A 57671-nucleotide genomic window follows, 5' to 3' on the forward strand; every position below is an offset into this window, starting at 1 on the left:
AAAAAACCGCTGCCGAGGCAGCGGTTTTTTTATACCAGTCTATTTTTCATTTGCAGATAGGCATTTAAATTGTTGAGCTGCTCCTGTGAAGCCGCATGTCCTAGCAAACTTCCCTTCTCTAGCCATGCTCGGGCAAGCGTTACATCACGATTTACACCAATACCCTTGGTGTATACACGTCCCAGATGACCATAAGCGTCAGCATTGACCTGTGCAGCAGCTTTATAATAGAACTGGATCGCTTGATCCATATTAGCTTCAACGCCAATACCGTGTTCCATCGCTTCCCCAAGCGCATTCAAGGCCATGGCATTTTGCTGGGCAGCAGCCTGCTTTAAATAATTCAGACCTAAAGCAGTCTCCTGCTCTACGCCTTCAGCTTTAAGATACATCACCCCAAGCTGTGCTTGTGCCTGTGCATGACCGAACTGGGCCGCTTGATGCAAATAGCGTTTGGCCTGATCTTCGTCAATAGTAAATACCGGATATTGACCTGACAGTGCCTGATACAAATACCAGGCGGCATCAGCCGAACCTTTGCATACGGCCTGATTCAGATATTGAATGGACTTGTCACGGTTGGGCAACGGATACTCGGGCAGGCTATAGAAACGCCCAACGATATAAGTCAGATCAGCTTCAGATTGTGCACCGATATTCCAGTGCTGCTGCGCGTTCTGCTGAATGATTTGCGTGGCTTTAGCGGTATCTTTAACTGTACCAATACCATGCAGATAGCACAGCGCGAGACCCATCTGGCTATAGAAATAATCTGGATCAATCTTGGCAGCAGCCTGATACAGGCTAAACGCTTTTTCAGGCTCATTTGCGACCAGATAAGACTCATAATATAACGCTGCAATCATGCACAAAGCTTGAGGAAACTGAGTATTCGCCGCTTCACTCCAATAGCGAAAAGCCATGGTTTCATTCTTATCGACAAACCAACCATAAAAATAGGCTAAACCAAGTAAAGTTTTGGCTTGAGCATCTTTATGCTCATAAGACAGCTGTTGTAAATGCTGCAAGATCCGCTGCCGCTGATCAGCATCAATCGTACCTAGTAATACACCAGCATAATATTCATACGCACCATTCTGATCATCCAAATTAACGCTTTGTTTAATGAAGCGTAAGGCTTTTGACTGATCCTGTGGTAATAGCTCACCGCGTACATACAGTTGTGCAATCTGTTGGGTTGCTTCGAGATGATCTTGCTGCGCGGCCAGAAACAGATAATGGATTCCCAAGCTTAAATCTTGGGTGGTACCCTCTGCCAAATAGTGTTGTGCCAACTGGTACTGTGAACCAGAGTGTCCCTGATCTGCATTCTGAATCAGCAGTTGTAGACGATGCTGTTCTGCCGCATCCTGAGTGGGTTCAGACAATTCGGTGATTCGATACTGGGCTTCCATATTACCGCGTGCCACGGCATGACGATACCAATACAGTGCTTTTCCGCAATCTCGATGCTGATAGCGGTCATCCTCAAAGACCTGTCCCAGATGGTAAGCAGCTTCATCACTGCCAAGACGGAATGCATTTTCAAACAGATTAATCGCATTTTCGGTACTTTGCGGACGCCCCAAACCTTTGAGTTGCATCAGCCCCATACCGACATAGGCCTGAGGGATTTCCTGCTGTTGAGCCAGATCCTGATAGATCTGATAGGCACGCGCATAACTCGACTGCTGCCCTTCAGTACTGAGACGAGCCGCGTGCTTGAGCTGGGCCTCAATCTGTTCAATCCATAGGTCATGTTGCACTGCCCTGGCTTGATCTCGTGTTACCGGGTCAGGACGCTTCCACATCCAGATCCCCAACGCCACGATTCCCAAAATCAGCACCAGTAAGAACCACATAGCTGCTCCCTGATATTGTTTTTTGTTATATAAATCTAGTCTTCATTCTAAACGCAGGCACAAAAAAAGCACAGTAACTGTGCTTTTTTATTTTTTATATCAGACTTTTGCTCGCTTCATATCCAACTTTTTCAACACTTCTGATACTGCAACCATGGCAAAACTGGAAGTCACCACTACCGCTGAACCATAGCCACCACAACGTAAGCCCGCGCTTGGACAGACATCGGCACTGGAGAAGGGATTGTCGATTGAATAAACACAGGTGATGCCAAATTTTTCTTTCGGTTTTTTACAGATACCTTTTGCACGTAATTGCGCACGTAATTTTGCCAGCATCGGGTCCTGTTCAGTTTTGGATAGATCAGCCACCCGGATTTTTAATGGGTCAAGTTTACCGCCTGCTCCACCCGAGACAATCAGAGGAATTTTATTGAAACGACAATGCAGCATCAAAGCAAATTTAGCTTTTACATCATCAATACAGTCCAGAATAATGTCAGGTTTTCCCGCTAGGATTTCTTTAACATTTTCAGGCGTGAGATAGTCATCAATCAAGTTTACTTTAATACGTGGGTTAATCGCACGGCAGCGTTCTGCCATGATTTCAATCTTTTCACGGCCTAAGGTGGTCGTCATCGCGGGTAACTGACGATTGATATTCGATGCCGCCACTACATCCATATCAACAATAGTTACTTCACCGATGCCGGTACGTGCCAGTGCTTCGACTGCCCATGAACCGACACCGCCAATTCCAATCACCATCACATGACTGTTTTCATAATGATGAAAGCTGTCATCGCCATAAATTTTGGCTACACCGGCAAAGCGGCGGTCATATTCATCATCTTGAAGCAGATCAGTCATAGGTCATCAATAGCAAGAAAAACATCGGGGCATTTTAGCAAATTCGCAGCCGGTTGACTGCCACTAAAATTCAGACACAAATTCAGTCAAAAAACTATTCTTTAACCATCCATAAAAAGCTTAAAATCGATCAAATTCCATTCACCAGTAAAATCATCACAATAGATCTTTTTCATAAATCAAAACATGATCGTTATATTCATATTTAAATGGATATTGAAAGCTCCTTCTCCCTCTTGAATGAGAAGTATTACTTCGCAAGAGGAGGGAGATTTCTTAGATATAACCGTTTCCTTGCGCAGCAGTACTACTCATCTCCTACAAAGAGAGCAGAATTTCATTTTAATGATTAAAAAATGATTTATGAAAGAACCCTAATAACCAGAATATTTTAATCCTTCTCAGCTTACAGGGAATCAGGTCAGTATGCTATTTAACGCCCTTTATGCACTCATGATTGTTCTGTTCCTGCTTTATCTTTATGGCTTAGTTTTTAAAAAGCGGAAAAATTATTATTTCAGTATCATGATTCGCTTACTGACTTTGGGATTATTTGCTTTAATTGTCTTTGATCAACATGAAACCCAGATCCATCTTGCTTTGGTCCTGCTCACCTGGGTACTGTTTGAAAGCAGCGATAATTTTTATAATAAAAGACTCTCTTCAAGTAAATAAAAAAGAGGCTTTACGCCTCTTTTTCAATGTCCGGATTATTTGTTCATAATGAAAAAATATTCACGATAGTATTTCAGTTCAGCAATTGAATCACGAATATCATCCATCGCCAGATGTGAGGCATTTTTCTTGAGGCCACTCATGATTTCCGGGCGCCAGCGTTTTGCCAACTCTTTCACTGAAGACACATCCAGGTTACGGTAATGGAAATATTGCTCCAGTTCTGGCATCAGACGGTGCAAGAAGCGACGATCCTGACAGATCGAATTACCACACATGGGTGATACTTTTGGATTAACCCATTTTTTCAGGAACTCGATGGTTTGTTGTTCAGCATCTTGTGCAGTAAGTTTGCTGCGACGCACACGCTCCACCAGACCCGATTGTCCATGTTGACGGGTATTCCATTCATCCATGGCATTGAGCACACGATCCGACTGATGAACTGCAAGGACAGGACCTTCGGCAAGAATATTTAAATTGTCATCGGTTACAATCGTTGCAACTTCAATAATCTGGTCATTGTCTGTATCCAGACCTGTCATTTCCAGGTCGATCCAAATCAGGCGGCTATCCGGGGTGCTGCTCATAAATGTGCAATCTTATTAGGCTATAAAACATTTATAGTAGCAAATTTATTACGTCGATGCTGTAACTGACACCCTGCTTCATGCTATTTTTGCCATCTCGCTCCCATGGTTTTTTAGGATTTGAATGGCTTTAATACGTAAACGTCGTTTAACTGAACAACAACAACGTCGTATTCAAAAACAGCACAAAACGCGTCAGGAAGAGGCGGATACCTCCCAAGACCTGGAAGGACTGGTCGTGCAGCATTATGGTCGACAGCTAGAAGTCCAGGCGCTTTCGGTTCCTGAACTGCATCCTGAAAAACCGGTGGTGGCTGAAGGTGAACCTGAACCCTTCTGGAAAGAAATTGAAATGGGTAGCGTGTGGCGCTGTCATACCCGTACTAACCTTGAATTGCTGGTCACAGGTGACCGGGTCAAATGGCAGGCTGATCCAAATACTGGCTTGGGAATTATCACTGCGATTCATCCGCGTAAATCACTGCTGACCCGACCTGACCGTTATCACAAGGTTAAACCGGTCGCAGCCAATATTTCCCTGATTGTGATTGTATTTGCACCATTGCCTGAGCCAGCGCCAGGCCTGATTGATCGTTATCTGGTGGCTTGTGCCGATGCAGAGATTCCCGCACTACTAGTCCTGAATAAATCAGACTTACTCAAGGAAAATGATCCAATTCTGGAACTGCTCAAAGAATATGAAAATCTGGGTTATGAAGTCATGCAGACCCAGTCTGATGGAGATCTGACTGAACTTTCTGCGCGTCTCAATGATGAAACAGTCGCATTTGTGGGGCAATCAGGTGTAGGCAAAAGCACCCTGATCAATGCCATCGTGCCGGATGCAGCTCAAAAAACGAATGTTATTTCTGAAAACTCGGCATTGGGTCAGCATACAACAACTTCAACACGCCTGATTTCCTTTGGTGATGGCGCAGCGCTGATTGACTCTCCGGGGATTCGTGAATTTGGCCTGTGGCATTTGACTTTAGACAAGGTACAAACCGGTTTTCCAGAGATTGAAAATCTGCTAGGGCACTGTCAGTTCCGTAACTGCACGCATAAACATGAAAAGCAATGTGCTTTACGTCAGGCAGCAGATTCAGGTGAAATTTTGCCGCGTCGTTTGGACAGCTATCTGCGATTAATTGATGAAATCACGGAAGCTCAACAAAAAAATTGATATTCTTAAGCTTTAGCCCTTGAAGCGGTGATTTTGATCACCATATTTATGAGCTATACTCTTGGCAATTTTGAAATTGTAATTAGGTGAATTGTGGAACGTTGGTTCGAGTTTATGGGGAATCACCCCTTTTTGTTTGGTGCACTTGCAGCATTGGTGGTTTTGTTCTTCATTATCGAAGGTCAACGTAACGGTCGTAAAATTTCTCCGCAATCGCTGGGAATTTTGGTCAAGGCAAAAAATGCCATGCTGATCGACCTGCGTGATGCCAAAGATTTCCGTGAAGGTCATATCAGCGGTAGCCGTAATATTCCATACAGCCAAATTACCAAACATGTCGAAGAGTTAAAAACAGCAGATCGCCCATTGGTGTTCATTTGTAATCTTGGGCAAGTTGCAGGTACTGCGCTACAACAGGTCGGTCATGCAGATGCTTACCGTCTTGATGGCGGCATCAGCAACTGGAAAGCCCAAGGCTTACCTCTGGTGAAAAGTAAATAATTTACGATCAGGAGATTCATTCATGGCTGAAGTCATTATCTATTCAACGACTGTGTGTCCATACTGTGTCCGTGCAAAACAGCTCCTTGAGCGTAAGGGCGTAGAATATAAAGAAATCAATCTGTCTAAAGAAGATCCGCAGGTTCGTCTTGATTTGATGCAACGCACCAATCACCGTACCGTGCCACAGATTTTTATTAATGAACAATTTATCGGCGGTTTTGACCAGCTTTACGCTTTAGAGCGTGAAGGCAAACTCGACGAATTACTGGCTTAATTGCCTTTTAATTATCACCTCATATTAAGGATTAAAGAATGAGTGAAGAACAACAAGCTCAACCACAATTGGCATTAGAGCGTATTTATACCAAAGACATTTCTTTTGAAGTACCTGGGGCACAAGTTTTTACCAAGCAATGGCAACCCGAGCTGAACATCAACCTTTCTTCTTCTGCAGAAAAGATTGATCCAACTCACTTTGAAGTCGCTTTAAAAGTGGTAGTACAGGCAAATAACGAAGGTGATACAGCATTTATCGTTGATGTCACTCAAGCAGGTATCTTCCTGATTGATAGCGTTGAAGAAGAGCGTCTGCCTTACATTCTTGGTGCGTACTGTCCGAACATCCTGTTCCCATTCCTTCGTGAAGCAGTGAATGATCTGGTCACTAAAGGTAGCTTCCCACAGCTATTGCTTACACCAATCAACTTTGATGCTGAATTCGAAGCCAACATGCAACGTGCGCAAGCTACTGCTGTTGAAGGTCAAGCTTAATCGTTTGATCCTGAATCAAAAAGACCGCAATTGCGGTCTTTTTTATGGTCTGTTTATAAGTTATTTAAAGGCTTGATGCCCCTGCTTTTTAATCTCATCCATTTTCACGGACAAATTTTGGGCTTCCTGCAACTGCTTAGCAGCAAGCAGCTGTTCTGCCTTTTTAATCTCTATTAGCAAATCCTTTAGCAATCCCTGATAGGCCACTACATGTGCATCTTCGGCTTTCAGTTTTTGCAGCTTGGATGGTAAATGTTTCTGGTAGCTTTCTACAGTTTGCTGCATGATCTGTAATGCTGCTTGTGCCTCTTTAGAATCCTCTGCAGCTTTAAATTTTTTCAAATTTTTATCCAGGTCATGCATGCTGTAATGCTGGTGCTCTTCTACTGCCATAGCCGAAGTTCCCAGACCTAAGCCTATAACGAAAATGATGCTAATCCACAGTGATTTAAACATGGTTATTTTCCTGATTTTTTTGTTTTAAGCATCTTAATGGCAAAGTATTAAAAGATAAATTATCTTCATCCTATTTTTTAGACTTGATGTCATCAGATTTACATCATTGTCCATTAGCATAAAAAATAAAAACCCCTCAATTGAGGGGTTTTCTTTGCTTGAAATAAGTATTAAAAATCTTATTCTGCATCCAGCATCAGCTCTGCGCTCATGCCAACCGTATTATAACCGGCATCAACATACATGATTTCGCCAGTAATGCCATTCGCCCATGGTGAGCACAGGAATAATGCAGCATTACCAACATCTTCAATAGTGACATTACGTTTAAGCGGAGCCACTTTTTCATTCAAATCCAGCATTTTACGGAAAGATTTAATGCCAGACGCTGCAAGGGTACGGATTGGACCAGCTGAGATGGCATTAACGCGGATACCGTCTGCGCCCAAGCTAGATGCCAGGTAACGTACACCCGCTTCTAGAGATGCTTTCGCCAGACCCATCACGTTGTAGTTCGGCATCACGCGCTCAGAACCTTGATAAGTCAGAGTGAGTAGACAACCTTGGCGTGCAGCTAAAAGTGGCTTTGCAGCACGTGCCATCGCGATAAAGCTATAAGCACTGATGTCATGTGCAATCTTGAAACCTTCACGATCCGTCACATCAGTAAAGTCACCGTCTAAGGTATGTGCAGGTGCAAAACCGATTGAATGCACGACTCCATCCAGACCATCCCAGTGTTTTGCCAGTTCTGCAAATGCATGGTCAATTTCTGCATCTACCGCCACATCACAAGGAAATACCAATTCAGAACCGAATTGTGCAGCAAAATCATCTACACGTTTTTTCAGCTTTTCATTTGGATAGGTAAAAGCAAGTTCTGCACCTTCACGGTGTAATGCCTGAGCAATACCAAAAGCAATTGATAACTTACTTGCAATACCTGCGATCAGGAAGCGCTTACCCGCCAATAGTCCTTGTGCCATGTGAATCTCACTCAAAAATAATTTATATGCATGATGCCAAGTCTAAAGTATTTTAGAAATTGCATAATGCGCCTTTTTTCATTGGATCATACATTGAAATACAGTTTTCGACTGATGCAAGGATTTTATATTAGATATCCAGATGCAAAGCCTGATGGGTATTTTTCCAGAGCTGTTCTGCCAGTTCCTCTTGATCCATATGCAAACTTTTAGCCAGTCCTTGCAGCACATAGGGCAGATTTGCAGGCGTATTGCGGGTACGCTGTTCAGTAGAATGCTGACAACATAAGGGCGTCATGTCTGGACAATCGGTTTCAAGGACCAGATGTTCCGGGCCCATCTGCTGTACCACCTGATGCAGTTTTCTGGCATTGGAATTGGTAATTTGTCCTGTCACCCCAATCTTGAAACCCAGTTTGACAAAAGCCTTGGCTTCTTCGATTCCCCCACCAAAGGCATGCGCAATACCGCCCTGTTGAAATTGATGCTCTTTCAGTATTTTGAGTACTTCCGCATGGGATTTACGGATATGCAGTAAAATCGGTTTGTCATACTGCTGTGCCAGTTCAATCTGAGCAGCAAAAAAGTCTTTCTGCTTCTGGAAAATTTCTGCTTGCTTATGCTGTTTCAGAAACGTATCCAGGCCGATTTCACCAATGGCAATACAGTCTTCAGTTTGCAGGATCTGCTCTAAATCCTGCAAATGATCCTGCTGATGTTGCTCGATATAAAAAGGATGTAAGCCGGGGGCTAGATAGCTCCTTGGCGCATCGGCAAGATTATTTAAAAAATGCTGGGTTTGAATCAGGTCCTGAAAACGCTGCTGTAAAAAGCCGATCAGGATTAGCCCTTCCACTCCTGCCTTTTTAGCGGCATAAGCTAAATGTTCCCGATCATGCTCAAAATCAGGAACATCGAAGTGGGTATGCGTATCAAACAGTTTTAGGCTCATTTTGCAACTTGAGCTTCTGAAGCAGCCTGTTCAGTTTTCGGCAGATACTCTGGTTTTAAGATTCCCTGTAAATCACTATAAGGAATATTTAAACGCGGCAAGCCGACCACATAAGGTCCAATTTCATATTCTGCATATTGCAGTGCCAGACCTTGTTTGGTGAGGAAGAAATTATCCGTTAACTTGAATTTCCAGGCCTGCTCGTATTCTGCAACATCAGTTGCCAGCTCTGAATCAATTACCCAGGTTTTAAAGGCTTCATGCGCTTTAGCTTCCAGCTGCGCCTTTTGTTTTGGCAGGACAATATCATCCAGTTTGACCAGCTTTTTACTGTCCAGGTCAAAGTTATAATAGTTCTGTGCAGTAGAACCATGTGCCCCACCCAGATAATGTGTGCTATTTAATACTACTGTGGCCAGCGGATTTCCAGGATTCAGGATCTTCGGCTTGATCATCAGGCTAATACTGTGATTGGCACTGAGTGCTTTCAGCTCCTTGTCCAGATTCAGGAAAGTCTGCATATAAGGAATAGTCTGCTTTTCCAGCTGCTGACGTGCACTGAGCTGGGGTTGAGTTACAGCTGCCTCTGAAGCTGCGGATTGAACAGGTGTTGGCTCACTGGCGGCTTGTACTTTCGCTGACGTAATCGCATCAACATCAAGCATACCCTTCAGTCGGGCTAAAATCTGTTGATCAATAAATTCATCAATAAAACGCTGATTACTGTTCAGACGTTCAATGGTGATTTCAGGACAGCTTTTACCATCACATTCCGGAAGATCCAGGTTAAGCTTTTCGGTTTCACCCTTGAGCTGGACGATTTCAGGCTCTGCCTGAGTGACTTCCGGTGGATTAACCTCTTTGGCTTCCTTTTCTCGAGGTTGACAGGCAGTCAACAGAATCGCTGTCGCCAATAGAGACAGGCCGAATATCTTGTTATATTTTGGCATTCAATACCCTTTTGTGTTACATCACATTCCACCCGTTTTCGGGCATCAATCCTAAAACATATGCTGATACACTTCAGCTTTCAAGACCTGTTGTGTTTGTTCTTGACTAAGATAAATATCAAGTTGTTTAGCATCCTTGACAATTTCCGCACCACGATAATGCAGCCCAATCCCCTCCTGATCAAAGAACCAGTCAGCTTGCCCCCAATACAGTTTTTTCGGAGCAGTTTGTCGGACTTCTTTACTATTTTCTTTTAGCCATTTTGCATAAGCATCTTGCACGATCTTGTCCATCGTGACCCGTCTTTGTGGATCAATAATATCTAAGGCCGTCAGATTTTTTTGACTGCGGCGGTCTGCCACATAAAAATAATAGCGTTCCTTCACCGTAACATTTTCCTGCTCTGTATCCACCCCAATCTGCATTAACACATACTGATTATGCTGATAAGGGATGCGGGTATACATGGATAGTTGATAGGCTTTATTGATTTTAATCTGTTCCTGCCAGGCATCTGACTTTTTTACATAGGCATTGACGGCCTGTTGTAAGTTCATGTCCTGCAGCTGATCTTTATCCCTAATCTGATCCTGAATCACCAGTGCCTGTTTACGTTCCATCCACTGGTTCAGCCATGGATCTACCGTATCCAATGTCTGAATATCCAGTTCGATACAGTTTTTGGTTTCACAAAATGGGAGTGCAATCTTGGCCGGCTGTTCCTGAATATTCAGATAAGGCAATACATCTGCCTTTTCTACTTGCTCAATTTCGACTACCGCATCCTGAGTTTTTGTTTCTGGTTCTGATTTTTTTTGATCGCAGGCGCCCAGCAATAATCCTAAACTGATTGCTGAACTCAGCATGACTGCATTGCTAAGTTTCATATTCCCAAGCAAATTTGAAAAGATAAGTGAATGTAGCACAAAATAAAACAGCTTCCTGAGAAGCTGTTTTATTTTTAAATCATTTTATTACTTAGTGTTCACGGGTATTACGGAACACGATGTCAGGGTAACGTTCCTGCATCAGTTGCAGATTGACACGGCTTGGTGCCAGATAAGTCAGATGGCCGCCACCATCAACAGACAACTGGTCATGGGCTTTTTTCTTGAATTCATTAAATTTCTTTTCATCATCACAAGAAACCCAACGCACAGTATTAATACTCACTGGCTCGTACACGCAGTCTACTTTGTATTCTTCTTTCAGACGATACGCTACCACTTCAAATTGCAGCACACCCACCGCACCAACGATCAGGTCATTATTATGTTGCGGCATGAAGACCTGGGTTGCGCCTTCTTCAGAAAGCTCTTTAAGACCTTTTTGTAACTGCTTAGATTTCAATGGATCTTTCAGACGTACACGGCGGAACATTTCCGGCGCAAAGTGTGGAATACCTGTGAACTGCAGATCTTCACCTGAAGTAAAAGTATCACCAATCTGAATAGTGCCGTGGTTATGCAGGCCAATAATATCGCCTGGCCATGCTTCTTCCAGATGCTGACGGTCACCCGCCAGGAAGGTCAATGCATCACTAATACGTACATCTTTACCCAGACGCACATGCTTCATTTTCAGGCCTTTTTCATACTTACCTGAACAGATCCGCATGAAGGCAATACGGTCACGGTGCTTCGGATCCATATTGGCCTGGATCTTGAAGACGAAACCACTAAAACCTTCTTCAGTTGCTTCAACTTTACGGTTTTGTGTTGGATGCGCTTTCGGCTCTGGTGCATATTCACTAAATGCATTCAGGACATGGTCTACACCAAAGTTACCCAATGCCGTACCGAACAACACTGGTGTTTGGCGACCTGCCAGGAATTCTTCACGGTCTAATGGCTCATTGGCCATTTGAACCAGTTCAAGAGATTCTTCAAATGCTGCCCATGCCAGCTCACCTACTTTTTCACGCAGGTCTGCATGGTCATAACCATCCCGTACTTCGATGTCAGTAATCACTGAACCGAAACCCGCCTTATAGACATAGAATTTTTCTTCGATCAGGTTGTATACGCCAGCGAAGTCACGACCAGTACCCAGCGGCCAGGTAATTGGCACACATTTAATTTTCAGGACGTTTTCGATCTCGTCCAGAAGCTCAAGCGGCTCACGGATTTCACGGTCCATTTTGTTGACGAAAGAGATGATTGGTGTATCGCGCATACGACACACTTCCATCAATTTAATGGTACGGTCCTCGACACCTTTTGCACCATCAATCACCATCAGCGCCGAGTCCACAGCAGTCAGGGTACGGTAGGTATCTTCCGAGAAGTCTTCATGCCCCGGGGTATCGAGCAGGTTGATCATCTTGTCTTTAAACGGGAACTGCATGACCGAGGTCGTGATCGAAATACCACGTTCCTTTTCCATTTCCATCCAGTCCGAAGTCGCCGCACGGTCAGACTTACGGCTTTTTACCATACCGGCAACCTGGATTGCCTGCCCCCATAACAGCAGTTTTTCTGTCATGGTCGTTTTACCGGCATCAGGGTGGGAAATAATCGCGAATGTACGTCGCTGAGCGACCTGCGCCGCTAACTCTTGTTTAAAACTCATGGAAAATACCTACTGCAGATCCGCAGTGCAAAAGATCAAGCACGATCAATATGAAAAATTGGCGATATTGTAGCAGAATTTCTAAATGCAGTACTCATTCCTCAATGCCCACCCTCTCCTGTACTTTTTGTTTATAGAATGGACAGGTTTTAGAAGAATACCGTCTTCAGGTTGAAATTTCGGGAGAAATATCGACTTTTATCTCATGGTGAAACCTATTTAAATAGATTTATATTTTAAGAGATCATTTAACCTTTATAAATTTATTGAAGCAACTGATCGCATTTAAATAAGGATAAAAAAATGACAAGGATTGCCTTTCAGGATCTGTATGCTGAACCCTACACCCACTGTTATGGCTGTGGACGTGACAATCCACATGGTCATCAACTGAAAAGTTACTGGGACGTCCCTTTTGTACAGACTATTGCACATATTTGCCCCGCCTCTCATTATACCGGCGGTGTACCCGATCATCTGTATGGTGGCTTGATTGCATCTCTTCTGGACTGTCATGGTACAGCTTCTGCAGCAGCATTTAAAAGCCATACAGCTGGCATCGCCTTTGACGGTGGTGAAGCCTTAATTCGATGTGTCACTGGTAGTCTGAATATTCAGTTTATTCGACCGGTACCTGTGAATACTGAATTGGTGTTGACGGGTCGATTACTGAAAATTGAAGGCCGAAAAATCCAGATTGTACTTTCTCTGTCTGCCGATCAGATTGAATGTGCAAAAGCTGAAATGCTCGCTATTCAAATTAAGTAGCTCCTGAATTGAGGGGCTGATTGATAAAATTAAACAGATTAAGAAACGATAGCGGCTTCGGGTAAATCCTTCACACTAACTGGTCTACTGAATAGGAATCCTTGTAACTGCTGACAACCCAAACGGGTCAGGATGTCTGCCTGTAGCTGAGTTTCCACCCCTTCAGCAGTGACCTGTAAACCTAGCTTAATTGCAAGATGGATAATACTTTCCAGGATCATCTCTTCCTTGGAACCTGCGGTCAGGTCTGCAATAAATTCTTTATCGATTTTCAGCTCATTCACTGGCAGGTTCTTCAGATACAAGAAACTGGAATGTCCTGTACCAAAGTCATCAATTGCCAGCTGAATCCCCATATCACGCAAGCGTTCCAGGGTACGCACACTGCTATCAATATGATGCATGGCTGTAGATTCAGTAATCTCAATCATCAAGTGATTCGGATTAATCTGGTAACGTGCTAACAGTTCTTCCAGATTTTTAAACAGGTTCTTATGTTCAAACTGCACGGCAGACAAATTAACAGCAATCGGGAAGAAATTCGTTCCTTCCGTTTCCCATTGATGAATCTGTTTACAGGCCTGCTCCAGTGCCCAATACCCCATCTGAATAATCAGGCCGGTTTTTTCCGCCCCCCGGATAAACATTACTGGTGATAACAAGCCCAGTGCCGGGTGCCGCCAGCGGATTAAGGCTTCAACCCCACAAATCTGCAAATCTTCGGTACGATATTTAGGCTGGTAATACAGCTCAAACTGGTGTTCTTCAACCGCTTTATAAAGGTCATTAATCAGCTTACTCTGACTTCTGGATTCCTTTTCATCATTACTGAAATTGAACAATGAATAGGTATTACGCCCCTGATTTTTGGAAGTCAGCATGGCTGAATCGGCATTGATCAGAAGATCCTGAACATTTTGACCATGTTCCGGGTACATTGAAATACCAATACTCCCTGAAACATTAATCACCTTGCCAGCAATCGTAAAGCTTTCCTGAATCATGCTTAAAATTTTTTCAGCGACTTCAGCGGCCTGTTGCGGTTCTGCATTTTCTAGAATCAACAAGAATTCGTCACCCCCAATTCGCAGCAATCTCGAGTGCTCATTGAGTAAACTATGAATCCGGTTAGCCAGCTGGATCAGGAGCTGGTCCCCCACATGATGTCCAAAGACATCATTTACTGCTTTGAAGCGGTCAAGATCAATATACAGAAAGGCAAACTGTGCATTACGGTAATGATGATCATTAAACAGAAAGTGAGAATACTCTGCCAGATAAAAACGATTGGGTAACTTGGTTAGATTATCCTGCACAGCCAGATTGGCCAGCTCTTTATTGGCCTCAGCCAGTTGACGATTGCGATGTTCAAGACGCTGTTCCAGCATGGCTACACAGAAACCGGCAACAAGAACCAGACAGGTAATGAAAACTACAGTAATCAGCAATTCGCGCTCAAGCGTGGACATTTCAGCCAAGCCTTCACCCACTATGGAATGAAAACTGGTCGCTGCCATCCCGGTATAGTGCATCCCGACAATGGAGAAAGTTAGCATCAATGCCACACCGGCTTTCAGCCAGAAGCTACGGCGAGCAATACTGCGATTCTTAAACAGCATCCAGAAGCCTAAACCAGCCCCGCTAATCGCAATGAGTACCGAACAGATCACCAGTACCGGATCATAGCGGATCACATAACCCTGCACCACCATACTCATCATGCCGGTGTAGTGCATGCCGGAAATTCCCAGCCCCATTAATACCGCGCCGAGTACCAGACGGGGAAAAGGCAGGGTTTGTCGTGTCGTCAGCCAGATGGCAAAGGTCGAGGCGATAAAAGCAATAATGTAAGAGGTAACAGTCAGTCCGGAATCAAAATAGGTATTGTCTGGCAAATGACTGGCGGTCATGCCGACAAAGTGCATACACCAGATAGAGAACCCTAAAATCGCACCACTTGTAACCAGAATCAGCTTTTCATATTTGGGAGGAGCTTTATCAAATAACAGCTGTTCAATTGAAATGGCAAGAAAACAAACCACCAAAGCTACAATGAGCGAGCCTATAACCAGATTAATGTCATAATGAACATGAATCATATAAGAGTCCTGTAGAAGCTTGCTTTCCCGAACTGCTTAAGCCCACATTGCATCTTTACCTGCCTAACTCGAGGGCACCCAAGAACATTGCTCAACCCATACACCCTTGGTCATATTTGACCCATAAAAAATTTTTAATTTATCGATACTTGAACCGCAATATTGAAAGCACAACAAAAACTATAATTTTACTGACTTAAATCCAAATCTGACAAAAATAAGAAATATGTGACATATATTAAAAGTGTTTCAAGTTTTAGCAAATGGTTAAATTCATTCATTGACTAGAATTTAGCAGATCTAGATCACAACATTATGAATTTCAACAAAACAGATAGCATTTTTAACACTTATCAACTTTTTCTTGTTTACTATTTTTCAACAAAAAATAGAAAAACAGCCTGCATATGCAGGCTGTTAGTCAAATTAAATTCTTCAATTCTGAATAACTATTTCGCTTTTCCTTGTAAACGGGCATAGTCATGTAAAACATTGGCAGCTTCTACAACAAATACTTCCTCTTCAGGGAGCTGCGGACGATCTTTAGCTTTCATCTTGGCACGTGCTTCAATCAATGCATCCATTGAGGCCTGATAGCTTTCCCAGTTTGGATAAGGTTTCTGACCCGTTGCTGCACGACGTGCATTTTCAGATTCCAAGGTCTTACGTTCAAGTTCCAGCAATTCCGCTTTACGCTGATTCAGATCCAATACTAGACGCTTTTTCTCGTCAGTTTTCTTGGCAATCGCTGTACGTTGCTCAAGATACTTGAATTGTGGATCCAGATTGACACGAACCTGTGAGCTCTTGATCAGATCAGGTACATATTTCTGTACTTCACCTTCACGTTTAAAGGGTGCTGTCGGAATGGTATCCCACTGCAAGGCATTTTTAGCCTTACGCTCACCAAACTCTTCATTGTAAATATCGACCAGTTTGATATCCGGGACCACACCCTTGTTCTGGGTACTGCCACCAGTGATACGATAGAACTTACGTTGTGTCAGTGTAGCCTGTCCATGTGCCAAGGTATCCAGCTGTACTTGTGCCGTACCTTTACCTGTCGTGGTGCTACCAATGACAATACCACGTTCATAATCCTGAATTGCAGCAGAGTAGATTTCACTTGCCGATGCAGAAGCGAGGTTGACCATGACCGCCAGTGGACCAGCATAGGTCTGTGCACCGCCATCATCATCTTCAAAGACACTGACATTGCCATTGCCATCACGAATCTGTACCACTGGACCAGACTTGATCACTTGCCCCAGCATACGTGCAACTTCTTCTAATGAACCACCTGGATTATTGCGTAAATCGACAATAATCCCTTCAACATTTTTGGCCGAAAGTTCTTTCAGGGCATTGTTGGTATCTTCAGATACAGAACGATAATCTGTACCTGCACGTCGTGCACGATAGTTCAGGTAAAATGATGGAATTTCTATCACGCCATATTGATACTTCTTGCCATCTCGCTGAATCTCGACCACACGGGTACGTACGCCAGCATCTTCTTCCTGGATCACATCACGGGTAATAGTGACATTACGCGCCTGTCCTAGTGTTGCGCCAGCGCCCAGCAATTTCAAAGTAACTTTAGTACCACGTTTACCACGAATCAGACCGACAATTTCATTACTCGGCCAACCAATGACATCGACCATTGGTCCGCCATCCTGAGCGACCCCAATAATACGGTCACCGGATTTCACTTGACCTGATTTACTCGCCGGACCACCTTCCACAATAGTTTCAATCTTGGTGTAGTCTTCATTGCCACGCTCTGGACGAATTGAAACACCGACACCTTCAAGCTGTAAAGTCGTTTGGCGGTTTAGTTCCATCGCATCCACAGGCGGGAAATAATTGCTATGTGGATCATAGGTCAGCATCATGGCATTCAGCGTTTTATCCAGCACATCATCGCTCTTGATGCGACTTAAACGTTCAAGCTGACGGGTATAACGCTTGGTTAAGGTTTGTGCCGGTGTCAAATCCTCTGGACCACTCAGATCCTGACCATTGGCCAGTTCTGGGTTGTCTTTTAATGCTTTCTGTTTGGCCTGCTCTTCTTCTTTACTGATGGTCAGATTAATCAGCTGAGAAACCAGCATTTTTGACCAGTAAGCGCGTTGTTCTTCTGGTGTCTTGAAGAATGGTGCTTTCTCACGGTCAGTCTCAATATAAACATTACTTTGATTCAGGTTTTGAGGCTTTTTCAGTTCATCCAGCATAAAGGTATAGAACTGCTTGAGGCGTTCACTATAATGTGCATGAATCTCAAATGGACCAGCCAGATTGCCTGCTTTCAAGTTGGCACCAAAACTAGCACCATAACGTTTTTATAGTTATCAATTTCAGGTGCCAGGAACAGGCTATGCTCCGGATCCAGACTATCAATATAAAAATCAAAAATGCGCTGTGAAGTTTGAGCATCCAGACGCATATTTAAATAGTGCTGACGATCCACTAAAGTAGCCAGCTGTCTAGATACGAGCGCTTGTTCTTGAGATGGTTGAAGGGCTTTGCTTACGACTTCTGATTTTTCAGCAGCAATCGCGTCGCTCACCACATGGGTAAAAAAGAATCCGCCTGTCGCAACTGCAACTGCGCAAGCTACTGTTTGAAGTTTCATAAATAATTCGTACTTCCTTGGTCTTTTGACCAATTTAACCGTGTCGTTTTCCGATCTGAAATAAACGTATCCGCGATCTTAAACAACTTAATAAGTTTATGTTGTGTAGTTTTATCATATTCTGTGCAGTCAAAGTGTAGCAAAAGATTGCAGAAATCAGGTATTGTTTTCGCTGAAAAATTCTAATATGGACACCGCATATGATTGGCGCATTGATGCTCGACATCGCTGGCACTCACCTTACCCAGGAAGATATTGAACTGCTACAGGCTCCGCAGGTTGGCGGGGTCATTCTGTTTGGCCGTAATATTGAATCACCTGCACAGGTTCGCGCCCTGACAGATCATATGCGTCAGATTCGCCCGGATATTCTGATTGCAGTCGATCAGGAAGGTGGTCGCGTTCAGCGCTTGAAACAGGGCTTTACTCTACTCCCGGCCATGGGTCATTTTGGAGAACTTTACCAAAGCAAACCTGAACGTGCGTTAGAATTGTCAGAGAAATGTGGCTGGTTAATGGCGATTGAAGTGCTGGCAGTCGGTATTGATTTTAGCTTTGCTCCTGTGCTGGATCTGAATGATATCAGCGATGTTATTGGTGACCGTAGTTTTGCCACAAATATTCAGGACATCATTCCACTGGCAAGCGCTTTCCTGAAAGGTATGAAACGTGCTGGCATGGCATCGACCGGTAAACACTTCCCGGGTCATGGTTCTGTAAAAGCCGATTCTCATGTGGCAGCGGCTGTAGATCCACGCAGCTATGAAGAAATCCAGCAAAAAGACATGCAGACCTTTATTCAGCTACAGTCACAACTGGATGCCTTGATGCCAGCGCATGTGATCTACAGTCAGGTCGATCCCAATCCAGCCGGTTTTTCAGAATTCTGGATTCAGAAAATCTTACGTCAGGAACTTGGTTTTGACGGTGTATTGTTCTCGGATGATTTGAGTATGCAAGCTGCCTGTGTCGCAGGTGGCGCTGATGCCCGTATTCAGGCAGCGCTGAAGGCAGGTTGTGATATGGGTCTGGTCTGTAACGACCGGGCAGCACAATGTCTGGCACTTGAGGGGATTGTAGATTTACCATTGCCGAATCAGGAACGTTTAGAGCGTATGCGCGGTCGTATTCCTCAGATTCAGATTGATGACGTTTTAGATCTTGGCGAAGAATGGCGTCAGGTTCGTGATGAAATTACAGGATTTAGAAATCAGGTGACTTCATAAGTATATTTAGCTAGTACGATTTAGGAATACGATAAAAGGAACACCATAAGTGTTCCTTTTTGTTTATGATGTAAAAATACAAAAACTTATACAATAACAATAAGGTCAGGAAGACATGACACAATCACTATCGCAACATCGACATATCTCTTTTACTGCGCACTATACCGGCTATATCTGGTACCAAATGGGAATTTCTCATCCAGTGTTTGCGACTGGGCGAGGTAAATTTCTCGCTGCATTGGTCCATCCCTTGGAAACCTGGGCTGAAAAGCACGTGGGCGGCAGTATGCGTACTACCTTAAAACAGCGCCACCAGATGATTGATGAACATCTCTGTCAGCTCATTACTCAGCACCCACAGCTACAAGTACTGGAAATTGCTTGCGGACTATCTCCGCGTAGCTGGAATTTCAGACAAAAATTTCCTGAAATCAATTACCGTGAACTTGATCTGCCAGATATGGCCAAGATCAAAACTCAGGCGCTGAAAATTCTGGATCAGGATGCACCAGAAGTCTTGACCGCTGATATTTTTAGTGAAGAGCTTGTCAATATTTTTCAGGTTTTTGATTCTGAACGACCACTAGTGGTCATTAGCGAAGGACTGATCAACTACTTTGACAAGGACATGCTGCACACCTTATTAAAAGGTATTGCCGAGTATGGACAACGCTTTCCGGAAATTCATTACCTCAGCGATATTTACCCTGAACCGGTGAAGAACCGATTAGCCAGCTTTATCTGGACATGCAGCCGTTTACTGAAGTTTATGTCACGTAGTGCTTTTACTTTCCACTTTAAGTCCCCCCAAGAATTACAGCAGTTTTGTCAGCAGACCGGTTTTATAGCGGTAGAAGTAAAACAGCCGCAGCGCTATTTTGCCCAACCTCAGCAGTCCAATCCAGCATCTGAGCAAGATGAGCATTTAGGTGATCTAGTCTGGATGATTCATGCGACCAAAAAAAACAGCGTTGAATAACGCTGTTTTTTTTCAAAGTATCTATTTAACTTTCAAATTCAGGCCGGGAGCATTCTAAACGACTGCATCCAGCACTTGTGCTTCAAGTAAAGCTTTTTGAGTCTGCACAAAACCTAGCAAACGTTCCGCCACTTCAAAACTACCGTGCTTAAACAAGGCACGAATCTGCGTTTCATCATGCTGGAAAATCAGGCATTCAATTTTGAACTCACCTTCTTCATCTTCCAGATGCAAAGCCAAATCCCTTGGATACTGGATGGCCTGCTGCACCTGCGCTTCTTCCATTTCAAATAAGACACCAAAGAAACTTAAATCCACAATAGTGGTAGGCAAACGCAGATCCGAGTGTCGATGGCTCAGGAAACGTTCTGGCTCTTGTACCGGAATACGGTCTTCACCACGACGTTCAAGTTTCAGCATCTGTTCCCGAGTAAAGGGAATAATCCCTTCCAGCTGATCTACGGGTTCATCACGCAGGAAAGTGGCGAACAGATGCATGGTTTCTTTACGGCGCTGCAGCTGCGGTACATGGTCGGCACTGGCAATCTGTACATACTGCATGTCTGGACACTGTAGGGCAAAGCCAGCATTTTCATGCGGCAGGGTAAAACTGTCATATTGGCCGCAAGCAACGAGTACTTTACATTGTGGAATGGGTACATGTTTCAGGCGTAATAGACGGTTGCAGTTAACATCATAACGATTCTGCTCAGTTGCGGTAAACTCTGCCATCTGTCTAAAAAACAGACGCTTGGCCGTCGGTGACATACGGGTTTCTTTTAAACGGGCATGATTGACCAGATACAAAATGACAGCTTGACCAAACTCGTCCATACGCCCTTCTTTCATCAGGTGCAGGGATTCTTCCAGCAACATCCGCCAGCTCTTGCGGGTCTTTTGCATCACCCCCATCAGGATCATGCGATCCACCAGCTCAGGACGCTGATCTGCCAAACAGGAAGCCACGACAGATCCTAATGACATGCCCAATACTGCAACCTTAGGCAAGCACATTTGCTCTAGCCAGCGCCCTAGCATGCCTGCGAGATCTTCCAGTTCCAAAGAGCCTGCAGAGACGCCAGTATCCACATTGGTGATCTGCTGGTTAGCGCCCATTGAAGGCAAGTCAATCAGGATGATTGGACCTGCAGCGAACAGCTGCTCTACACAGTATTTATAGGAATTAAAGTTCTGAAATGCCCCACCAATAATAACCATCGGTGTCATATGCAGGGTTTCAGGGCGGGCGATTGCCATATATTCAATTTTCCAGCCATCCATCCAGGTCGTACGTGGTGGCTGTTTAAAACTGTTTTTATCGTATAGATCAAAAAACGCATAGTGGCTGTGTTGCTCAATGCGGTGGTGGTCCATCTGGATAATGGAATTCATCTTCCTTTCCTCCATCCTTGCCTTATTTTTATTGTGCAAGCAATTATTGAGAGATTTCATGCTTCAAGATCAAATGTGAAAGACCTGAATACGCGTCCTACTCTTTATTTATTATTGAATTCGACATCAATGTCGCTGTCATTCATTCTATACAGAGGTTCTTTTTACAAGCAACTAATCTTGCAACCGCTTGTCTGCTTTTAAAGATAAAACGATTTCAAAATGTTTAACGATTGTAAAAGCACATGAAATTTAGCCAGCAGACTTCATTGTATCGGCTCAGGCTGTTAATATCAGAAGGATATTTCTAAGTGATCGAACCGCTATGCAAGAGTCTATTGAACAATATATGCAAACGGTAGGACAGCAGGCTCGTCAGGCTTCACGCGTCTTGGCGCGTGCGTCCACCCAAACAAAAAATGATGCATTGTCAGCAATTTATACTGCTTTAAAAAACAGTGAAGCTGCGATTTTGGCTGCCAATCAGATTGATATGGCCAAAGCGCATAGCAATAATCTGGACAGTGCTCTCCTCGATCGCTTAGAACTGACTCCCGCACGCTTCAAAGGCATGCTACAGGGCTTAAATGATGTGATTAGCCTGGTCGATCCGATTGGTGAAATTACCGATATGGCCTATCGTCCATCTGGTATTCAGCTGGGTAAAATGCGCGTACCTCTGGGCGTAGTCGGCATGATCTATGAATCACGCCCAAACGTGACCTTGGAAGCAGCATCTTTAGCACTGAAATCTGGTAATGCCATTATTTTACGTGGTGGTTCGGAAGCACTTGAATCTAACCAGGCCATTGCCAAAGCGATTCAGCACGGCTTGCAGGTTTCAGGCTTACCAGAAGCAGCTGTGCAAGTGATCAATACCACAGACCGTGCAGCAGTGGGTCAGCTGATTACCATGTCTGAATATGTCGATGTGATTGTGCCTCGTGGTGGTAAGGGCCTGATTGAACGCATTACCAATGATGCGCGTGTACCAGTAATTAAGCATCTTGACGGTAATTGTCATGTTTATGTAGAAGCACAGGCAGACTTGCTCAAAGCCTTACCTATTGCCCTGAATGCTAAAACTCATCGTTATGGTGTATGTAATGCCATGGAAACTTTGCTGGTCGATGAAAAAGTTGCGGAAGAGTTCCTGCCACGTATTGCCGAACTTTATGAAGAAAAGCAGGTAGAACTGCGTGGTTGTCCTGCAACTCGCCGTATTCTGGAAAATGCAGTACCTGCTTCAGAAGAAGACTGGTATACCGAATATCTTGGTCCGATCCTGGCAGTTAAGGTGGTTTCTGGCGTTGAAGAAGCGATTGAACATATCAATAAATATGGTTCACATCATACCGATTCAATCATCACTGAAAACTACAGTATTGCGCGCGAATTTTTAGCTGGTGTGGATTCAAGCTCGGTAATGATTAACGTCTCTACCCGCTTTGCTGATGGCTTTGAATATGGTCTCGGTGCGGAAATTGGTATTTCAACCGACAAGATTCATGCCCGTGGTCCGGTTGGCCTTGAAGGTCTGACTTCACAGAAATGGATCGTATTTGGTGACGGCCAGATTCGTCAATAACAATGCAGTAAAAAATCATTTTCAGCTCTGTTCGCGCAGGGCTGATTTTTTATAGAAGTGAATGAAGAAAATAAAAAAACAGCTCAGTGAACCTTCAGGTCACCTTTTATGAAGATTATCTTTGGAAATTTGTAGCTTGTTTAAATTTCCAGCAATTCAATGTATAAACTATAAAAAGTGAATCTGTTTAGCGTGCTTTATAAGGTTTATTGGCTCAACGCTATTTTGAATGAGGTGTGCTTTTACTACTATTTCATTGATAAATGAAAACGATGAACTGATAAATTTTAATTATAACTGGCAAAATGATCGATAGTGCTTAAGTCTAATCACCTAAAGTCTATCTAGGACAGAAAAATATCGCATGTTACAACTGCATCACTGATCTAAATTGCATCGCCTAGGCGCACAAAATAGATCAATCAAATGGATGAGAATTTTAATTAGAATCGGGTAAACAATCGTGTCTAAATCAGTATTAGTTATTAATTGTGGCTCTTCTTCAATCAAGTTTGCCTTATTACTTGAAGAACAGAATTTCCGTATTCACGGCTTAGCTGAGAACTTAGGCACAGAAAATGCCCGTATTAAAGGTGTGACTGTCGGTAATGAACCGGTAGACATCCATATCCCATTTGCAGATCATAAAAAAGCACTAGAAGTTGGTCTGGAGCGTCTAGCCAATTATAAACCAGATGCGATTGGTCACCGTGTGGTACACGGCGGCAGCTTGACTAAAGCCGAACTGATCAATGATGAAATTATTGAAAAAATTCGTGAAGCTACTCCGCTTGCACCACTACATAATCCAGCACACCTGATTGGAATTGAAGCAACGCAACGCCTGTTCCCGGATCTGCCACAGGTTGCAGTATTCGATACCGCGTTCCATCAAACCATGCCAGCACATGCTTACCGTTATGCCGTACCTAAATTCCTGTACACTGACTTTGGTGTACGCCGTTACGGTTTCCATGGTACCAGCCATGCTTATGTATCCGAGCGCGGTTCTGAACTGGCTGGCAGCTTCAAACAAGGTGGCTGGTTAACAGCACATTTGGGTAATGGAAGTTCGACCTGTGCCGTATGGAATGGGCAAAGTGTCGATACTTCTATGGGCCTGACTCCACTGGAAGGTCTGGTAATGGGTACCCGTAGTGGTGATGTTGACCCAAGTCTGCATAGCTTCCTGGCAGCGAATCTGGGCTGGGACGTCTATAAAATTGACAGAATGCTAAACAAAGAAAGTGGTTTGCTCGGTTTATCAGACAATCTGTCTAATGACATGCGTACGCTGATCGAAGCTTCAGAAAATGGCAATGAAGATGCAACGCTTGCGATTGAAGTATTCTGCTACCGTCTAGCGAAATCATTGGCCGCTTTAAGCTGTGGTCTACCGCGTCTTGATGGTCTGTTCTTTACAGGTGGTATCGGTGAAAACTCCGCTTATATCCGTGAAAAAACCATGGCTTACCTGCCACATTTTGGCTTTAACCTCGATAAAGATGCTAATAATGTATTAAAGCGTGGTACTGAAGGTCGCATCGATAATGGTACAGGCCCACAAATCTGGGTCGTACCAACCGATGAAGAAGGCCGTATCGCCAAAGAAACCCACAGCGTGGTTGAGCAGGAAGTGGAGAACACCACTGCAAAAAAGTCTGAACCTGAGGCTACGCTTGCTTAAGCAAGCGTAGGATTCCTATACCTTCTATTTGATTTTAGATATTTGAATACGCTATGAAGACCATTCTATTAGTTCCGACTGGGGAAGGCGTTGGTTTGACGTCAGCATGCTTAGGCCTGATTTACGCACTGGAATGCCAAGGTGTAAAAGCTGGTTTTGTCAAACCATTTTCTCAGGAAATTACGGATACGGCAGACCGTACCACTGCCCTGTATCGTCATATCTCCAATGCAAAAACTGTGGAACCCATCAACTATAACGCAATGATGCAACGCCTCAGTCATGGCGAGCAGGATGAACTTCTAGAGGATGCCGTGCGTCTGCATCGTGAAATTGCCCGCAATCACGACCTGATTATTGTAGAAGGTGTAGTGCCAAATGGTCGTGACAGCTTTGTCGATGAACTGAATGCTTCCCTGGCTCAGGCACTCGATGCCAAAGTTGTTATTGTCAGCAATGCCGATATCCGTCATCCAGTGCAAACAGCAGAAAAAGTTGAAAATCAGATTCGCAATTTTGGTGGTGCAAGCTCAACACGCCTGTCTAGTATCCTGTTCATGCGTACCAAAGGCTTACCTGAAGAATCTGCCCAGATTCCAGTGACCATTGATCCAGAATTGCGTCTGACTGTTGAAACTGAACAGTTTGTACAAGTTATTCAGAAAACCCATCCATATATCGGCTCTGAAAAGCTTCCAGTGATTGGCTTGGTTCCGTTTAGTAAAACCCTGAGCGTGCCACGTATGTCCGATCTGGCTGCACATATTTCTGCGCTATGGATCCATCAAGGTGAAGCGGCTCAACGCCGTGTTCAGCACAGCAGCCTGATTGCATCCAGCATTGAACATGAACTGCATAAATTTGTCGCGGGTGAACTGATCATTACTGCCTCTGACCGTGTCGATGTGCTGCTGGCAAGTAGCCTGGCGAGCTGTAATGGTATTCCACTGGCGGGGTTAGTTCTGACTGAGCAACATCAGCCAAACGAACAGGTGTTAGGTTTCTGCCAGTCTGCAATTAAACATGGCCTGCCAATTTTACATACCCCATTAAGCACATTTGAAACTGCGCAGAAGCTGGCCAATCTTGGCAATGAAATTCCAGTTGATGATACAGAACGTGCTGATCAGGTTACCCGTTTTGTATCTAGCCATATCAATCCAGACTGGCTGATTCAGATGCTAAATGGCACCTACAAGCCACGCCTGTCTCCTTCTGCTTTCCGTCATGAGCTGGTACAGAAATCGATTGCAGCAAAAAAACGTATTGTGCTACCTGAAGGTGATGAGCCACGTACTATTCAGGCTGCAGCTATCTGTCAGTCACGTGGTATTGCGCATTGTATTCTGCTGGCTAAGCCTGAAGCCGTACTGGAAGTTGCCAAAGCACGTGGCATTGAATTGCCAGAAGGTTTAGAAATTATCGATCCTGACCTGATTCGCGACGACTATGTCGAAAAAATGGTAATGCTGCGTAAAGGCAAGCTGAATGAACTGCAAGCCAAAGAACAGCTGCAAGATACTGTTGTTTTAGGCACGATGATGCTAGCCCTTGATCAGGTGGATGGCCTGGTATCTGGTGCAGTTCACACTACTGCGAATACTGTGCGTCCAGCCTTCCAGCTGATTAAGACTGCGCCAGATTATTCACTGGTTTCTTCGGTGTTCTTTATGCTGTTACCAGATGAAGTATATGTATATGGTGACTGCGCTATTAATCCGGATCCGGATGCTGCGCAACTGGCAGAAATTGCCATCCAGTCTGCTGACTCGGCAAAAGCTTTTGGTATTGACCCACGTATTGCTATGATTTCTTACTCTACCGGAACTTCTGGTGCCGGTGCTGATGTAGAGAAAGTGGCAGAAGCTACCCGTATTGCCAAGGAACGTCGTCCTGACTTGTTGATTGATGGTCCATTGCAATATGACGCTGCATCGGTTGAAAGTGTAGGTCGTCAAAAAGCACCGGATTCCCAAGTAGCTGGTCGTGCCAATGTCTTTATCTTCCCGGATTTGAATACGGGTAACACTACTTATAAAGCGGTGCAACGTGCAGCAAATGTGGTGAGTGTTGGTCCAATGCTGCAAGGCCTGAATAAGCCAGTAAATGACTTGTCACGTGGTGCCTTGGTAGATGATATCGTATTTACTATTGCACTCACTGCGATTCAGGCGGATCAGCAGGCAGCCCACTAACCTGCCAACCCCATTCTCTATCTGTGCTTTCATCATTCAATGGACACAGTGGATGGTTTTTGTTTTCAGTTCTTAAAAATTGCATATATAAGAATGCCAGTCAATTTGACTGGCATTCTTTGATAAATCATTTGCTTTTCTTATCACTCTTATAGAAAGAGATATCAGTTCAAGAAAAGTAGTTTGACTTACATCGTCGTCCATTCATTACGGACATCATCTGCCGCTTTATTCAAAATGACCTGATCACCTTTCACTTCACTGACCCAGCTTAACGGAATCAGATGATGCTCATTATTTTCGTCATCACTTCTTGTTAATTTAATTGAATCTTGACCTTCTAAATGGTCCACTTTTCCAACTTGTGTTCCGTCTGAAGCAATTACTGATGCATGTTCCTTGATGTCACTTGGATTTACTGTATTCATTACAATTGCCCTATTATTAATAGAAGTTGAGAGAAATCAGTCTAGGCAATAAAAATTCAGCAGTGTGTAAGGGTTATCAGGCTTTGAGTATTACTGGGTTAATAGTGTAATGATAAAAATACAGTGTGTTTCAACAAGTGAGTAGCGTAACGAATTGATGGAAAGATTTAGGGGATTGTCTGTTTAGAGAAATATGGGAATAATATTTTTATAAATTTTTTGGCATAAAAAAAGAAGATTAAGCTTAGGCTTGATCTTCTTTTTGACCGTACATCCAAGTTGCCGCGATATATACACAAAAACCGCTAGCCATCAAAATACCTGTAACCATTGTCTTAGGATCTCTTTGTTTCGATGTGTGCATTATGCGAAAGTTTTATGACAGTTATATGACAACATACAAAGTATTTTATTTTAAAAATAATTATAAATTTCAAATATTTAAAAAAATAAATACTATTTTTTGAGTTTTATAATATGAAATATGACAGTTATTATGACATTTTTTATTCAAATTATGACGCGATAGACTTTATCTCTAGATAGATAAGCGCACATTAAACTTTCGCCCAAAAGCCCTGTAAAACGTCCCACAACTTTTATGTTTTGTCATATAATTTAGCCCGCTAGCTATCAGCCCGCTCAAGAGATTTTTGTATGACAACTATTATCAAGCAAGATGACTTGATCACATCGGTTAAAGATGCGCTTCAGTTCATTTCTTACTACCATCCACAAGATTTCATCCAGGCGATGAGTCGTGCGTATGACCGTGAAGAAAACAAAGCGGCTAAAGATGCGATCGCGCAAATCTTAATTAACTCTCGTATGTGTGCAGAAGGCCACCGCCCAATCTGCCAGGATACCGGTATCGTAAACGTATTCGTTGAAGTGGGCATGGACGTTAAATTCGATTTAACGATGAGCTTGGACGATGCGATCAACGAAGGTGTACGTCAAGGTTACCTAGAAAATTCTAATGTCCTGCGTGCGTCTGTACTTGCTGACCCTGCATTCGGTCGTAAGAATACGAAAGACAACACCCCTGCTGTGATCTACCACAAACTTGTTCCTGGTAATAAAGTTGACATCACTGTTGCAGCGAAAGGTGGCGGCTCAGAAAACAAATCTAAACTGGCAATGCTTAACCCATCTGACTCAATCGTGGATTGGGTACTAAAAACTGTTCCAACGATGGGTGCAGGCTGGTGTCCACCAGGTATGCTCGGTATTGGTATCGGTGGTACTGCTGAAAAAGCCATGATGCTTGCAAAAGAAGCATTGATGGAAGAGATCAACATGGACGAACTTCTTCGTCGTGGTCCACAAAATAAACTTGAAGAACTTCGTATCGAAATCTTTGAAAAAGTAAATGCTCTGGGTATTGGTGCACAAGGTCTTGGCGGTTTAACCACTGTTCTAGACATCAAAATCAAAGATTACCCATGTCACGCTGCGGGCAAGCCAGTCGGCATGATTCCGAACTGTGCTGCAACTCGTCACGCACACTTCACGCTTGATGGTTCAGGTGTTGCAAACATTATTGCACCGAAACTTGAAGACTATCCTTCTGTTACTTGGGATTCATCTTCTTCTAAACGTGTTGACCTAGACACGATTACTCAAGAAGAAATGAACGCTTGGAAACCAGGTGATACCCTACTTCTTAACGGTACAATCTATACAGGTCGCGACGCGGCTCACAAACGTATGGTTGATATGTTGAACAACGGTGAAGAGCTTCCTGTCGATCTTAAAGGCAAGTTCATCTACTACGTAGGTCCTGTAGATCCAGTAGGCGACGAAGTTGTAGGTCCTGCTGGTCCAACCACGGCTACACGTATGGATAAATTTACACGTCAAGTCCTTGAAGCAACTGGCATGTTTGGCATGATTGGTAAAGCGGATCGTGGTCCTGCTGCTGTTGAAGCCATCAAAGATAACAAAGCAACTTACCTCATGGCTGTGGGTGGTGCTGCTTACTTGGTATCGAAAGCCATTCGTGAAGCTGAAGTTGTAGCATTTGCTGACCTTGGTATGGAAGCAATCTACAAGTTCGTGGTGAAAGACATGCCTGTATCTGTTGCGGTTGACGTAAACGGTACTTCTGTACACGCAACTGCACCAAAAATCTGGCAAGCTAAAATTGGCAAGATTCCAGTAGTTGACGCTGCTGCAGGCTAAGTTAATCTGCAAAAAAAGCACCCTTGATGGGTGCTTTTTTATTGCGCTCTTTTCCTATAAAAGTTTAATTACCAAGTACGCGGATCCCATAACTTAAATGGGGTAGTCAGTTGTACGTCTTCAGTCGGATTATATTCGATGGCTTCAATTTTCTGTGCCTTTTTACGAATTTTCCCCGTTTCCTGATCTTGGGCAACAAAATTAAAACTATCCGACTTAAGCTGGGTAAATGCAATTTCATTTAAACCAACAGTTTCAGGCATCAGCATTAGCGGACCTGTAGCTGTACGGCGAGTCGTTATATTTTCTTCATCATATTTAATGAAGTAGGATTTGCCGGATTCCACGCTAAAATCCAGATATTTCGGTTTCTGGAAATGCAGTGCACCGAGCGGACGGCTGGTACTCAGACGATACGTACCTGGTGGCAGCTCAACCCAGTAATAATGATTATGCAACAGACTTGGAATACGTTCCTGATTGATAAAGATACTGGCAGCCACAATTTCCTGGCGGTTCCATTTCGAATCTGGACGATATAAGTAAACCATTGCCGCCTGTTCATGCTGCGGCTTCACTGGTGAAAAACGTTGACCCAGCTTTTGATTGACCCATCCACCAATCGTGAACATGCCTACCTTATGCTGCTCGACAAAACCCGGTTTTTTGTTCAGATCGATATTTTTCAGTGTTGATGTCAGTTGCTGTTCCTGAACGGCGTGCTTCGAATGACACCCCATTAAAGCTAAACTGCTGATGAGTACAATTGCGGCTCCACGCATGCTTATCCCTCACTGCGTCTTTATTATTTTATGTACATTTTTATAAATTTATATGAATGATCAGGCGTCCACGCCTAAGAAACGAGATTAACATTGTGATTTATTTTTGAAAATAAAAAACGTGCGAAAACAGTTCATTTTCGCACGTTTCAGACGAACAGCAGTTAAGCAGACTTGCTATTTACTACCTTTAAGTCAGCCTTGGGAGTAGCAGTCGGTTCAATAGCGGCCTGACGTTCCGGGCGGAATTCCGGTTTAGCCTCGCCATTGATCACAGCCTCACTCACTACCACAGTACCAACATCGGTACGGCTTGGCAGGTCATACATGGTTTCAAGCAATGAGTTCTCAAGAATAGAACGCAGACCACGTGCACCTGTATTACGTTCCAGGGCTTTTTTCGCCACAGCGCGTAATGCAGAATCTTCAAAGACCAGGTCTACATTTTCCATATCGAACAGATGCTTATACTGACGAGTTAAAGCATTCTTTGGCTCAGTCAGGATTTGCATCAAAGCTTCTTCATCCAGCTCATCCAGCGTTGCGATCACTGGCAGACGGCCAATGAATTCTGGAATCAGACCGAATTTCACCAGGTCAGTTGCTTCGACTTGGCGGAACAGGTCAGATAGCTTCTTGGTTTCCTCTTTATTGCGTACTTCTGCAGTAAAGCCGATACCACCCTTCTCCTGACGTTGCTGCACAATTTTCTCAAGTCCTGAGAATGCACCACCACAGATAAACAGGATATTTGAAGTATCAATCTGAATGAATTCCTGCTGCGGGTGCTTACGGCCACCTTGTGGTGGAATTGAAGCAACCGTACCTTCGATCATTTTTAATAACGCTTGCTGTACACCTTCACCCGATACATCACGTGTAATGGATGGGTTTTCAGACTTACGGGTAATCTTGTCGATTTCATCGATATAGATAATACCCTTTTGCGCTTTCTCGACATCATAGTCAGCTTTTTGCAGCAGTTTCTGTACGATGTTTTCAACATCTTCGCCCACATAACCTGCTTCGGTTAAGGTCGTTGCATCTGCCATCGCAAAAGGTACATCTAAAAGACGTGCAAGGGTTTGTGCCAGTAAGGTTTTACCCGAGCCTGTTGGACCGACCAGCAAAATATTACTTTTGGCAATTTCAACGCTGTCATCAGCTTTTTTACCATTGGTCTGCACTTTTAAACGCTTGTAATGGTTATATACTGCAACAGATAACGTCTTTTTCGCTACGTCCTGACCAATTACATATTGATCTAGCGCCGCACGGATCTCATGCGGTTTCGGCAAAGGACGATTCGCCCAGTCATTGGTTTCTACCTGTTGACTGGTCTGAACCAGATCCAAGCATACGTCTACACATTCATTACAGATGTAGGCGTCTTCGCCAGCAATCAGCTTGCCGACTTCAGACTGCGTTTTACCGCAGAATGAACAATGCTTTTGTCCTTGAGTATGTTCGGACATAGTCTCTCCAATATCTCAATCTTTCAAACTTATGGACGTTTCGTTAGAACTTCGTCCACGAGACCATATTCTTTCGCTTGCTGAGCAGTCATGAAGTTATCACGGTCAGTATCACGCGCGACTTTATCAAAGTCCTGGCCACTGTGTTCTGCCATCAGACGGTTTAAACGCTCTCTGATAAACAGGATTTCACGGGCATGGATTTCAATATCAGATGCCTGACCCTTAAAACCACCCAATGGCTGGTGAATCATGACACGGGCATTTTCAAGGCAATAACGTTTGCCTTTTGCGCCCGCATTTAGCAGAAATGCACCCATTGAGGCAGCCTGACCCATACAATAAGTCACAACATCCGGCTTAATGAATTGCATGGTATCGTAAATCGCCATACCTGCAGTCACCGAACCGCCTGGCGAGTTAATATATAGATGAATATCCTTGTCAGGATTTTCAGCTTCTAAAAACAGCATTTGCGCAACAATCAAGTTGGCCATGTTGTCTTCAACTTCACCAGTCAAGAAAATTACCCGCTCACGTAAAAGACGTGAATAAATATCAAAAGAACGCTCACCACGAGATGATTGTTCTACCACCATTGGAACTAAAGCGTTTTCAATCGCTGGAACATACATACGTTTATTTATTCCTAAATTTTTTGTGACTTAACCCATAATTACAATATGAGGGATAATGATCTAAATTGCAAAAAAATCGCCATGAATTCCATGATATTTTTTGCATTAGTTTTGTGAAAAACGGATTAGGTCATAGAAAGCTAAAGTATTAAAAAAAGGCGCTTAAAGCGCCTTTTTTGTGACCAGCTAAACTTAGCCTTGTTGGCGAGCTTGCTGAGCTTTTAATAGGTCTTCATAGCTAACCTTAGTGTCAGTCACTTTAGCAGCAGCTAGGATGTGATCAACAACTTGGTCTTCGAGAACAACTGCTTCGATTTGAGCACGTTGTTGCTTGTCGTTTTTAAAGTATTCAATCACTTCAGCAGGATCTTCATAAGAAGAAGCCATGTCTTCGATGTAAGCTTCTACACGTGCTTGATCAACTTCGATTTTGGCGTCAGCAAGTACTTTACTTACCAATACGCCAAGTTTCACTGATTTTTCAGCTTGTTCTTTGAACAATTCATCTGGAAGCATGCTTGAATCAAATGCTTTCGCGCCTTGGGCACCAAACTGTTGAGTGAACTGCTGGATCATTTGTTGACGTTGACGGTCAACTTCTTGAGCAAGCATTGAAGCTGGAATTTCAACTTCGTTTGCAGCTACAAGTGCATCAAAAGTTGCGCCTTTCACCTGGTTGCGAAGACCGTTTTTCACTTCACGTTCCATGTTTTTACGAACGTCAGCTTTCAGTTTTTCAACGCCTTCTTCTTCAGTTAAACCGAAAATTTTCAGGAATTCAGCATCAATCTCTGGAAGTTTTTGTTTTTCAACAAGTTTCACAGTGATTTTGAATTGAGCTTGTTTACCAGCAAGGTTTTCAGCTTGGTAGTCTTCTGGGAAAGTTACATCGATAACTTTCTCTTCGCCTTTCTTCATGCCGATGATGCCATCTTCGAAGCCAGGGATCATACGACCAGAACCTAAAACAAGTTTAAAGTCTTCTGCAGAACCGCCTTCAAATTTTTCGCCATCAACTGAACCTTCGAAATCGAAAGTTACTTGCATGTCTTTTTTCGCCATGCCTTTAGTTTCAGCCCAAGCAGCACGTTGTTTTTGAAGATTTTCGATCATCTTTTCAACGTCTTTGTCGTTTACTTCAGCTTCGTTGCGCTCAACTTCAAGGCCTTCAAAATTCACTTCAACTTCTGGGTAAACTTCAACAGTTGCTTCATAAACTAAAGCATCATCTTTCATTTCAGTTTTTTCGATGTTTGGCATACCAACAGCGTTGATTTTCTCTTGTTGGATTGCTTCAAAAACTGTATCGCGAATGATGTCGTTAACAACTTCTTGGTAAATACCAGCGCCGTATTCACGACGAATAACGTTCAAAGGCACTTTACCAGGACGGAAGCCGTTGATCTTCGCAGTTTTAGCAGTGCGTTTTAAACGAGCTTCAAATTGCTCATTAATTCGGCTCGTCGGTACAGAAACATTTAAACGACGGGCAACGCCCGAAACCGCTTCAGAAGTTACTTGCATGGCTTCCTCTATATATTTGGTAATAACAGGTTTATAAAAATGTGCCACATTATATGACAACATTTGCAGATATACAAAACACAATACTTTAATCGTCTTTATTGATGCTGTAATAATCAAATTTATTCAGTCAAATTCATTTTTCTTTGATTAAATATCCCTTCCCTCAAATAAGAATAGATATATTGATTACTCAAACTGGACAGATCATCCCATTCTTCTGCATTTATGGATTTTTATAGGACTTTTAGTAAACTTTTCTTTATCTTTTCTTCAAAATTCTTGAACTCTAATAATCTCAATAAAAGTAAAGATAATAATCTATTAATCAGATTTATTTTAAATACATTAACTTAGAAACATTTTGATACACTATAACATTGATCAAACCAATTAATAAAATTATTTAAATCTCCATTTCCTATCTACAAGTAATTCTTAATTTAAATAAGAATTATTATTATTCGCATACATAAATTTTATGCTTTTTTCGGGTTCCCACATGTCGTTTATCAAATCACGTAAAAAACTCGTTTCATCGGCGATTGCCTCTTCCCTCTCGATTGTAACTGTAAATGCTGTGGCTGATGAAAATGTGGTCAAGCTCGAAACTATTCATCAAGAAGTTAAAGCTGGACAGACACCAAGTTTAAAAGTAGATAATTCCGCAAATAAGAAATTTGTTGCACCCTTACTGGATACACCTAAATCTGTATCAGTAATTTCTAAACAACTGATTGAGGATACTCAAGTTACTACTCTTGCTGACGCTTTACGTACTGTACCAGGTATTACCCTTGGTGCCGGTGAAGGTGGCAACCCGAATGGTGATCGTCCATTTATCCGTGGTTATAACTCTGAAAGCTCAATGTATGTAGATGGAGTTCGTAGTGCAACTTCGCAAAACCGTGAAATGTTTGCCGTTGAGCAGGTTGAAGTCACCAAAGGTTCGGCTTCTGCTATGGGCGGTGCAGGGACCACTGGTGGTAGCATTAACATGATTTCTAAAGTTGCCAAAGCAGGGGATTCTTTAGAAGGTTCTGTTGCTGGAGGCACGGACAGCTACGCACGTATTACCTTAGATGGTAATAAAGATTTTGGTAACGGTGTTGCAGCGCGTGTGGCTATCATGGGGCATCAAAACGAAAAAGCAGGTCAAAAAGACGGTGCTGAATATAAACGTGCCGGTATTGCGCCAAGTATTAGTTTTGGTCTAGATACCCCTACTCGTGGGACTTTAAGCTATTACTACTTAAAATCTGATGATACACCAGATTCTGGTGTGCCTTACTGGAATTCAGCAACTCAAACTGCTGTAGGCAAACCACTCAATGCTAAACAAGGTATTTATTATGGTTGGCTGGATCGTGACTTCCAGAAACAGGAAAACCAGATTGGTACTTTAAAGTTAGAGCACGATTTAACAGATGATCTAACCATTAGTAACACGGTTGTTTATGGTCGATCTAAAAATGATTATGTCTGGACTCAGCCAGATGATTCCAAATTAAATATTGCCAATGGACAAGTGGTTCGTCGTGCAAATACCCGTATTACTGACACAGATACATTTAGCGATCAGCTTTCATTAACCGGTAAATTTAATACGGGTACACTAAAGCATAGTTTTAATGTAGGCACTGAATATTCTAAGCAAGAATCTGACAAAGGAAATTATTTACTTACAGATTTAGGGCAGGCGGCAAGCTCTACTCTTCCGGCTAACCTTAGTGGAAGCAAAGCATGTAATACATTTACCAATGCTACCTCAAATTATTGGTGTACGAGTGCTGATAACCCGAACTCAAATGATCCCTGGTTAGGTTCAACTTCTGCAAATCGTGCAATTTCTACTACAACCACTAAAAATACATCGGTGTATTTCTTAGATAACATTGAGATTAACCCTCAATGGCTGTTAGATCTTGGTGTGCGTTGGGATAAATTTGATACTGAGCAGGTCTACAACAAAGAGTCAGGCTCTGGCAGTAGTTTAATTCCAGCTGGAACAAAATTTGGTACTAATGATGATTTCTTTAATTACCAGGCAGGTCTAACATTTAAGCCAACTGAGAATGGCAGTATTTATGCAAGCTATGCAACTTCTGCCAACCCAGTGGGTGTAGACGCTGCTGATGGTTCAGAAGGACTTTCTGTACCTGGACGTAATACCACTGAAGCACAAGCTCAGGCCATGAACAACCTTAAACCTGAGGAAGTTCGCACCATGGAACTTGGCACAAAGTGGGATTTATTTAATGATAAATTAAATCTAACGGCTGCTATTTTCCGTACTGAAAAAACCAATACTCGCGCTACTGATACCGACGGTTTTACCCGTAATATTGGTGAAACACGTGTGGACGGTTTTGAACTTGGAGCGAACGGCAATATCACTGACAAATGGGCTGTATCTGCTGGTTATACTTATCTAGACAGTGAAATTGTCGATGATGGTGCAGGTACCAATGATGGTAACCAGGTTCAGAATGTTGCGAAAAATTCTGCAACTCTTTGGACGACTTATGATCTAACCCCTGCTTTCACAGTTGGTGCGGGTGCAGTTGCCATGGATAAAGTTTACGGTAATGCCGACAACACCAGATACGTTCCAGGTTATGTTCGCTACGATGCAATGGCGCGTTATAACGTGAATCAAAATGTTGACCTGCAGTTGAATGTAAACAATCTGACTGATGAACGTTATTTCACTAAAGCTTATGCATCTCACTATGCAACTGAAGCAGAAGGCCGTAACGCAGTTCTTTCTCTGAACTTTAAATACTAAGTTTTAGCTTCTTCCCTCATCAAAAAATAGCCTCATTCGTGAGGCTATTTTTATTTTCTGAAAGATATAAAACTTTAAATCTAGATTTAGTTCTATTTACGCACCTTTTGATAAAAAGCTTTAAATAGAAAATAATTACATTTTTTTAATCTTAGGTAAAAAACTGAAAAATAAGTTTATTTTGAAATTTTTCTTAATAGAAATCCCAGATTAAAGTTTGAATATTAAACAGTAATTTCATCCATAAATTCATAAGAATGACTTAATTGAATATTGTTAATGATAATTATTATCACTACAATTCGCAAAATTGTTAAGGACCATAACAATAACTCCATAGTTGCTGCTATTTGATGAACTCGAGCATATCAAGGTGGTAAGGGAAATATTATTCAATTCAGGAATTCTGTCACATGGCGCATATCAAAAGCCGAAAACATCATTACAAGACTTCATTGGTCGCACTTGCTGCAACTTTGCCACTGATCACTCATGCGGATAACACCACCAAGGAAGGAGTTATTCAGCTTCCAGAAATTACGGTTAAAAACAAAACTGTAAGTGAATATAAAGTAGATCAATTAAGCTCTGTTAAATCTAGCCAAGCTTTGGTAGATACGCCACAAACTGTTTCGATTATCAACAAAAATTTATTAAAAGAACAAGGTGCGACTACCTTGGTTGAAGCTCTGCGTAATACACCAGGAATTACCCTGCAACTGGGTGAAAATGGCAATACCAGTGCTGGCGATGCCTTCCAGATGCGCGGCTTTTCAACTCAAAGCTCTACCTATCTGGATGGCATTCGTGACCTCGGCGCTGTGAGTCGTGATGTATTTAACCTGGAACAGGTAGAAGTCGTAAAAGGCCCTGCGGGTGCCGAAGGTGGACGTGGTACAGCATCCGGTTATGTGAATCTGGTCAGCAAGCTGCCTCATCTGGAAAACAGCCGTGAAGTGTCTGCAACCTATAACACGGCAGAACATACACGCCTTGCTACCGACATTAATCAGGTCATTAATGACAGCATCGCCATTCGCCTGAATGCGATGGGACAAGATGGCGGTGTGGAAGGACGCGATTATATCGAAAATAAAGGTTGGGCTATTGCTCCTTCCATTGCCTTTGGCCTGGATAGTGATACTCGTTTATATCTTTACTCACAACATATTCGTCAGCGTAATATCCCGGATGGCGGTATTCCGACTATTGGCATGAAAGGTTTCTGGAATGCAGACCCGCTGATTGCCAATGCAGCTAAAGTAGATCGTGAAAATTATTATGGTCACGCAGATGACCATGAAGATATTGATGCTGACATGTTTACAGCCAAAATCGAAAGTGACTGGGCTGAAAATCTGAAATTTACCAATATTACCCGTCTGGGCAATACCCAGATGCAGCGCACATTGACAGGGATTAATACGATTTCAAGAAACGACTCTACTAATCCTCAAGACTGGACAGTCAGCCGTTCGCGACAAGGGGTAGATCAGGAAAATAAAATTCTAGCTAATCAGAGTACGATCAACTGGAATGTCAAAACTGGTTCAGTAGAACATGATATGGTCGCTGGCGTAGAGCTATTAAAAGAGCGGCAATATTCTAGAACGCTGGCTACACAAATGCCGGGACAACCAAGCAACAGCACCCCACCTGCGAATCTATATCATCCTGACCGTCACCAGAATCTACCGGACCCTGTTTATACGGGTGCATATTCTGATGGCGAAACCCAGACGGCGGCAGCTTATCTTTTTGATACGCTCAAGTTTGGTGAACGCTTCCAGTTAAACGGTGGAGTCCGTATCGACTATTATGATACCAATTACGATGCATTGGGTTACTCAACCGACAGCAATACCTTGGCAGTGACTGAAACTAGAACAGATTTAAAAGCACATGATACTTTATTCAGCTGGAAGCTTGCTGGTTTATATAAGCCCACAGCCTATAGCAGTGTCTATGCCTCTTATGCCAAGTCCCTGACACCTCCAGGTAGCAACAATTTTAGCCTTTCAACTACAGGAGCAAACAGCTCGGCTGCTGATCCTCAAGAAACCCATCATTATGAAATCGGGACCAAATGGGATTTACTGGAGGGTAACCTGGCTTTAAATGCTGCGGTATACCGTACCGAAAATGAAAACCAGTTCACTCAAGACCCGATTACCCGCGAGTCTATTCAGGAAGGTAAAACTGTGGTTAAGGGAGCCGAGCTGGGTGCTGTCGGTAAAATTACCGATGCCTGGAATATTTCAGCTGGCGTAGCCCATATGAAAACCGAGCAAAAAGACCAGCTCAGTGTCAATGCCAATACAGGGGCAATAACCCAGACCAATAGCGTGCGCTGGTCACCTGAATGGACGGCTTCCCTATGGACCACTTATAACATTTCTGGTTTAAAACTGGGTCTGGGCGCGCGGTATGTGGATGAGCAAAAACGTGTGATTACCGATAGTACTGCAACAGCCAATATGCCAAGCATTCCAAGCTATGTGGTATTTGATGCCATGGCCGGATATACCTTTAATGACCGTGCTTCTTTAAACCTGAATGTCTATAACCTGACAGATAAAGAGTACATCAGCACACTGAATAACGGGGGTGGCCGTATGATCCTGGGTCAACCACGTTCAGCAGCTTTAACTCTGAACTATAAATTTTAATTCAGCTTTTATCTCTATCTATCAATATCGTGTATTCTCTTGAATGCACGATATTTTCAATTGCAGGAATGCTTTTAAAATGATGTTACATATCCCGGCAGTATTAAGCAAAGCACAAGTTGCCGAACTGAGACAGCAATTGGATCGCTCAGAACACTGGATGAATGGACAACTCAGTGCCGGGAGTCAGGCACAGAAAATCAAAAAGAACCTGCAGCTGGATTCTTCTTCTGTTCTGTATCAGCAGATTAGCCCGATTATTTTACAGGCACTGAAAAGTCATCATTTAATTACCTCTGCTGCCCTGCCGAAACATATCCTGCCGCCCCTGTTTAACTGCTATCAGGATTCAGGCACCTATGGCAATCATGTGGATAATGCCATTCATTATTCATCCCTACTTGGACAGGCTATTCGTACCGATGTGTCACTGACTTTATTTTTATCTGAAATCGATGAATATGAAGGTGGCGAGCTGGTCGTTGAAGACCAATATGGTTGCCATGAAGTGAAACTGGACGCTGGTGATGTGATTGTCTATCCATCGACCAGTCTGCATCGGGTTGAACCGGTGACTCAAGGCAAACGTATAGCAGCTGTCACCTGGATTCAGAGTATGGTTCGCGAAGATGCCAAACGCAGCATGCTATTTGATCTGGATATGACCATTATCAAACTGCGTCAGCAAATTGGCGATACGGAAGAAGTCCTGCAGCTGACCCATCATTACCACAACCTGATTCGTCAATGGGGTGACTTGTAATGTCGCAGGATCCAATCGCACCACTGACCCAGATTCCCGCCTACTTACAAACCATTGCCGATTATGAAATGGAGGCAAAAAAACATCTGTCCAGTATGGTCTGGGATTATCTGCAAGGTGGTTCTATGGATGAAGTCAGTGTCCGGGATAATTTACAGCAGTTTCAGGATATTCAGTTATTACCTCGAATGTTGAAAGACCTGAGTCAAGGCAGTACTGAAATTGAAATTTTTGGACAGAAATTTCCGCATCCGATTTTCCTGGCACCGATTGGACACCAGCAACAATTTCATCTTGAGGCTGAAGCAGCTTCAGCGCTTGCTGCAGAAGTCATGGGCAGCAATATCATTCTCAGCACTTTTACTAATACCGATATGCGGGCACTCAAGCAGGATAATCCTCGCAAATGGTTCCAGCTTTACTGGCAAGGTGATCGGGAAAAATCTTTGGCTTTGGTGAAAATGGCTGAAGCACACCATTATACGGCGCTGGTAATTACCGTGGATTCACCACATACCGGCATCCGTGATCGTGAACGTCGTGTCTTTTTCCATTTACCGAAAGACATGCAGCACCCGCATACACCAGCACATATTCCCCTGCCAGAATTAAAAGAAGGTGATCATCCGGTCTTTCATGGGCTGATGAAAATTGCTCCGACCTGGGAAGATATTGCCTGGATGGTAAAGCAGACCTATTTACCGGTCATTCTAAAAGGCATCGTGCATCCTCAGGATGCCCAGCTGGCGATTCAGCATGGGGTAAAAGGCCTGATCATTTCCAATCATGGCGGCCGGGTACTAGATACCTGTATTTCTCCACTGATTGCCCTACAACTGATTAAAAAGGTGGTACCAGCAGATTTTCCTCTGCTTTATGATGGCGGTATTCGCCGTGGATCTGATGTATTCAAGGCGATTGCCTTAGGTGCTTCTGCGGTGCTGATTGGCCGTCCTTATATTTATGGACTGGCGACTGCCGGAGCTTTAGGCGTAGCACATGTGATTAAAATCCTCAAAGAAGAATTTGAAATCACCATGGCGCTAATGGGAACAGCCACAGTAGCTGAAATTCAGCCGGGCTGTGTATTGAATAGAATTGAATGATGATATTTATTTGAAAATAAAGATGAAGTTTCAAGAAGTCGGAAGTGCTATGTTCTACTTCTTGAACTATTATTTAAGACAATCCTAAATATTTTATATCTCGATAATTATTATCAATTAAAACTAAACTAGACCTATATTTTATCAATTTATAACAAAAACATAGAGTTAATCCTCCACCCTCTAACCCTTTCATCTATTTTTAAAATTGATTAAATTTTATTCATCGCCAATATCAATTCAGAAAGGATAGCAACGATAACAATAATAATTATTATTTGCGAATCCAAACTTAAAAATAAAAAAGAACTATGATGAGCCAGATAAAATCTCGTAAAAAAATCGTTTCTTCAGCAATCATTTCTTCCCTTTCTCTTGCATCCGCACATGCAATTGCCCAAGAAAACGTGGTGCAGCTTGAAACCATCCGTCAGGAAGTGCAAATGGAAGCTGTGCCAGGTTTAAAAATCGATCAGTCGGCAAATAGCAAATTTGTTGCCCCTCTCCTGGATACCCCGAAATCTGTGGTTGTGATCCCTCAGCAACTGATTGAAGATACCCAGGTTACCACCTTGGCAGATGCTTTGCGTACTGTGCCGGGGATTACCCTAGGCGCGGGAGAAGGTGGTAATCCAAATGGGGACCGGCCTTTTATTCGGGGTTATAACTCGGAAAGTTCGATGTATGTGGATGGTGTACGGAATTCGACTTCACAAAACCGGGAAATGTTTGCCGTTGAGCAGGTTGAAGTCACCAAAGGTTCTGCCTCTGCCATGGGCGGCGCTGGCACCACTGGCGGCAGTATTAACCTGATTTCAAAAGTGGCGAAACAGGGAGATGCACTGGAAGGTTCTGTTGCGGGTGGTACAGATATGTATGCACGTATCACTTTAGATGCTAACAAGGACTTCGGCAATGGTATGGCGGCTCGTGTCGCAGTCATGGGCCATCAGAATGAAAAAGCGGTTCAGCATGACGGTGCGGAATATAAACGTGCGGGTATTGCACCTAGCTTCAGTTTTGGTCTGGACAATGCAACGCGTGGTACTTTGAGTTATTACTATCTAAAAACTGATGATATTCCAGACTCAGGCATTCCCTATAACAATCCGTTTGGGGCACCTACTGGAAATAACCCTGATAACCGGCCATTAAATGGCAATGGTAAACCGATTAACGTCAAACAAGGGCAGTATTATGGCTGGAAAGATCGTGATTTCCAGAAACAGGAAAACCAGATTGGCACCCTCAAGCTGGAACATGATCTAAATGACAATTTAACCTTTAGCAATACTGCGGTATTTAACCGTTCTAAAAATGACTACCTATGGACCAATCCTGACGATTCACGCGGAAACTTCATTTTAAATGGTAATGTCTGGGCTCGGGCCAATTCACGTATCGCAGATACCGATACCTTTACTGATTTGCTAGCTTTAACCGGTAAATTCAACACCGGTATCATCCAGCATAGCTTTAATCTGGGTGCAGAATATTCGGATCAGGATACTGAGCGTACTCAATATATTATTAACGGTCTGAATGCGACTGGCAGTTCCTATGCAGCCTGTGGCACTCCTGCCAATATTGTCTTAGGTTGGTGTACTTCTGTTGATAACCCTGACCGGAGTCCCTGGACGGGAACGATTAGTACGGATGGTGCAGACAGTTATCATATTGAGACCAAATCCAAATCGATCTACTTCCTGGACAGCATCGAACTGCATCCGCAATGGATTGTGGATCTGGGTGTGCGCTGGGATGACTATAAGACCCAGCAAATCTTGACCTATGGACGATTCAATAATGCGGTGACAGGTGCCAACAATACGCCGATTACAGCCGTTCCAGGTGATCAGCTCACCCTTGAAAATGAAGATGACTTTATTAACTATCAGGCCGGTCTGGTCTTTAAGCCAAGAGAAAATGGCAGTATTTATATCAGCTATGCCACTTCTTCAAACCCGGTTGGTATCGATGGCGGTGATGGTTCCGAAAGTATTACTGTAGCTATTGAAAATTTAAAACCGGAAAAAGTCCGCACCATGGAACTGGGAACTAAATGGGATCTTCTGGAAGACAAACTCAATTTGACCGCCGCCATTTTCCGTACTGAAAAAACCAATACCCGTTCAACCGATGCTGATGGTACTACCCGTAATATCGGAGAAACTCGTGTTGATGGAATTGAGCTAGGTATCAATGGAAATGTCACTGACAAGTGGGCAATTTCTGCAGGCTACACTTATCTGGACAGTGAAATCGTTGACGATGGTACTGCTACTAATGATGGTAATCAGGTGCAGAACGTACCGGAAAACAGTGCAACCTTATGGACAACCTATCAGGTCATGCCTCAGCTGACACTGGGTGCCGGTGCGGTGGCAATGGACAAAGTGTATGGCAATGCTACCAATACCAAATTCGTGCCAGGTTATGTCCGTTACGATGCCATGGCGCGTTATCAGGTCAATTCAAATGTAGATCTACAGCTAAATGTGAATAACCTGTCCGACACACGTTATTTTACCAAAGCCTATTCTTCCCACTATGCCACTGAAGCCGAAGGCATCAGTGCTGTATTAGGCCTGCATTTTAAATACTGAGCTAGCCAATTATCATCAGATTCAGGGATAGTCTGAATTCATCAGGCTGTTCCTTATTTTTTCACCAGAATAATCTCATTTATAGATTGTTCAAAACTTCTCAATAAAGTTATCATATAAAGAAATATTTTAGCCATATTGCTTAATCACAGAAAAATCCAACAAATTTAAAATAGATCAAAGAAATATTTTCCCAATTAATAACTTTATAAGAAAATCTTTTTTAAGATACGACTAAAATCCATAGAAAAAGCAAAAACTTTTCACGTTTTCTGGACTAAAATTTAATTATAGGTTCACCATGCAGGTGTCTGGTCGATCCTGATGATCAAGACTTTAAAAAATACAGGATTGATCTTATTTATCCACACCTGCCTGTAAACGAATATATAGACAAAATCTATACTGTAGACTGAGCAACTGCTGCACCAAGCGAGTCTGCCAGGCTACCTAAGGAGCTCTCTCATGATGTTGGCTGATCCAAGTAAAAAATACCGTCGCATGTATCAACGTGTGGACTTACCAGACCGTCAATGGCCGAACAATGAAATCACTAAAGCGCCAATCTGGATGAGTACTGACCTGCGTGATGGTAACCAGGCGATCTTTGAGCCAATGAACATCGAGCAGAAGTTCAAAATGTTCCAGATGTTGGTGAAAATCGGTTTCAAACATATTGAAATTGGCTTCCCGTCTGCATCTCAAATTGATTTCGACTTCACCCGTAAATTGATTGAAGAAGGTCATATTCCGGATGACGTTTATATTGAAGTATTGGTTCAGGCACGTGATCATTTGATTGCACGTACCTTCGAATCTTTACAAGGTGTAAAACGCGCAATTGTGCATATCTATAACTCGAACTCACCGACCTTCCGTCAAAAAGTGTTAAATGTGGATGTTGAAGGTGCGAAACAGTTAGCGATCAATGCAGCGCAAAAAGTAAAAGAATATGCAGCGAAACAGCCTGAAACTGAATTTATCTTCCAGTACAGCCCTGAATGTTTCTCTGCAACTGAATTAGAAGTCGCGAAAGATGTCTGTGATGCAGTGACTGAAATCTGGGAAGCATCTCCGACCAACAAAGTCATCTTGAACTTGCCGGCCACTGTCGAAGTCTCTACACCAAACGTGTATGCCGACCAGGTGGAATGGATGCACCGCAACATTGAGCGTCGCGACGGCGTGATCATTTCAGTTCACTGTCATAATGACCGTGGCTGTGGCATTGCAGCGTCTGAATTGGCGATTATGGCGGGTGCTGACCGTGTCGAAGGTTGTGTATTCGGCAATGGTGAACGTACCGGTAATGTGGACGTAGCGGCAATTGCCTTAAACATGTATACCCAAGGTGTTGCACCAGAATTAGATTTCTCGAACATTAACGAAATCATCGCGACTGTTGAAGAATGTACCGGTTTGCCTGTACATCCACGTCATCCATATGCGGGCGATTTGGTGTTTACAGCGTTCTCAGGTTCACATCAGGATGCGATCAAAAAAGGCTTCGAATTCCAGAAAAACCAAGAAATCTGGGATATGCCGTACTTGCCAATCGACCCAAAAGACTTGGGTCGTGACTATGACGCCGTGATTCGCGTGAATTCACAGTCAGGTAAAGGTGGTATCGCGTACTTGTTAGAATCGAACTATAACGTGACTTTACCACGTCGTTTACAGATCGAATTCTCGCAAATCGTGCAGCAAAAAACCGATGAAGATGGTACTGAGATTTCAGCACAAGCGATCTGGACCTTATTCAAAGATACCTATGTTGATGCCAAAGATGCACACTACGCTGCCAAGAACTATAAATTGTCAGATGAAAATGGCAACCAGGTGATTGAGCTAGATGTTGAAGTCAATGGTGAAACTCAGCGCTTACGTGGTGAAGGTAACGGTCCAATCTCTGCGATTTTGGATGCATTACAATTGCCAATTGACGTGTTGAACTATGAAGAACGTAGCATCAGTTCTGGTGCACATGCCAAAGCCTTGGCATTGGTTGAACTGCAAGTGAAAGGTACCGGTAAATCCGCCTTTGGTGCTGGTGTCCACGACAACATTGTGACCTCTTCAATTGAAGCGATTATCGCATGTACCAACCGCCTGATTGACCAGGGTGTGTTAAGCACTGAACAGGTGATTGCTGCTGCCGTCTAGACACGGTATTAGAATTAGCGATAATTCATAGCATGGCAGAGTAAAACTTGAAGTGCGACATAAACCACCTAATTAATTTAAAGGGTTTATGGAGTATATAAAATTGTCATACCATCATCTTAACTTTGAAGATCGTACTGCATTAATGCTTGAGTCAAGAAAAGAAGGCTTTTCAGCCAGAAAATTTGCTGAACTCATTAAAAGACATCCTAGTACGATCTATCGTGAGCTTAAAAGAATAGCATCAATGACGTTTATCAAGCTCGATATGCTTCTGATAACACCTTCGCTAGACGTAGACGTGGTCACAGAAAACTCAAAATCGATTCAATCCTCTGGAAATTTATTGTTGAAGCGATCCGTTGTTTATGGTCTCCTCAGCAAATAGCAAAGCGTTTAAAGACATTTCCTGATTTGGATCAAACAATGAATGTAAGCCATACAACGATTTATTCAACGATACGAGCATTACCCAAGGGTGAGTTGAAAAAAGACTTATTATCCTGTCTGCGTCATGAAAATAAAAAGCGAAAAGCTAACGGTGAACCTAAAAAAGATTCTATATTACAGGATATTAAAACTATTCATGAGCGCCCAGCCGAAGTTCAAGAAAGAAAAATACCGGGTCATTGGGAAGCTGATTTAATTAAAGGTAAAGACAATAAAAGTTCGATAGCAACACTTATTGAACGAAATACACGGCTCTGTATCTTGGCAACATTACCTGATGCAAAGGCAGAATCAGTGCGCAAGGCTTTAACTGAAGCTCTGAAATATTTACCTGCAGAACTGCGTAAAACGTTGACCTATGACCGTGGACGCGAGATGTCAGAACATAAAATACTCGAAGAAGATTTAGGCATAGATGTATATTTCTGTGACCCACATTCACCTTGGCAAAAAGGCACATGCGAAAATATGAATGGTTTAATTAGGCAATATTTACCTAAAGGGATTGATTTAAATCAGGCAGATCAGCATTATTTAAATCAAGTTGCCATGTCACTGAATACTCGTCCTAGAAAGGCGTTAGATTGGCTTACACCATTAGAGAAATTTGCTCAGCTTGTTGATTATCATATGGCTTTTGAAACTGTCGCACCTCATGTTTGAATTCGCCCACTAAAAAGACTTTAGAAGGATACCTGCAAATGGTATCCTTTTATTTATTCATACTAAAGATTTAAGGCGAATCATTCCCGTGTCTTTTCCAGCTGACTCAGTGGGCCTTGTTGTCCCACAAAAGTTCCAATTCGAACAGCCGTTAGAGCTTGAATGCGGTCGCATCCTCCCCCGTTTTGAACTGATGGTTGAAACTTATGGCGAACTCAATTCCGATAAGTCCAATGCCATTCTGATTTGTCATGCCCTTTCCGGTCATCATCATGCTGCTGGCTATCATCATGAAGATGATAAAAAACCAGGCTGGTGGGATGCCTGTATTGGTCCAAACAAGGCAATTGATACCAATAAATTTTTTGTGGTTGCCCTGAATAATATTGGTGGCTGTAATGGTTCAACAGGTCCAACTTCTCCGAACCCTGAAAATGACAATCGCCCTTATGGTCCTGATTTTCCTCTAGTGACTGTACGTGACTGGGTGAAAACCCAAGCCATGCTGTCTGACCGTCTCGGCATTGATGTGTGGTATTCCGTCATCGGTGGTTCATTAGGTGGTATGCAGGCATTACAATGGTCGGTAGATTATCCAGATCGTCTGCAAAAATGTGTGATTATTGCCAGCGCACCTAAATTATCTGCACAGAACATTGCCTTTAATGAAGTCGCACGTCAGTCAATTCTGTCAGATCCGGATTTCCATAATGGCCGTTATCTGGAACACGATAGTTATCCAAAACGTGGGCTGATTCTGGCACGTATGGTCGGTCATATCACCTACCTGTCTGAAGAAGCCATGAAGCAGAAATTTGGTCGTGATTTAAAATCCGGTAAATTTATGTATGGTTTCGATGTGGAGTTCCAGGTCGAAAGCTATTTGCGCTATCAAGGTGAACAATTTAGCCGGAACTTTGATGCCAATACTTACCTGATTATGACCAAGGCGCTGGATTACTTTGATCCTTCACGTGAATATCAACTGTCATTGGTAAAGGCAATGGCCCAAACCAAATGTAAATTCCTCGTGGTCTCTTTTACAACTGACTGGCGGTTCTCGCCTTCACGTTCTGTTGAAATCGTAGACGCCTTAATTACCAATAATAAGCCTGTCAGCTATCTGGATATTGATGCTGAGCAAGGCCATGACTCCTTCTTGTTCCCGATTCCACTGTATGTGAAGTCATTGCGTGCCTTCCTGGGTGGTGAAGAACTGTTAAAATCAACCCCGAAGGAGGCTGTGTAATGCGTATTGATCAACAACTGGCAGAACGTTGGATTAAACCGGGTTCACGCGTCCTAGACCTTGGCTGTGGCGACGGTGAATTACTGGCTCATATGAGCAAAAAGTACAATATTCGTGCATACGGATTAGAAATTGATCAGGAAAAGATTGCAATTGCAGTCAGTCGTGGGTTAAATATCATCCAGCAAGACTTAAATCTGGGATTAAGTCGTTTTGCAGACCAGTCTTTTGACTATGTTGTCATGGCACAGGCTTTGCAAGCTGTAGATGCACCGGACGTTTTATTGCGTGATATGGTGCGAGTGGGTAAACAGGCGATTATTACTTTCCCAAACTTTGCGCACTGGAAGACTCGTTCTTTCCTGGCACTAAAAGGGAAAATGCCTGTTTCGGAAGCTTTACCCTATATGTGGTATAACACACCGAACATCCACTTATGTACTTTCCGTGACTTTGAAGCACTTTGCGCGGAAAATAACATCAAAATTATTAACCGACTCGCTGTAAATGGGAATCAACAAGGCAGCATGCTCAGCAAGCACCTCCCTAATCTGTTTGGTGAAGTCGCAATTTATCGAGTGAGCGCTCTATGAAAAAATTATTACTAAGTACGACGCTACTGGCTGGACTTTTTAGCTTTCAGGCCCAAGCAGACTATGTTGCTCCAACGCCTTCTGTCGCAAGTCAGGCCGCACAATATTCTATCATGGACATTAATAGCCTGATTAAGGCAGCGAAGGCAGGACAGCCAGGTGCACAATTCTATTTAGCAACCAAATACCAGTATGGTAAAGACATTCAGAAAGATGAACGTCAGGCTTTTGCCTGGTATAAAGCAGCAGCCGATCAAGGTCTGGCAGTTGCTCAATTGAATGTAGGCCGTATGCTGGCAGATGGTATTGGCACCAAGAAAGATGAAACGCTGGCTCGCCAGTACTTTGAAAAAGCAGCCAGCCGTGGTGATAATCGTGCCAGCTTTAACCTGGCGATGATGGAAGAGAAAAAGAAAAACTATATGGGTGCTTACCAGTGGTATGAACTCTCTACCCGTGACGGCATGCTGGACAATAAAGTGATTACTTTATCTGAAGGCAAGAAAACTGCATTGGCAGCCAACTTGACCCAGGAACAGATCCGTCAGGCACGTGATCGTGCTGACAGATGGATTCAGGCACAATAAGCTGAATGGTATAAATAGCACCTTCGGGTGCTTTTTATGGCCTGAAAACTGTAGCAAGTTGCTACACTACATATATGTAATTTGAAAGATGAGTAATTGATATGGCTTCAACTGACTGGTTATCCCAAGGCACACTGGTACTGGCAAGTAATAACAAGGGCAAGATTGCAGAATTTGAAAAGATGTTTGCAGAACTCAAACTTCCAGTTGAAGTTATTCCTCAAGGTAAGCTGCATATTGAAGACGCAATTGAAGATGGTTTGAGCTTTGTTGAAAATGCCATTATCAAGGCGCGTCATGCCTCACGTATTTCTGACAAACCTGCGATTGCTGATGATTCAGGGATTTGTGTACCAGTTCTGGGCGGTGCACCTGGGATTTACTCTGCACGTTATGCGGGTGAACATGGTGATGATGCAGCGAACAATGAAAAACTACTGGCTGACCTGAAACCACTGCGTAACGACGGTGAACCGATTGAAGGCATGTTTGTGTGTGTACTGGCCTTAGTTCAACATGCCGAAGACCCATTACCACAAATCTTCCAGGGCATCTGGAAAGGTGAGATCTTGGAAGCAGCCCGTGGTGAAAATGGCTTTGGCTATGATCCGCTGTTCTGGTTACCTGAACTGGGTATTGCGAGTGCGGAAATGAGCAAGGAAGAAAAAAATAGAATTAGTCACCGTGGTCAGGCAATGCAGCTATTTAAAGCGAGTCTGGAAAAGTAAGTTTCATCTCTCATGGCTCCCTCTCCCGTTGGGAGAGGGCTGGGGTAAGGGATTTAAAATGCATCTTATTCTCTCTCGGGGAAAAGGACTTTTCTGATATTTTTATAAACCCGGCACCAACGCATGCACCACCACTCCATATACGCCGATCAAGATCGCACTGGCAATCGTTCCTGAAGCAATATATTTCGCTGAATAACCCGTACCTTGATAATGGGTTTCCAGTGCCACAATATTAGCTGCGGGTGGAAGCAGGAAGTACATCATCATCACGGCATATGTCAGGGCTTGATGTGGAATCGGTAACAAGAAATAAGCCCCTGCTGCCAGACCTAGAGCCAGCACAAAACGACCGCTGATCAAGATCAAGCTGCGTTTTAAATCACTCAGTTGAATCCTGACTTTACTCAGCCACATCCCCAGAATACACATACCGGCAAAAGTCACCAGAAACTTGTTCGCGGCATAGCCCCATTGAATCATTGGATGTGCTTCATAGGCACTAAAATCCCAGAAAGACAGAATCGCTGCAATAGAAAGCGCAATCACTGGCGGGGATTTCAGCATATTTTTAATAATGAATTGGGGAGCCTGTTTTTCAGCACTGACTGCCACTACTGCACTGACATTGCCAAATAAGGAACCACCAATATAAAGAGCAACAATAGTATTTAAGGCATCCGGACCAAATACAGCTAAGGCAAAAGGAAAGCCAAGCCAGACCCCATTTAAATAACTAAAACATAATGCCCGCAATTTATCTTTGGAGAAAAGAAAGAACAGGCCAAACAGAAACAGTGAGCTAAAGATACTAAAACCGATCAGCCACAGACTGCCCGACTTATAAAACACCATGTTGTAAATGACAATCAAGGGAATCAAAAGACGTGCCAGCAAGGCCGCCATGAATGGACGGATCGACTTTAAATAATGAACGCCCCAGAATCCAATCAGAAATGAAATAAGCGGAAGGAGCAATGCCATAGGAAAGCTGAAAATGCGTAGATAGATGGGCTTTATCCTATCATACCTATCTGTTTTCAGAGTTCACTGTTTAAACTGATCTTTTTATAAATATCATCACCAATACTGTTATTTATGAAGTGATCGGAATGACTTGCACAACGACCTGCCCTGCGGTTTCACCCTGCTGGGATTTTTCCAGCCACTGCCATTCATCGGTTTTCATTCGCAGGAAATTAGAACAGCGCGTGCCATACACTGGACTTTGAATAAAGGTTGAAGACAACAACTGTTCCAGTTCATGTGAAATCCCGGTCTTCGGCAACAACTCCGGAATGATCTTGCGTTCATCTTCCAGAATATCCCAGACGGCATAATAAAGATCCGACTCAGGTATATCTGGATGCTGCATCATGGGCAGGAATTCCTGGGTAAAACGCTTACGTAAGTGACGGGTTTTTTCCCAATGCTCAGTCAGCAAGCCATTGGATACCACATATACACCGTGCGCCAACACTTGCGGTGCTTCACCACGGTTGCTCATATAGACCGCCTGCTCTCGATCGCCGACAAACAGGTTAAAGCCAGCATAATCACATTGACGTTTTTCTAGTTCTTGAGCAAACCGGATAGGTGTCAATTCAGATTCCAGAAAATGCTGAATGATATGTCCACGTGAAGTTGGGTAGTTATTCTTGTCATTACCATCCCTGAAATTGGTAATCACTGCCCATCGTCCTGAAGTAGTTATACCCATCCAGGTACCACCAGACTGCAGATCCTGACCTGCAATAATTGGGCTATTTTGCCAGGCATGCAGGGCGGCTGTCGGACGCTGATAAAACTCATCCCGGTTTGAAATCAGACAAAGTGGCGTGTCATCCAGTACACGCCAGGCCAAGGCAACGATACACATAATTGATGCTCTAGATCTTTACACATTGAATGTACAACATTTTTCCCAAGTTTAGGCTAAAATCAGCACAAAACAGAAAGACAAAGGAAGATGCATGCTCAACTATCCCAATATTGATCCTGTAGCGATTTCGCTCGGGCCATTGCAGGTCCACTGGTATGGACTGATGTACCTGATGGCATTTTTATTTGCCTGGGGACTGGCGACGTATCGCGCTAAACAACGCGGCTGGACATCAGATATGGTCTCGGATTTAATCTTCTTCGGGGCGCTTGGGGTGATTATCGGTGGCCGTGTTGGTTATGTATTTTTCTACGGTTTTTCCCAGTTTCTGGCAGACCCATTGTGGCTGTTCCAGATCTGGACAGGTGGCATGAGCTTCCATGGCGGTTTCCTCGGTGTAATCCTGGCGATGCTACTCTGGTGTAAAAAATACAACATGACCTGGTTCCAGACTCTGGACTTTATCGCGCCGTGTGTACCGACCGGTCTGATGTTTGGCCGTATTGGTAATTTCATCGGCGGGGAACTGTATGGTCGTCAGGTGACTGACCCAAACTTTGCTTTTGGCATGATTTTCCCAACCGATCCACTCCAACTGGTTCGTCATCCATCACAACTGTATCAGGCACTTTGTGAAGGTCTGATTCTGTTTATTGTACTGTGGTGGTTCAGCTCTAAACCTCGCCCACGTATGGCAGTTTCTGCGCTGTTCCTGATTGGTTACGGTCTGGCACGTTTCATCGTCGAATTTTTCCGTGAACCGGACAATGGTCAATTATTTATTGGCTGGATGAGTAAGGGGCAATTCCTCAGCCTGCCAATGATTCTGATTGGCCTATGGATGATGTGGTATGCCTACCAGAAAAAAATTTATGACTGGGGTCCACAGAAAAACGTATAAGACATCCTGAACATATTGCGAGGCATCTGCCTCGCTTTTTTATATCTGAAATATGCTAAAGTGCAGATCAACTCTTTTGAATCTTCACGGTTGCCATGCTTGAATACTGGTTTAATCCGCAAATTTCTGTCATTAAAAAATTACTGATTTTTATCGTGATTGCCGTACTGACAGCAGTACTGTACTGGATAGAACCTTTACCGCTGGATGCGATTCTGATGTTCGCCGGTACTGGAATTATTTTCCTGATCTGCCGTTATTGCAAAATTCATTTTGCTGCAAAGAATCCGACAGGCTTGTTCTATCGCATACTGACCTGGATTCCAATTGCCCTATTATTGGCATTAGTCTTTATGAATATGAAGGATGGCGAGATCCTGGTTTCAGGTGGGCAGGGCATTGGCTTTATGGCGATTGCCATCTGCCTGTTTTCACCACTGTCTTTAATGCATAAAAACACGGACACTCCACCGCCTCATGCTTAATTACTGGTATTCCGAACGCTGCACACGCCAGATCAGGCTGATCATCTGTATCGCCACCTGTGCAGTGATTTATTACGCTTCTACCTTTGCAGAACTAAATACAATATTTGTCGGCATCAGTCTGGCAATTGGGATGCTTAGTCATGGCTTACGTACAGTCGCCTTGAAACTGCCTGAGCAGAATCCCTATCGGGAAGGTTTTACACGACTGTTTTTCTGTATTCCGCTGATTGCCCTGATCACCCTGTTTGGCTATCTGCCTGAACAGCACAAGATAGCTTTAGGCATTCAATGCATTGGCTTCAGCGCGCTTGGATTATTTATCCTGTCTATTTACGGGAATCGTGCGAAACGCTTCGAAGATTGAACCATTTCGCAAATGCTACTTTTAACTTCTAACTTAAAGGTGAGAATCCAGGCGGTAATAAGTGTATTTCACATCAGAATTACGATAAACCGCATAACCTGACTGTCTGAAATCCGATACCCATGCAGAACCTGAGTATGCTGCAATATGCCCGTACTTATGCTTGGAAGTCCGGTCAATGATATAGATATCACCCTTTTTCGGACGGTCAAATGACAGGTTGATTTTACGGTAGCCCAATTTCTGTAAGGTGCCGCCCCAGTCAGCTGCAGCTACAGGATGATTCACAATTTTTGCACCTGAAGATTGCAAACCGATACGAATACTGCGCGCACATTTCTGTGTACTGGTACTACGGGTAATGCCTTGCAGATAACTGGTGAATTTTTCAATATTAAAACGCTGGCCATTCATCGCACTAAAAGTCTTGCGTGATTCAGAACTTGTATTACGAGCTGATTCAGAGCTGTTACGCTGAGGCTGACGTTTAGAATTTTGTCCCGACTGGGAACGAATTATGACGTTCGCTTGAACAGGAGCATGAACTTCACTCATATTCACTTGATGATCATAAATCATATTAAACCAAGTACTCCTCGCCCTTAAGCAGGCGTTCATATCTTTTGAAAGGCCCAAATACTAGCCCCATTAATGTTATTTTTCACGTTCAAAATGTAAATAAATTTATCAATATTTAACTGATTAAATGTAAACCATTATTCTGTATAGAATTATTTAAATCTATTAAGTTATAAAAATTTTTATTATTAAGTTTTATTGAATAAAAAATTAATTAATAGACATATTTTTAAGCAATAAATTATAAAAATATGACTAGATTCCGACCTACTTAACACTTCTTGTATATGCTCTACCCATTCCCATCCCATTGAAAACAAACACAACATTTCACTACATGATTACATCTTTTCTTTAGCAGCCTCATGTTTAGACTGATTGAGCACAAAAAATAAACTGAAATAAAACGGAGAAAATAATGAATCATGATATCCCTACCGTTTCAAATTTTGATCTCACCAAATATTTAGGCACCTGGTATGAAATTGCCCGCCTCCCAATAAAACATCAACCTGAAGACAGCACTGATATTTCAGCTGTTTATAGCCTGAATGAAAGTGGTAGCGTACGTGTTCAGAACCGTTGTCTGGATGGTGATGGCAAGCTGGATGAATCCATTGGTGAAGCAACGATTGTAGATGCGGCCAATGCCAAACTTGAGGTCAGTTTCCTGCCAGAAGGTTTACGCTGGGTGCCATTTACCAAGGGAGATTACTGGGTATTAAAGCTGGATGCTAGTTACCAAACGGCTTTGGTCGGTGAGCCAAGCATGAAGTATCTGTGGCTGTTGCATCGCACTCCCACCATTGATGAAGCAACCAAACAGGAATATCTGGCTTATGCACAATCGCTCGGTTATGACTTGTCTGATCTGATTGACACAGTACATACCGGCAAGCCAACAGCTTAAAGCAGACGATAAAGAGGCATCCATTATGGATGCCTTTTTTATTGCCTTTTCTCCCTCCTCCAGTCACCTTCCCGGCGATGTGGAACTGCGAAAAAAAATGTTATGATGAGCGCAATTTTAAATTGCTCAGTTCAAATAAAAGCAATTTTTCAACGGATTTTAAGAGAGACTTATGCGCCAATACCTTGACCTTTTACAACATATCCTCGACAACGGCGGCGATAAAGGCGACCGTACCGGTACTGGTACACGTTCGGTATTTGGTCATCAGATGCGCTTTGATCTTTCCAAGGGTTTCCCTCTACTAACTACCAAAAAAGTCCACTTCCGCTCAATCGTGATTGAACTATTGTGGTTCCTCAAAGGCGATACCAACGTTCAATATTTGAAAGATAATAAAGTCAGTATTTGGGATGAATGGTCAACTGCAGAACAGACTGCACGTTTTGGCCGCCCAGAAGGTGAGCTTGGTCCTGTATACGGTCATCAGTGGCGTAACTTTGGTGCCACAAAAAATGAAGATGGCAGCTATAAAAATGATGGTTTTGATCAGATCAAATGGTTGGTGAATGAGATCAAAACTAATCCAAACTCACGTCGCCTGATTGTGTCTGGCTGGAACCCGAACGAAGCAGGTCAAGTGGCACTGCCACCTTGTCATACCCTGTTCCAGTTCTTTGTACATAATGGCAAGTTATCTTGCCAGCTGTATCAGCGTAGCGCTGACGTGTTTTTAGGTGTCCCGTTCAATATTGCCAGCTACGCCCTGCTCACTCATATGATCGCACAAGTCTGTGAGCTTGAGGTCGGTGATTTTGTCTGGACAGGTGGTGATACGCACCTGTATGCCAACCACTTTGAACAGGCCAAACTTCAGTTGAGTCGTGAGCCTTTAGGTCTATGTCAGTTAAAACTGAATCCTGAAATTAAAGATCTGTTCGATTTCAAATTTGAAGATATTGAAATTGTCGGTTATGAATCCCATCCGGGAATTAAAGCGCCTGTCGCGGTTTAATTTTTCTCAAACCCAAGAAAATCGAAATCCCACTTTGCTTAAAGTGGGATTTTGCATTTTAATAGGAACAATTTTTACTTGTTTTTGAGTGTGGGTATGGCATTTCAGGATTTAGAAGTCGTTCATGTCGTTGCAATGGATCAGCAGCGCTGTATTGGTAAGGACAATGACCTGCCTTGGCATATCTCAGCAGATCTAAAACATTTTAAGGAAATCACCCAGGGCGGTGTAATTGTGATGGGACGTAAGACCCTTGAATCCATGGGACGTGCCTTGCCTAAACGTGTCAACTGGGTCATTACCCGTGATACAGACTGGTCTTTTGAAGGTACTAAAGTCGCACACACGATTGAAGATGCCTTGAGCCAAGCTGTTGCAGATGTAAAAGCATCAGAAAAACCGGAGTCTATTTATATTATTGGGGGTGGTGAAATCTTCAAACAGACAATGAGTATTGCTGACCGTCTGGAACTGACCCATGTCGAACTGGATGTACAAGGTCATGCCTTCTACCCAGAAATTCCTGCTGAATTCAAAAAAGTTTTTTCCGAACAACATATCGACGACAAAACCGGGATTGCTTTTGAGTTTGCAACTTATAGAAAATGAAGAATAATTTTTAATTAAAGATTCAATTATGCATACACAGGGAAATCCTGCACCTCACTGGCTATTCTGGTTACTGAATGCAGTATTTACCCTGTTTGTCATCGCATCAAGTCTATGGCTGTGCCTTGCGATTTGGGTACAGCAACCCTTAGGCATGATTGGCAGTTCTGTGCTGATTGGTCTTTGGATTGTTTTAGCCTGTGCAGTTCTCGGCATTTATTTTAGCCGTCATCTGATTTCACGTGGTGTAGATACCCTTCTTTATATTCTGGCTTTTCTGTTTAGCCTGTTCTGGTATTTCAGCCTGGACGCTCGTCAGGACCGGGAGTGGAATCCTGAAGTTGCCCGTATTCTCAGTTATGAACAACAAGGCGATCAAGTCACCTTACATAATGTGCGTAATTTTGTCTGGCTGCCAAATGGGAAATATATTGAGCGCTGGGAAAGTCGCAGCATCAATTTAAATCAGATCACCGGGGTCAATGTCATCACCTCTTACTGGATGGGACCGCATATTGCCCATACCTTGGTGAGTTTTGACTTTGCTGACCAGAAGCCACTGACCTTTTCGATTGAAATCC

The 57671-nt window shown here is 43.2% G+C and carries 48 protein-coding genes and 2 pseudogenes (1 of these 50 running past the window's edge); 30 read left to right on the forward strand and 20 right to left on the reverse strand.

The features are described from left to right. Window positions 1–29: 29 nt before the first annotated feature. Together HADU_RS00280 and HADU_RS00285 are read right to left on the reverse strand one after the other, a co-directional pair. A complete protein-coding gene (locus HADU_RS00280; protein WP_008301974.1) occupies window positions 30–1862 on the reverse strand; it encodes a tetratricopeptide repeat protein in 1833 nt (610 codons plus the stop codon). Between the two features lie 99 nt (window positions 1863–1961). After that, the gene (locus tag HADU_RS00285) at window positions 1962–2732 is read right to left on the reverse strand and encodes a ThiF family adenylyltransferase (RefSeq protein ID WP_008301977.1); all 771 of its coding nucleotides are present in this window, start codon (window positions 2730–2732) and stop codon (window positions 1962–1964) included. Window positions 2733–3158: 426 nt separating this feature from the next. On the opposite strand from HADU_RS00285, the gene HADU_RS00290 reads away from it, so the two are divergent. Then, on the forward strand, window positions 3159–3407 hold the full coding sequence (locus HADU_RS00290) for a hypothetical protein (protein WP_008301979.1): 249 nt from the start codon (window positions 3159–3161) through the stop codon (window positions 3405–3407). A 35-nt stretch (window positions 3408–3442) separates the two neighbouring features. On the opposite strand, the gene orn is transcribed toward HADU_RS00290, so the two are convergent. Next, entirely contained in the window at window positions 3443–3997 is a 555-nt protein-coding gene (gene orn, locus HADU_RS00295; RefSeq protein ID WP_004813140.1) for an oligoribonuclease, read from the reverse strand. Window positions 3998–4121: 124 nt separating this feature from the next. Between orn and rsgA the strand changes: the two genes are divergently transcribed. From rsgA to secB, 4 genes are all read left to right on the forward strand, one after another. Then, window positions 4122–5180, forward strand: coding sequence for a small ribosomal subunit biogenesis GTPase RsgA (gene rsgA / locus HADU_RS00300; protein ID WP_004813141.1), 1059 nt, complete (start codon window positions 4122–4124; stop codon window positions 5178–5180). 93 nt (window positions 5181–5273) lie between these two features. After that, window positions 5274–5681, forward strand: a complete 408-nt coding sequence (locus HADU_RS00305; protein WP_004813143.1) for a rhodanese-like domain-containing protein — start codon at window positions 5274–5276, stop codon at window positions 5679–5681. Window positions 5682–5703: 22 nt separating this feature from the next. Then, complete coding sequence (grxC, locus tag HADU_RS00310; protein ID WP_004813145.1) at window positions 5704–5958, forward strand: glutaredoxin 3; 255 nt, start codon at window positions 5704–5706, stop codon at window positions 5956–5958. Between the two features lie 38 nt (window positions 5959–5996). Further along, complete coding sequence (gene secB / locus HADU_RS00315; protein WP_004813149.1) at window positions 5997–6455, forward strand: protein-export chaperone SecB; 459 nt, start codon at window positions 5997–5999, stop codon at window positions 6453–6455. Window positions 6456–6515: 60 nt separating this feature from the next. Here the strand turns inward: secB and HADU_RS00320 are convergent, their stop codons facing one another. From HADU_RS00320 to HADU_RS00345, 6 genes are all read right to left on the reverse strand, one after another. Further along, window positions 6516–6911 (reverse strand): cytochrome b562, encoded by a 396-nt coding sequence (locus HADU_RS00320; RefSeq protein ID WP_008301992.1) that lies wholly within the window; start codon window positions 6909–6911, stop codon window positions 6516–6518. 179 nt (window positions 6912–7090) lie between these two features. After that, window positions 7091–7897 carry an enoyl-ACP reductase gene (locus HADU_RS00325; RefSeq protein WP_004890043.1) on the reverse strand — a complete coding sequence of 269 codons (807 nt, stop codon included), beginning with the start codon at window positions 7895–7897 and terminating at the stop codon, window positions 7091–7093. A gap of 130 nt (window positions 7898–8027) precedes the next feature. Further along, on the reverse strand, window positions 8028–8849 hold the full coding sequence (locus tag HADU_RS00330; RefSeq protein ID WP_008301997.1) for a TatD family hydrolase: 822 nt from the start codon (window positions 8847–8849) through the stop codon (window positions 8028–8030). Then, window positions 8846–9799, reverse strand: coding sequence for an RsiV family protein (locus HADU_RS00335; protein WP_008301999.1), 954 nt, complete (start codon window positions 9797–9799; stop codon window positions 8846–8848). The genes HADU_RS00330 and HADU_RS00335 overlap by 4 nt, the downstream gene beginning before the upstream one ends. A 51-nt stretch (window positions 9800–9850) precedes the next feature. Next, a complete protein-coding gene (locus tag HADU_RS00340; protein ID WP_034591942.1) occupies window positions 9851–10687 on the reverse strand; it encodes a hypothetical protein in 837 nt (278 codons plus the stop codon). Between the two features lie 91 nt (window positions 10688–10778). Beyond that, on the reverse strand, window positions 10779–12371 hold the full coding sequence (locus HADU_RS00345) for a peptide chain release factor 3 (RefSeq protein WP_004813164.1): 1593 nt from the start codon (window positions 12369–12371) through the stop codon (window positions 10779–10781). A gap of 303 nt (window positions 12372–12674) precedes the next feature. Here HADU_RS00345 and HADU_RS00350 point away from each other — a divergent pair, with 303 nt between their 5' ends. Continuing rightward, window positions 12675–13139 carry a PaaI family thioesterase gene (locus HADU_RS00350; RefSeq protein WP_004890119.1) on the forward strand — a complete coding sequence of 155 codons (465 nt, stop codon included), beginning with the start codon at window positions 12675–12677 and terminating at the stop codon, window positions 13137–13139. A 38-nt stretch (window positions 13140–13177) separates the two neighbouring features. On the opposite strand, the gene HADU_RS00355 is transcribed toward HADU_RS00350, so the two are convergent. After that, window positions 13178–15238 carry an EAL domain-containing protein gene (locus tag HADU_RS00355; RefSeq protein WP_004890121.1) on the reverse strand — a complete coding sequence of 687 codons (2061 nt, stop codon included), beginning with the start codon at window positions 15236–15238 and terminating at the stop codon, window positions 13178–13180. 449 nt (window positions 15239–15687) lie between these two features. Beyond that, window positions 15688–17876 (reverse strand): annotated as a pseudogene (locus HADU_RS00360) (carboxy terminal-processing peptidase). Window positions 17877–18076: 200 nt separating this feature from the next. Here HADU_RS00360 and nagZ point away from each other — a divergent pair. Further along, entirely contained in the window at window positions 18077–19102 is a 1026-nt protein-coding gene (gene nagZ, locus HADU_RS00365) for a beta-N-acetylhexosaminidase (protein ID WP_008302005.1), read from the forward strand. Between the two features lie 115 nt (window positions 19103–19217). Next, on the forward strand, window positions 19218–20084 hold the full coding sequence (locus tag HADU_RS00370) for a class I SAM-dependent methyltransferase (RefSeq protein WP_008302007.1): 867 nt from the start codon (window positions 19218–19220) through the stop codon (window positions 20082–20084). 54 nt (window positions 20085–20138) lie between these two features. Here HADU_RS00370 and HADU_RS00375 read toward each other — a convergent pair whose 3' ends face one another. Then, window positions 20139–21476, reverse strand: a complete 1338-nt coding sequence (locus HADU_RS00375; RefSeq protein ID WP_008302009.1) for an alpha/beta fold hydrolase — start codon at window positions 21474–21476, stop codon at window positions 20139–20141. 325 nt (window positions 21477–21801) lie between these two features. Here HADU_RS00375 and HADU_RS00380 point away from each other — a divergent pair, with 325 nt between their 5' ends. The 3 genes from HADU_RS00380 to pta all read left to right on the forward strand — a co-directional run bounded on the left by HADU_RS00380 (window position 21802) and on the right by pta (window position 26946). Further along, on the forward strand, window positions 21802–23064 hold the full coding sequence (locus HADU_RS00380) for a glutamate-5-semialdehyde dehydrogenase (protein WP_008302012.1): 1263 nt from the start codon (window positions 21802–21804) through the stop codon (window positions 23062–23064). Between the two features lie 463 nt (window positions 23065–23527). Continuing rightward, a complete protein-coding gene (locus tag HADU_RS00385; RefSeq protein ID WP_004890138.1) occupies window positions 23528–24751 on the forward strand; it encodes an acetate/propionate family kinase in 1224 nt (407 codons plus the stop codon). Window positions 24752–24804: 53 nt separating this feature from the next. Beyond that, window positions 24805–26946, forward strand: coding sequence for a phosphate acetyltransferase (pta, locus tag HADU_RS00390; RefSeq protein ID WP_008302014.1), 2142 nt, complete (start codon window positions 24805–24807; stop codon window positions 26944–26946). 188 nt (window positions 26947–27134) lie between these two features. Here pta and HADU_RS00395 read toward each other — a convergent pair whose 3' ends face one another. Then, the gene (locus tag HADU_RS00395; RefSeq protein WP_008302015.1) at window positions 27135–27374 is read right to left on the reverse strand and encodes a DUF2171 domain-containing protein; all 240 of its coding nucleotides are present in this window, start codon (window positions 27372–27374) and stop codon (window positions 27135–27137) included. Window positions 27375–28031: 657 nt separating this feature from the next. Here HADU_RS00395 and HADU_RS00400 point away from each other — a divergent pair. Continuing rightward, window positions 28032–29558 carry a fumarate hydratase gene (locus HADU_RS00400; RefSeq protein ID WP_008302017.1) on the forward strand — a complete coding sequence of 509 codons (1527 nt, stop codon included), beginning with the start codon at window positions 28032–28034 and terminating at the stop codon, window positions 29556–29558. Window positions 29559–29626: 68 nt separating this feature from the next. Here HADU_RS00400 and HADU_RS00405 read toward each other — a convergent pair whose 3' ends face one another. From HADU_RS00405 to tig, 4 genes are all read right to left on the reverse strand, one after another. After that, the gene (locus tag HADU_RS00405; RefSeq protein WP_008302018.1) at window positions 29627–30340 is read right to left on the reverse strand and encodes a DUF2846 domain-containing protein; all 714 of its coding nucleotides are present in this window, start codon (window positions 30338–30340) and stop codon (window positions 29627–29629) included. Between the two features lie 164 nt (window positions 30341–30504). After that, window positions 30505–31815 carry an ATP-dependent protease ATP-binding subunit ClpX gene (gene clpX, locus HADU_RS00410; RefSeq protein ID WP_005220905.1) on the reverse strand — a complete coding sequence of 437 codons (1311 nt, stop codon included), beginning with the start codon at window positions 31813–31815 and terminating at the stop codon, window positions 30505–30507. Between the two features lie 29 nt (window positions 31816–31844). Continuing rightward, on the reverse strand, window positions 31845–32450 hold the full coding sequence (gene clpP, locus HADU_RS00415) for an ATP-dependent Clp endopeptidase proteolytic subunit ClpP (protein ID WP_004813202.1): 606 nt from the start codon (window positions 32448–32450) through the stop codon (window positions 31845–31847). Window positions 32451–32645: 195 nt separating this feature from the next. Next, window positions 32646–33977: a trigger factor gene (gene tig / locus HADU_RS00420; RefSeq protein ID WP_004813205.1), complete on the reverse strand. Its 1332-nt coding sequence runs from the start codon at window positions 33975–33977 to the stop codon at window positions 32646–32648. Window positions 33978–34479: 502 nt separating this feature from the next. On the opposite strand from tig, the gene HADU_RS00425 reads away from it, so the two are divergent. From HADU_RS00425 to rdgB, 11 genes and pseudogenes are all read left to right on the forward strand, one after another. Next, window positions 34480–36765, forward strand: coding sequence for a TonB-dependent receptor (locus tag HADU_RS00425; protein WP_004813207.1), 2286 nt, complete (start codon window positions 34480–34482; stop codon window positions 36763–36765). Window positions 36766–37178: 413 nt separating this feature from the next. Further along, window positions 37179–39434, forward strand: a complete 2256-nt coding sequence (locus HADU_RS00430; RefSeq protein WP_008302023.1) for a catecholate siderophore receptor Fiu — start codon at window positions 37179–37181, stop codon at window positions 39432–39434. 79 nt (window positions 39435–39513) lie between these two features. Further along, on the forward strand, window positions 39514–40197 hold the full coding sequence (locus HADU_RS00435; protein WP_008302025.1) for a Fe2+-dependent dioxygenase: 684 nt from the start codon (window positions 39514–39516) through the stop codon (window positions 40195–40197). After that, window positions 40197–41303 (forward strand): alpha-hydroxy acid oxidase, encoded by a 1107-nt coding sequence (locus HADU_RS00440; protein WP_008302027.1) that lies wholly within the window; start codon window positions 40197–40199, stop codon window positions 41301–41303. The genes HADU_RS00435 and HADU_RS00440 overlap by 1 nt, the downstream gene beginning before the upstream one ends. 314 nt (window positions 41304–41617) lie before the next feature. Further along, window positions 41618–43909: a TonB-dependent receptor gene (locus tag HADU_RS00445; protein WP_034591947.1), complete on the forward strand. Its 2292-nt coding sequence runs from the start codon at window positions 41618–41620 to the stop codon at window positions 43907–43909. 465 nt (window positions 43910–44374) lie between these two features. Then, window positions 44375–46072, forward strand: coding sequence for a 2-isopropylmalate synthase (gene leuA / locus HADU_RS00450; protein ID WP_008302031.1), 1698 nt, complete (start codon window positions 44375–44377; stop codon window positions 46070–46072). Between the two features lie 145 nt (window positions 46073–46217). Continuing rightward, window positions 46218–47185, forward strand: a pseudogene (locus tag HADU_RS00455) (IS30 family transposase). 88 nt (window positions 47186–47273) lie between these two features. Further along, a complete protein-coding gene (metX, locus tag HADU_RS00460; RefSeq protein ID WP_008302033.1) occupies window positions 47274–48434 on the forward strand; it encodes a homoserine O-succinyltransferase MetX in 1161 nt (386 codons plus the stop codon). Beyond that, the gene (metW, locus tag HADU_RS00465) at window positions 48434–49027 is read left to right on the forward strand and encodes a methionine biosynthesis protein MetW (RefSeq protein ID WP_004813222.1); all 594 of its coding nucleotides are present in this window, start codon (window positions 48434–48436) and stop codon (window positions 49025–49027) included. Before metX ends, metW begins: the two co-directional genes overlap by 1 nt. Beyond that, the gene (locus HADU_RS00470; RefSeq protein WP_005220896.1) at window positions 49024–49614 is read left to right on the forward strand and encodes a tetratricopeptide repeat protein; all 591 of its coding nucleotides are present in this window, start codon (window positions 49024–49026) and stop codon (window positions 49612–49614) included. The genes metW and HADU_RS00470 overlap by 4 nt, the downstream gene beginning before the upstream one ends. Window positions 49615–49715: 101 nt before the next feature. Beyond that, window positions 49716–50342, forward strand: coding sequence for an RdgB/HAM1 family non-canonical purine NTP pyrophosphatase (rdgB, locus tag HADU_RS00475; RefSeq protein ID WP_008302036.1), 627 nt, complete (start codon window positions 49716–49718; stop codon window positions 50340–50342). 102 nt (window positions 50343–50444) lie between these two features. Here the strand turns inward: rdgB and HADU_RS00480 are convergent, their stop codons facing one another. Both HADU_RS00480 and HADU_RS00485 read right to left on the reverse strand, forming a co-directional pair. Then, window positions 50445–51326, reverse strand: coding sequence for a permease (locus HADU_RS00480; RefSeq protein WP_008302038.1), 882 nt, complete (start codon window positions 51324–51326; stop codon window positions 50445–50447). A 112-nt stretch (window positions 51327–51438) separates the two neighbouring features. Next, the gene (locus HADU_RS00485; RefSeq protein WP_008302041.1) at window positions 51439–52221 is read right to left on the reverse strand and encodes an NRDE family protein; all 783 of its coding nucleotides are present in this window, start codon (window positions 52219–52221) and stop codon (window positions 51439–51441) included. A 94-nt stretch (window positions 52222–52315) separates the two neighbouring features. Between HADU_RS00485 and lgt the strand changes: the two genes are divergently transcribed. The 3 genes from lgt to HADU_RS00500 all read left to right on the forward strand — a co-directional run bounded on the left by lgt (window position 52316) and on the right by HADU_RS00500 (window position 53977). Then, window positions 52316–53125, forward strand: coding sequence for a prolipoprotein diacylglyceryl transferase (lgt, locus tag HADU_RS00490; protein ID WP_004813235.1), 810 nt, complete (start codon window positions 52316–52318; stop codon window positions 53123–53125). Window positions 53126–53220: 95 nt separating this feature from the next. Further along, complete coding sequence (locus tag HADU_RS00495) at window positions 53221–53610, forward strand: hypothetical protein (protein ID WP_005220888.1); 390 nt, start codon at window positions 53221–53223, stop codon at window positions 53608–53610. Beyond that, window positions 53603–53977: a hypothetical protein gene (locus HADU_RS00500; RefSeq protein ID WP_008302043.1), complete on the forward strand. Its 375-nt coding sequence runs from the start codon at window positions 53603–53605 to the stop codon at window positions 53975–53977. Before HADU_RS00495 ends, HADU_RS00500 begins: the two co-directional genes overlap by 8 nt. Before the next feature lie 33 nt (window positions 53978–54010). Here the strand turns inward: HADU_RS00500 and HADU_RS00505 are convergent, their stop codons facing one another. Beyond that, window positions 54011–54556: a hypothetical protein gene (locus HADU_RS00505; protein WP_004813242.1), complete on the reverse strand. Its 546-nt coding sequence runs from the start codon at window positions 54554–54556 to the stop codon at window positions 54011–54013. A 418-nt stretch (window positions 54557–54974) separates the two neighbouring features. Here HADU_RS00505 and HADU_RS00510 point away from each other — a divergent pair, with 418 nt between their 5' ends. The 4 genes from HADU_RS00510 to HADU_RS00525 form a co-directional block, all read left to right on the forward strand. Next, window positions 54975–55466, forward strand: coding sequence for a lipocalin family protein (locus tag HADU_RS00510; protein ID WP_008302046.1), 492 nt, complete (start codon window positions 54975–54977; stop codon window positions 55464–55466). Between the two features lie 172 nt (window positions 55467–55638). Next, the gene (gene thyA, locus HADU_RS00515; RefSeq protein WP_005220875.1) at window positions 55639–56481 is read left to right on the forward strand and encodes a thymidylate synthase; all 843 of its coding nucleotides are present in this window, start codon (window positions 55639–55641) and stop codon (window positions 56479–56481) included. Window positions 56482–56577: 96 nt separating this feature from the next. Beyond that, window positions 56578–57090 carry a trimethoprim-resistant dihydrofolate reductase DfrA44 gene (dfrA44, locus tag HADU_RS00520; RefSeq protein WP_004813248.1) on the forward strand — a complete coding sequence of 171 codons (513 nt, stop codon included), beginning with the start codon at window positions 56578–56580 and terminating at the stop codon, window positions 57088–57090. A gap of 28 nt (window positions 57091–57118) precedes the next feature. Further along, window positions 57119–57671, forward strand: the 5' portion of a protein-coding gene (locus HADU_RS00525) for a DUF4105 domain-containing protein (protein WP_008302048.1). The gene runs 494 nt beyond the window's last position; the window shows 553 of its 1047 coding nt (coding positions 1–553); it begins with the start codon at window positions 57119–57121; its stop codon lies beyond the right edge, outside the window.

The organism is Acinetobacter sp. HA, assembly GCF_000264725.1.
GTDB lineage: Bacteria > Pseudomonadota > Gammaproteobacteria > Pseudomonadales > Moraxellaceae > Acinetobacter > Acinetobacter schindleri.

Bases quoted from the DNA above. Each gene is read 5' to 3' on its own strand.
- HADU_RS00280 (WP_008301974.1), bottom strand. From the start codon at position 1,862: ATGTGGTTCTTACTGGTGCTGATTTTGGGAATCGTGGCGTTGGGGATC.
- HADU_RS00285 (WP_008301977.1), bottom strand. From the start codon at position 2,732: ATGACTGATCTGCTTCAAGATGATGAATATGACCGCCGCTTTGCCGGT.
- HADU_RS00290 (WP_008301979.1), top strand. From the start codon at position 3,159: ATGCTATTTAACGCCCTTTATGCACTCATGATTGTTCTGTTCCTGCTT.
- orn (WP_004813140.1), bottom strand. From the start codon at position 3,997: ATGAGCAGCACCCCGGATAGCCGCCTGATTTGGATCGACCTGGAAATG.
- rsgA (WP_004813141.1), top strand. From the start codon at position 4,122: ATGGCTTTAATACGTAAACGTCGTTTAACTGAACAACAACAACGTCGT.
- grxC (WP_004813145.1), top strand. From the start codon at position 5,704: ATGGCTGAAGTCATTATCTATTCAACGACTGTGTGTCCATACTGTGTC.
- secB (WP_004813149.1), top strand. From the start codon at position 5,997: ATGAGTGAAGAACAACAAGCTCAACCACAATTGGCATTAGAGCGTATT.
- HADU_RS00320 (WP_008301992.1), bottom strand. From the start codon at position 6,911: ATGTTTAAATCACTGTGGATTAGCATCATTTTCGTTATAGGCTTAGGT.
- HADU_RS00325 (WP_004890043.1), bottom strand. From the start codon at position 7,897: ATGGCACAAGGACTATTGGCGGGTAAGCGCTTCCTGATCGCAGGTATT.
- HADU_RS00330 (WP_008301997.1), bottom strand. From the start codon at position 8,849: ATGAGCCTAAAACTGTTTGATACGCATACCCACTTCGATGTTCCTGAT.
- HADU_RS00335 (WP_008301999.1), bottom strand. From the start codon at position 9,799: ATGCCAAAATATAACAAGATATTCGGCCTGTCTCTATTGGCGACAGCG.
- HADU_RS00340 (WP_034591942.1), bottom strand. From the start codon at position 10,687: ATGAAACTTAGCAATGCAGTCATGCTGAGTTCAGCAATCAGTTTAGGA.
- HADU_RS00345 (WP_004813164.1), bottom strand. From the start codon at position 12,371: ATGAGTTTTAAACAAGAGTTAGCGGCGCAGGTCGCTCAGCGACGTACA.
- HADU_RS00350 (WP_004890119.1), top strand. From the start codon at position 12,675: ATGACAAGGATTGCCTTTCAGGATCTGTATGCTGAACCCTACACCCAC.
- HADU_RS00355 (WP_004890121.1), bottom strand. From the start codon at position 15,238: ATGATTCATGTTCATTATGACATTAATCTGGTTATAGGCTCGCTCATT.
- nagZ (WP_008302005.1), top strand. From the start codon at position 18,077: ATGATTGGCGCATTGATGCTCGACATCGCTGGCACTCACCTTACCCAG.
- HADU_RS00370 (WP_008302007.1), top strand. From the start codon at position 19,218: ATGACACAATCACTATCGCAACATCGACATATCTCTTTTACTGCGCAC.
- HADU_RS00375 (WP_008302009.1), bottom strand. From the start codon at position 21,476: ATGAATTCCATTATCCAGATGGACCACCACCGCATTGAGCAACACAGC.
- HADU_RS00380 (WP_008302012.1), top strand. From the start codon at position 21,802: ATGCAAGAGTCTATTGAACAATATATGCAAACGGTAGGACAGCAGGCT.
- pta (WP_008302014.1), top strand. From the start codon at position 24,805: ATGAAGACCATTCTATTAGTTCCGACTGGGGAAGGCGTTGGTTTGACG.
- HADU_RS00395 (WP_008302015.1), bottom strand. From the start codon at position 27,374: ATGAATACAGTAAATCCAAGTGACATCAAGGAACATGCATCAGTAATT.
- HADU_RS00400 (WP_008302017.1), top strand. From the start codon at position 28,032: ATGACAACTATTATCAAGCAAGATGACTTGATCACATCGGTTAAAGAT.
- HADU_RS00405 (WP_008302018.1), bottom strand. From the start codon at position 30,340: ATGCGTGGAGCCGCAATTGTACTCATCAGCAGTTTAGCTTTAATGGGG.
- clpX (WP_005220905.1), bottom strand. From the start codon at position 31,815: ATGTCCGAACATACTCAAGGACAAAAGCATTGTTCATTCTGCGGTAAA.
- clpP (WP_004813202.1), bottom strand. From the start codon at position 32,450: ATGTATGTTCCAGCGATTGAAAACGCTTTAGTTCCAATGGTGGTAGAA.
- tig (WP_004813205.1), bottom strand. From the start codon at position 33,977: ATGCAAGTAACTTCTGAAGCGGTTTCGGGCGTTGCCCGTCGTTTAAAT.
- HADU_RS00425 (WP_004813207.1), top strand. From the start codon at position 34,480: ATGTCGTTTATCAAATCACGTAAAAAACTCGTTTCATCGGCGATTGCC.
- HADU_RS00430 (WP_008302023.1), top strand. From the start codon at position 37,179: ATGGCGCATATCAAAAGCCGAAAACATCATTACAAGACTTCATTGGTC.
- HADU_RS00435 (WP_008302025.1), top strand. From the start codon at position 39,514: ATGATGTTACATATCCCGGCAGTATTAAGCAAAGCACAAGTTGCCGAA.
- HADU_RS00440 (WP_008302027.1), top strand. From the start codon at position 40,197: ATGTCGCAGGATCCAATCGCACCACTGACCCAGATTCCCGCCTACTTA.
- HADU_RS00445 (WP_034591947.1), top strand. From the start codon at position 41,618: ATGAGCCAGATAAAATCTCGTAAAAAAATCGTTTCTTCAGCAATCATT.
- leuA (WP_008302031.1), top strand. From the start codon at position 44,375: ATGATGTTGGCTGATCCAAGTAAAAAATACCGTCGCATGTATCAACGT.
- metW (WP_004813222.1), top strand. From the start codon at position 48,434: ATGCGTATTGATCAACAACTGGCAGAACGTTGGATTAAACCGGGTTCA.
- HADU_RS00470 (WP_005220896.1), top strand. From the start codon at position 49,024: ATGAAAAAATTATTACTAAGTACGACGCTACTGGCTGGACTTTTTAGC.
- rdgB (WP_008302036.1), top strand. From the start codon at position 49,716: ATGGCTTCAACTGACTGGTTATCCCAAGGCACACTGGTACTGGCAAGT.
- HADU_RS00480 (WP_008302038.1), bottom strand. From the start codon at position 51,326: ATGGCATTGCTCCTTCCGCTTATTTCATTTCTGATTGGATTCTGGGGC.
- HADU_RS00485 (WP_008302041.1), bottom strand. From the start codon at position 52,221: ATGTGTATCGTTGCCTTGGCCTGGCGTGTACTGGATGACACGCCACTT.
- lgt (WP_004813235.1), top strand. From the start codon at position 52,316: ATGCTCAACTATCCCAATATTGATCCTGTAGCGATTTCGCTCGGGCCA.
- HADU_RS00495 (WP_005220888.1), top strand. From the start codon at position 53,221: ATGCTTGAATACTGGTTTAATCCGCAAATTTCTGTCATTAAAAAATTA.
- HADU_RS00500 (WP_008302043.1), top strand. From the start codon at position 53,603: ATGCTTAATTACTGGTATTCCGAACGCTGCACACGCCAGATCAGGCTG.
- HADU_RS00505 (WP_004813242.1), bottom strand. From the start codon at position 54,556: ATGATTTATGATCATCAAGTGAATATGAGTGAAGTTCATGCTCCTGTT.
- HADU_RS00510 (WP_008302046.1), top strand. From the start codon at position 54,975: ATGAATCATGATATCCCTACCGTTTCAAATTTTGATCTCACCAAATAT.
- thyA (WP_005220875.1), top strand. From the start codon at position 55,639: ATGCGCCAATACCTTGACCTTTTACAACATATCCTCGACAACGGCGGC.
- dfrA44 (WP_004813248.1), top strand. From the start codon at position 56,578: ATGGCATTTCAGGATTTAGAAGTCGTTCATGTCGTTGCAATGGATCAG.